41 protein-coding genes (1 of these 41 only partly in view) are annotated in these 43,161 nt (G+C 49.7%); 22 read left to right on the forward strand and 19 right to left on the reverse strand.

Annotated features, from left to right (window positions below; translation table 11 throughout):
* A protein-coding gene (locus V2546_RS05215) for an N-acetyltransferase family protein (RefSeq protein ID WP_329751730.1) crosses the window boundary here: on the reverse strand, positions 1–12 show its beginning. 555 nt of this gene lie to the left of the window's left edge; only the first 12 of its 567 coding nucleotides appear in the window; the start codon lies at positions 10–12; the stop codon falls past the left edge of the window.
* 319 nt (positions 13–331) lie between these two features.
* Here V2546_RS05215 and V2546_RS05220 point away from each other — a divergent pair, with 319 nt between their 5' ends.
* Positions 332–1,243 carry an AEC family transporter gene (locus tag V2546_RS05220; RefSeq protein WP_118297038.1) on the forward strand — a complete coding sequence of 304 codons (912 nt, stop codon included), beginning with the start codon at positions 332–334 and terminating at the stop codon, positions 1,241–1,243.
* Here the strand turns inward: V2546_RS05220 and V2546_RS05225 are convergent.
* On the reverse strand, positions 1,209–1,898 hold the full coding sequence (locus V2546_RS05225) for a TetR/AcrR family transcriptional regulator (protein WP_118533213.1): 690 nt from the start codon (positions 1,896–1,898) through the stop codon (positions 1,209–1,211). The genes V2546_RS05220 and V2546_RS05225 overlap by 35 nt on opposite strands.
* Before the next feature lie 258 nt (positions 1,899–2,156).
* On the opposite strand from V2546_RS05225, the gene V2546_RS05230 reads away from it, so the two are divergent.
* Complete coding sequence (locus V2546_RS05230; protein WP_329751731.1) at positions 2,157–3,269, forward strand: aldo/keto reductase; 1,113 nt, start codon at positions 2,157–2,159, stop codon at positions 3,267–3,269.
* A gap of 11 nt (positions 3,270–3,280) precedes the next feature.
* Positions 3,281–3,811: a DUF3877 family protein gene (locus V2546_RS05235; RefSeq protein ID WP_329751732.1), complete on the forward strand. Its 531-nt coding sequence runs from the start codon at positions 3,281–3,283 to the stop codon at positions 3,809–3,811.
* 33 nt (positions 3,812–3,844) lie between these two features.
* Here the strand turns inward: V2546_RS05235 and V2546_RS05240 are convergent, their stop codons facing one another.
* Positions 3,845–4,798, reverse strand: coding sequence for an L-lactate dehydrogenase (locus V2546_RS05240; protein ID WP_329751733.1), 954 nt, complete (start codon positions 4,796–4,798; stop codon positions 3,845–3,847).
* A 45-nt stretch (positions 4,799–4,843) separates the two neighbouring features.
* On the opposite strand from V2546_RS05240, the gene V2546_RS05245 reads away from it, so the two are divergent.
* The gene (locus V2546_RS05245; protein ID WP_182426864.1) at positions 4,844–4,996 is read left to right on the forward strand and encodes a hypothetical protein; all 153 of its coding nucleotides are present in this window, start codon (positions 4,844–4,846) and stop codon (positions 4,994–4,996) included.
* 219 nt (positions 4,997–5,215) lie between these two features.
* On the opposite strand, the gene V2546_RS05250 is transcribed toward V2546_RS05245, so the two are convergent.
* The 4 genes from V2546_RS05250 to V2546_RS05265 all read right to left on the reverse strand — a co-directional run bounded on the left by V2546_RS05250 (position 5,216) and on the right by V2546_RS05265 (position 8,482).
* Complete coding sequence (locus tag V2546_RS05250; protein ID WP_118297033.1) at positions 5,216–5,506, reverse strand: DUF4491 family protein; 291 nt, start codon at positions 5,504–5,506, stop codon at positions 5,216–5,218.
* A 65-nt stretch (positions 5,507–5,571) separates the two neighbouring features.
* Complete coding sequence (locus tag V2546_RS05255) at positions 5,572–7,077, reverse strand: hypothetical protein (RefSeq protein WP_329751734.1); 1,506 nt, start codon at positions 7,075–7,077, stop codon at positions 5,572–5,574.
* Between the two features lie 197 nt (positions 7,078–7,274).
* The gene (locus V2546_RS05260) at positions 7,275–8,099 is read right to left on the reverse strand and encodes a TrmH family RNA methyltransferase (protein WP_215703648.1); all 825 of its coding nucleotides are present in this window, start codon (positions 8,097–8,099) and stop codon (positions 7,275–7,277) included.
* A gap of 17 nt (positions 8,100–8,116) precedes the next feature.
* On the reverse strand, positions 8,117–8,482 hold the full coding sequence (locus tag V2546_RS05265; RefSeq protein ID WP_329751754.1) for a MerR family transcriptional regulator: 366 nt from the start codon (positions 8,480–8,482) through the stop codon (positions 8,117–8,119).
* Positions 8,483–8,647: 165 nt separating this feature from the next.
* Between V2546_RS05265 and V2546_RS05270 the strand changes: the two genes are divergently transcribed.
* Together V2546_RS05270 and V2546_RS05275 are read left to right on the forward strand one after the other, a co-directional pair.
* Complete coding sequence (locus V2546_RS05270) at positions 8,648–8,794, forward strand: hypothetical protein (protein ID WP_329751735.1); 147 nt, start codon at positions 8,648–8,650, stop codon at positions 8,792–8,794.
* Positions 8,795–9,238: 444 nt separating this feature from the next.
* The gene (locus V2546_RS05275) at positions 9,239–10,609 is read left to right on the forward strand and encodes an MATE family efflux transporter (protein ID WP_118297030.1); all 1,371 of its coding nucleotides are present in this window, start codon (positions 9,239–9,241) and stop codon (positions 10,607–10,609) included.
* Here V2546_RS05275 and V2546_RS05280 read toward each other — a convergent pair.
* The 8 genes from V2546_RS05280 to V2546_RS05315 all read right to left on the reverse strand — a co-directional run bounded on the left by V2546_RS05280 (position 10,606) and on the right by V2546_RS05315 (position 18,963).
* On the reverse strand, positions 10,606–10,962 hold the full coding sequence (locus tag V2546_RS05280; RefSeq protein WP_118297029.1) for a cupin domain-containing protein: 357 nt from the start codon (positions 10,960–10,962) through the stop codon (positions 10,606–10,608). The two genes, V2546_RS05275 and V2546_RS05280, sit on opposite strands and share 4 nt — an antisense overlap.
* 353 nt (positions 10,963–11,315) lie before the next feature.
* The gene (gene aroF / locus V2546_RS05285) at positions 11,316–12,326 is read right to left on the reverse strand and encodes a 3-deoxy-7-phosphoheptulonate synthase (protein ID WP_329751736.1); all 1,011 of its coding nucleotides are present in this window, start codon (positions 12,324–12,326) and stop codon (positions 11,316–11,318) included.
* A 585-nt stretch (positions 12,327–12,911) separates the two neighbouring features.
* Entirely contained in the window at positions 12,912–13,517 is a 606-nt protein-coding gene (locus V2546_RS05290; protein WP_329751737.1) for a cytidylate kinase-like family protein, read from the reverse strand.
* 516 nt (positions 13,518–14,033) lie between these two features.
* Positions 14,034–14,744: an ABC transporter ATP-binding protein gene (locus V2546_RS05295; RefSeq protein ID WP_118514659.1), complete on the reverse strand. Its 711-nt coding sequence runs from the start codon at positions 14,742–14,744 to the stop codon at positions 14,034–14,036.
* 15 nt (positions 14,745–14,759) lie between these two features.
* Positions 14,760–15,524, reverse strand: coding sequence for an ABC transporter ATP-binding protein (locus tag V2546_RS05300; protein ID WP_182426862.1), 765 nt, complete (start codon positions 15,522–15,524; stop codon positions 14,760–14,762).
* 1 nt (position 15,525) lies between these two features.
* Entirely contained in the window at positions 15,526–16,599 is a 1,074-nt protein-coding gene (locus V2546_RS05305) for a branched-chain amino acid ABC transporter permease (RefSeq protein WP_118297138.1), read from the reverse strand.
* Between the two features lie 9 nt (positions 16,600–16,608).
* Complete coding sequence (locus V2546_RS05310) at positions 16,609–17,490, reverse strand: branched-chain amino acid ABC transporter permease (protein ID WP_118533227.1); 882 nt, start codon at positions 17,488–17,490, stop codon at positions 16,609–16,611.
* 258 nt (positions 17,491–17,748) lie between these two features.
* Complete coding sequence (locus V2546_RS05315; RefSeq protein ID WP_329751739.1) at positions 17,749–18,963, reverse strand: ABC transporter substrate-binding protein; 1,215 nt, start codon at positions 18,961–18,963, stop codon at positions 17,749–17,751.
* Positions 18,964–19,392: 429 nt separating this feature from the next.
* On the opposite strand from V2546_RS05315, the gene V2546_RS05320 reads away from it, so the two are divergent.
* The 13 genes from V2546_RS05320 to V2546_RS05380 all read left to right on the forward strand — a co-directional run bounded on the left by V2546_RS05320 (position 19,393) and on the right by V2546_RS05380 (position 37,298).
* Entirely contained in the window at positions 19,393–20,295 is a 903-nt protein-coding gene (locus tag V2546_RS05320; protein WP_118297024.1) for a LysR family transcriptional regulator, read from the forward strand.
* Between the two features lie 285 nt (positions 20,296–20,580).
* Entirely contained in the window at positions 20,581–21,231 is a 651-nt protein-coding gene (locus V2546_RS05325) for a vitamin B12 dependent-methionine synthase activation domain-containing protein (RefSeq protein WP_215703654.1), read from the forward strand.
* A gap of 78 nt (positions 21,232–21,309) precedes the next feature.
* Positions 21,310–23,793: a homocysteine S-methyltransferase family protein gene (locus V2546_RS05330; protein ID WP_329751740.1), complete on the forward strand. Its 2,484-nt coding sequence runs from the start codon at positions 21,310–21,312 to the stop codon at positions 23,791–23,793.
* Between the two features lie 355 nt (positions 23,794–24,148).
* The gene (gene argS / locus V2546_RS05335; RefSeq protein ID WP_329751741.1) at positions 24,149–25,915 is read left to right on the forward strand and encodes an arginine--tRNA ligase; all 1,767 of its coding nucleotides are present in this window, start codon (positions 24,149–24,151) and stop codon (positions 25,913–25,915) included.
* A 197-nt stretch (positions 25,916–26,112) separates the two neighbouring features.
* Positions 26,113–29,319, forward strand: a complete 3,207-nt coding sequence (locus V2546_RS05340; protein WP_215703657.1) for a DEAD/DEAH box helicase — start codon at positions 26,113–26,115, stop codon at positions 29,317–29,319.
* A 376-nt stretch (positions 29,320–29,695) separates the two neighbouring features.
* Positions 29,696–31,081 carry a serine hydrolase gene (locus tag V2546_RS05345; protein ID WP_329751742.1) on the forward strand — a complete coding sequence of 462 codons (1,386 nt, stop codon included), beginning with the start codon at positions 29,696–29,698 and terminating at the stop codon, positions 31,079–31,081.
* A 96-nt stretch (positions 31,082–31,177) separates the two neighbouring features.
* Positions 31,178–31,381, forward strand: a complete 204-nt coding sequence (locus V2546_RS05350; protein WP_118297019.1) for a hypothetical protein — start codon at positions 31,178–31,180, stop codon at positions 31,379–31,381.
* Positions 31,382–31,387: 6 nt separating this feature from the next.
* Complete coding sequence (locus tag V2546_RS05355) at positions 31,388–32,287, forward strand: metallophosphoesterase (RefSeq protein WP_329751743.1); 900 nt, start codon at positions 31,388–31,390, stop codon at positions 32,285–32,287.
* Positions 32,288–32,385: 98 nt separating this feature from the next.
* Positions 32,386–33,180: a segregation and condensation protein A gene (locus V2546_RS05360; RefSeq protein ID WP_118533179.1), complete on the forward strand. Its 795-nt coding sequence runs from the start codon at positions 32,386–32,388 to the stop codon at positions 33,178–33,180.
* A 108-nt stretch (positions 33,181–33,288) separates the two neighbouring features.
* Entirely contained in the window at positions 33,289–33,975 is a 687-nt protein-coding gene (scpB, locus tag V2546_RS05365; RefSeq protein WP_329751744.1) for an SMC-Scp complex subunit ScpB, read from the forward strand.
* Positions 33,972–36,104, forward strand: coding sequence for an anaerobic ribonucleoside-triphosphate reductase (gene nrdD / locus V2546_RS05370; RefSeq protein ID WP_118533177.1), 2,133 nt, complete (start codon positions 33,972–33,974; stop codon positions 36,102–36,104). Before scpB ends, nrdD begins: the two co-directional genes overlap by 4 nt.
* Before the next feature lie 168 nt (positions 36,105–36,272).
* Positions 36,273–36,767 carry an anaerobic ribonucleoside-triphosphate reductase activating protein gene (gene nrdG, locus V2546_RS05375; protein WP_118514645.1) on the forward strand — a complete coding sequence of 165 codons (495 nt, stop codon included), beginning with the start codon at positions 36,273–36,275 and terminating at the stop codon, positions 36,765–36,767.
* A gap of 216 nt (positions 36,768–36,983) precedes the next feature.
* A complete protein-coding gene (locus V2546_RS05380; RefSeq protein ID WP_329751745.1) occupies positions 36,984–37,298 on the forward strand; it encodes a hypothetical protein in 315 nt (104 codons plus the stop codon).
* Positions 37,299–37,490: 192 nt separating this feature from the next.
* Here V2546_RS05380 and V2546_RS05385 read toward each other — a convergent pair whose 3' ends face one another.
* Positions 37,491–38,171 (reverse strand): aldose epimerase family protein, encoded by a 681-nt coding sequence (locus V2546_RS05385; protein WP_329751755.1) that lies wholly within the window; start codon positions 38,169–38,171, stop codon positions 37,491–37,493.
* On the opposite strand from V2546_RS05385, the gene V2546_RS05390 reads away from it, so the two are divergent.
* Both V2546_RS05390 and V2546_RS05395 read left to right on the forward strand, forming a co-directional pair.
* Complete coding sequence (locus V2546_RS05390) at positions 38,058–39,206, forward strand: tetratricopeptide repeat protein (protein ID WP_329751746.1); 1,149 nt, start codon at positions 38,058–38,060, stop codon at positions 39,204–39,206. The genes V2546_RS05385 and V2546_RS05390 overlap by 114 nt on opposite strands.
* A gap of 19 nt (positions 39,207–39,225) precedes the next feature.
* On the forward strand, positions 39,226–39,762 hold the full coding sequence (locus V2546_RS05395; protein WP_329751747.1) for a hypothetical protein: 537 nt from the start codon (positions 39,226–39,228) through the stop codon (positions 39,760–39,762).
* Between the two features lie 417 nt (positions 39,763–40,179).
* Here V2546_RS05395 and V2546_RS05400 read toward each other — a convergent pair whose 3' ends face one another.
* The 3 genes from V2546_RS05400 to V2546_RS05410 all read right to left on the reverse strand — a co-directional run bounded on the left by V2546_RS05400 (position 40,180) and on the right by V2546_RS05410 (position 42,098).
* Positions 40,180–40,332 carry a hypothetical protein gene (locus tag V2546_RS05400; RefSeq protein ID WP_182426544.1) on the reverse strand — a complete coding sequence of 51 codons (153 nt, stop codon included), beginning with the start codon at positions 40,330–40,332 and terminating at the stop codon, positions 40,180–40,182.
* A 97-nt stretch (positions 40,333–40,429) separates the two neighbouring features.
* Positions 40,430–40,978: a hypothetical protein gene (locus V2546_RS05405; protein ID WP_118298479.1), complete on the reverse strand. Its 549-nt coding sequence runs from the start codon at positions 40,976–40,978 to the stop codon at positions 40,430–40,432.
* A 13-nt stretch (positions 40,979–40,991) separates the two neighbouring features.
* Entirely contained in the window at positions 40,992–42,098 is a 1,107-nt protein-coding gene (locus tag V2546_RS05410) for a hypothetical protein (RefSeq protein WP_329751748.1), read from the reverse strand.
* Positions 42,099–42,654: 556 nt separating this feature from the next.
* Here V2546_RS05410 and V2546_RS05415 point away from each other — a divergent pair.
* Complete coding sequence (locus tag V2546_RS05415) at positions 42,655–42,996, forward strand: tetratricopeptide repeat protein (protein WP_329751749.1); 342 nt, start codon at positions 42,655–42,657, stop codon at positions 42,994–42,996.
* The last annotated feature ends 165 nt before the right edge of the window (positions 42,997–43,161 follow it).

A 43,161-nucleotide genomic window follows, 5' to 3' on the forward strand; every position in this document is an offset into this window, starting at 1 on the left:
GATGGAATCCATGGGGGACCTCCTTTTTGAAAAAACTGCTGTAACAGGAGTTATTATAGCACCGGAAAAAGGAGATGAAAACAGGTGTTTTGTCGCGGAACGATATCCTGCAATCATCGTCGGAAAACGTTTTTACCCCGTAAGTCTTGTAAATGACCAATTGCGGCGTCTGGATGATCCGCCTGCCAAATAGAAAGAATTTCAAGCATATTTTGCAGCTGCGCCGGACATGCCAATTGACAACTCCCAAATGCCAGAGTTACAATAACTGTAATGCATAAAACGGCGGTTATCCATAACATATAGGACAGCCGCAGGTAAGGGGAACAAAATGGATTTTACAAGTTTATTTAATATGCAGGGCATGATGTTCTGCGTTCTGGCGCTCGGATGGTATCTGAGGAAAAAAGGGATGATCGATAAGAGTGGAAAGGCGCTTTTGAGCAATCTTGTCATGAACGTGACACTTCCTGCGAGTATCATCAAATCGTTCCAGATGGAATTCAGCATGGATATCTTAAAACTGACCCTGGAAGTGATCGTGATCTCATTTCTGATCCAGATCATCTCGAACGGGCTCAGCCGCGTCCTCTATCCGGGATGGAATGAAGAGAGCCGGAAGGTTCTTCAGTACGCGACGATCGTCTCGAATGCCGGGATCCTCGGAAATGCGATTGCGGAAGGAATCTTCGGAGACCTTGGGATCATGTACGCCGCAGTCTATACGATCCCGACGAGGATCTTCATGTGGTCGGTAGGACTCACTTACTTTACGGAGGCGCCGACGAAAAAAGAACTTGTGAAAAAGGTGCTGACCCATCCGTGCATCATCGCGATCTTTACCGGAATGGTGCTTCTCATCTCGCAGTTTCAGCTTCCGGGATTTGTAAACCAGACAGTCCGGACGATCGCCGGAGCTAATACGTTCTGCGCGATGCTGCTCATCGGATGCACACTGGCGGAGGTGCCGTTTAAAGAGGTGTTCTCAAAAGAAGTTTACTATTATACATTCATTCGCCTGTTCCTGATCCCGGTCATCGTCCTTGCAGGATGCCGGTTGTTCCGGATCGACTCGCTGATCACAGCGGTCTGCGTGATCCTCTCCGCGATGCCGGCGGCGAGCACGAGTGTAGTCCTTGCGGTCAAATATGGAAAAGACGACCGCCTGGCAACGAAGATCGTTGTCTTTTCCACGGTCGTCTCATTGATCACACTTCCGATCTGGTGTTATTTCCTGCAGTAGGAGATCCTGTGGGACTTTCAAGGTAATACCAGAGGTTCATTCGGATAAATTCGTACATACTGAGCCGGAAATCCCGTTCTTTATGCGGGATTCCGGCTATTTTTAATGCTTCCTTCATGACCGGATTCGAGTGAGTGCTCCCACAGAGACCGGACGCATGGTACAGGACGGCGAGAAAAATTTCGCTGGCGTCATGGTCAGAGAGACTGAAGTGGTCTGCCATAAGTCTGACGAAAGCATCTTTGCCGGTAAAATAACTTTTTTTAAAGCAGGCAAGCCGGCAGGCAGAGACATGGACCTCGATGATTGTGCAGAGGATATCGCTATAGCGGAAATAGTCGCGGTGGTCGTTTAAGACATCGGCCCAGCGGCCAGCCCACTCGTCCGGAGTCCATGTTTTCCCTTCCGGGAAAGCGGCGAAAAGATCATCGAAATAGGAGTGCATCTTATCGGAACAGATTTCCAGATAGATCTCTTCCTTTGTCGTCACGTATTTGTAGAGGTTTGCGCGTGTCCATGACAGCTTTCCTGCGATCGTGGACAGGGTGATCTCCTGGTAGGTGACGGAATTAAAAAGAGAGTCGGCAGCAGCCTTGATCTCTGCCATCCGGGCCTGTTTCTGTTCTTCACTTCTTGCGCGTACAAAGTCTGTCATGGGGTTCACCTCCTGTCAATTCCATGCTTTATTCAATAAATACACCATCATTATAATTGATTTCCAGGCACTTGACAAGGCATGTGGGGTATGCTAACATCAAAATTAGTTACAACATGTCACTTACGAAACAGGTGAAAACCGTGAGACTGGGACGCAAAATCCTGTTACAGTGCGCGGGCATGGAGTGCCCGTGTACTGTAACGGAAGATGATTTTAGATCCCGGCCGGTGAATCGCGTGGGAAAAGGAGAAGCGGATGGATAAGATCAAGAAAAATTTTGGATTTGGCTGTATGCGTTTCCCGATGATCGGGGAAGAGGTGGACGAGAAACAGGTCTGTCAGATGGTCGATTATTTCCTGGAACAGGGATTCAATTACTTTGACACGGCGCGTGGCTATATCAGCGGAAAGAGCGAGCTTGCGATCAAAAACTGCCTGACGAGCCGTCATCCGAGAGAAAGCTATATTCTCACGGATAAGCTGACAGGAAATTTCTTCGAAAAAGAAGAGGATATCCGCCCGCTTTTTGAATCCCAGCTGGAACGCTGCGGAGTGGAGTATTTTGACTTTTATCTGATGCATGCCCAGAATGTTGAAAAGTTTGAAAAGTTCAAGAAATGTCATGCGTATGAGACGGCACTGAAATTCAAGGAAGAGGGAAAGATCCGCCATTTTGGAATCTCGTTCCATGACTGTGCGGAGGTTCTTGACCAGATCCTCACCGAGTATCCGCAGGTAGAGGTGGTACAGCTCCAGTTCAACTATATCGACTATGATGACCCGGCGGTTCAGTCCGGAAAATGCTATGAAGTCTGCAGAAAGCATGGAAAACCGGTGATCGTCATGGAACCGGTCCGCGGCGGCAGTCTCGCAAATCTTCCGGATAATGCAAAAGCAGTATTTGACGAGCTCCATGGCGGAAGTCCGGCGACATATGCGATCCGCTATGCGGCGGGATTCCCGGGGATCATGATGGTCCTCTCCGGAATGAGCACGATCGACCAGATGAAGGAAAATCTGGACTTTATGAAAGACTTCAGGCCGCTTGACGAGAAAGAGACACAGGCGGTAGAGAAGGTATGTGAGATCATCCGGGGCAAAAAGCTGATTTCGTGTACAGAATGCCGCTACTGTGTGGACGGCTGTCCGAAAAAGATCTTGATCCCGGATCTTTTCGACTGCATGAATGCGAAAAAGATGTATCAGAACTGGAATTCTGACCATTACTATGAAATCCACACGAATGGGCATGGAAAGGCATCCGACTGCATCAAATGCGGAAAATGTGAGCAGATTTGTCCGCAGCAGCTGAAGATCCGCGATCTGCTGTGTGATGTTGCGGCGGAATTTGAGAAGAAAGAGGCATAAAGGAGAATAACATGGGATTTCATGAACTGGAGGAAAATCTGATCGATATGGTGAAGGAGCAGCAGGCGAAGCTCGGGTTTCGCCCGGAGGTGATCCGGCTGTACTATCCGGTCTCGACGCTGAATCACTTTTTCGGGACAGATGATACCCCGGAACGGATGGAAGAGCGGCTTCAGGAGCTTGGAGTCCACACGAAGGATACGCTTGGAGCTGTTCAGGTGACCGCAAAAGGGGACCGGTTCTGTATTAAGATCCCGGAAGAGGGCAGTGTGTTCGTCCATGAACAGATGAAAGGACGGGAGTTTATCCAGGACCTTGTAGAACTTGTCGGGAGACATGGATGCAGCCTTGATGAGATCCGGGAGCTTTTCCTCAAATGGTCGGAATATGCCGTGTTTGAAGAAATTGAGGACGGCGATTTCGACTGGGCGTTCCACTTTGCGGATGGCATCCCGGATCGGTATTATTACTGTTTTAAGGATGAGGGATGCCATCTGATCTACCACCGGTTCCTGCCGGAGGATTATGAGGAGCTGCTGTAAATGGAAGACCGGTAATTTCATTGCCGATGGAGTTTACAATTCCAGCGTCGCTGCGATTTTTTTCAATGTCTCCGCAGACGCCCGGAGCTTTTCGGCTTCCTCCACATTTAACGCGATTGGAACATGCGTCTCGATGCCGGTTAATCCCACGATGGCCGGCATGCTGAGGGAGATGCCGTCGATCCCGTACTCCCCGTGCATCATGGAGGAAACCGGGAGAATGGACCGCTCGTTGCGGATGATGCATTCGCAGATCCGTTTGACGCTCATGGCGATCCCGTAATAGGTTGCCTGTTTTTTGGAGATGATGTCATAAGCGCTGTTTTTTACGTCCTCCGCGATCCGGTCCATAGCGTGGTCATGGTCGAAATGGCCGCGCATCTCGCAGAAGGTGTTTAACGGGATCCCGGAGACGTTGGTGCTACTCCATGCGGCGATCTCGCTGTCTCCGTGCTCTCCGATGATGAAGGAATGGACGCTGCGGCTGTCGACACCGAGATGTTCCCCGAGCGCATATTTTAACCGCGCCGTGTCGAGTACGGTTCCGGAACCGATGACGCGGTTTTCCGGGAAGCCGGAGAGCTTTAACGCCGCGTAGGTCAGGATGTCGACCGGATTGGACACGATGAGGAGGATTCCCTCAAAGCCACGCTTTGCGATCTCGGGGATGATCGTTTTGTAGATTGCGACATTTTTGTGGACCAGGTCCAGGCGCGTCTCATTCGGTTTCTGGTTCGCTCCGGCGGTGACGATGATGATCGCGGAATCGGCGATGTCATCGTAAGTTCCGGCATAGATCTTCATCTGACCGGCAAACGGGATTCCGTGGGCGATGTCCTTCGCCTCCCCATCGGCTTTGTCGTGGTTGACGTCCAAAAGGACGAGTTCGGAAAAGAGGCGGCTCTGCATCAGGGTGAATGCGGTGGCAGATCCGACGAAGCCGCATCCGATGACGGCTGCTTTTCTTGGGTTGATGGTCTGTTTCATAAAGGATCCCTCCTGTTAGCTCAGAATCGTGCGGAGATGTTCCGCGTGGAAGATGGTTTCAGTTTTTCCTTCCTGCATGTTCAGTATAGTATAACCGGAAATGAAAAACCGTTGTATTTACAACGAAAAAACCAGAAAATTCCAGAAAAACCGGAACTCTTTATGTTGGAGAATGCTGCATTAGAAGATAAGTGGTAAATGTTCAGTAGGTCTGCGCATTTACTGCGCTGACCGTAAGAAAACATAGGCGGGTAGGCAAAAATCCCATTGCCGCAGGCAATTTTTCATGGATTTTTGCTCGTGACTGTGAAGGTACTGAACAGTTACGATAAGTGTGAAAAAAGTCATGTTCCCCATCTGAAAAATAGGCGGGAACATGACTTTTTATGTAACAGCGACGTTCTGTTTTGATTTTTCTTATTTCTGCTTTTTCTTCGGATTTTCCGGAAACCATCCTTTCTTTACCCGCTCTTCCTGCTCAAATAATTCCTTGATGCTCCAGATGCAGGTGATCCCGAAAACAGCGATCAGCACGCTGATGATCATATTTGAGATCAGGAGAGAGGCGAGCAGGGAAAAAATCCCGATCCCCGCGAACACAGGCCAGACCTGTTTTCCAAAGTAATATTCTGTCTTGATGACGATCACATGAAAACTGCCGATCAGAAGAAACGTTCCGATCGCAGCGATCAGTCCGGTCCAGTTCATAAAAATTCCTTTCTGTGAATCCTTGTTTTATTATGGTCAGCGCAGAACTACTGAACAGTTACTATCTAATGTTCATAGCTTCCCGTTGTGATCGTATACTCGCCTTCGCCCTGGACAAACACGGTGCCGTCGGTTCCGATAATCGAAACGCTCTTTCCGTCAGCACCCGTGATGGAACCTTTGCAGATCAGGGAGGAGACTGTGCTGTTTCCGGTCACGGTCCATGCGGAGAGGGCATCGATCGTTACGTCACAGGTCCCGTTTCCGCCGTTGCCGGCATTTGTCTCGTCCTGAAGGATCGAGCCGGTCAGGATCGTTCCGTTCGTGAGGTTCAGCTTCAGATTGCTGATGCTGTCCCAGAGGATCGCACCGCTCATTTCCTGCTCATCTGCGGTGAAGGTGCAGTCAGCGCCGTTCTTTCCACTCTCGCCCCAGCCGCGCTTGTTGGCATTGCCGGTACACTTTAAGAAAAAGTCATTGGATGGAGAGTAGGTGATGTCCACATGTTTCAGATAGAAGGAACTCTCAGTGTTTGTCGTGTAGAACAGACCGCCGTTTAAGGAAGTCAGGCTGCCGCCCTCCATCGAAAAGTTACTCTCGCCGACCTCGGAATCGCCGGACATGCTCTGGTAGAGGATCACGGTCCAGTCGCAGTCATTCTGCTCATTTTCCGGGATGTTTCCGGAGAGCGTGCAGTTTTTGAGGGACAGGGAGTTTAAACCTTCGATGCAGACCGCCTCGGAATTTTCCGCGGAGAGCGCTGCATCGCTGACGGTAATGTCCGCAGTACAGTAGACAGCCGGGGAACCGGTTCCTTTTGACGTGTAAGTTCCACCGTTTATGGTCATGGTCCCGCCGCCGCGGTCGCTCCGGATCGCTGCGGAAGATTCGCCGTTTGTCTCAACAGTAAGGTTGGAAGCGGTGAGAGTTCCGCCGCCGGCGACGTGGATCCCTCCGGAGGTGTCCTGCTTTGTGGTGATCGTGGTGTCGGATACGGAGACATTGCCGTTGCCGTAGCTGAAGACGCCTGCACCGCCTTTCGCGTCGGTGGTGATCGTGCCGCCGGTGAGTGTCAGGGCTCCGTCTGTGGCAAGGGCAGCGGCGCCGGTGCCGTAGAAGCTGGAGTTGTCGCCGCCGGTGCTGTCGGTGGAGGTGCGGTCGATCGTGAAGTTATTTAAAGTGACAGACGCACCGCTGGTCACAAGAACTGCACTTTCATCCTTTCCGGTGGAAGCGTAAGTCTGGTCGCTTTCCTCTTTATCTTCAGAAAAGCTGGAGACAGCATCGTAGGATTCCGGTGCGGAATTCTGTCCGCCCGGGCCGCCAGGACCGCCTTCTCCGTCTGGAGGAGCCTGTTTTCCGTCCATATTTCCCGAAGTACCATCCGGCGGATTTCCTGGCCTGTCAGAATTTTCTCCCGGAGCTCCATCCGGTTTATCAGCCGGAGCGGAATCGGAAGCTTCTGTCACCTGTGCGGTAGTATCAGCGGCGGGATCAGCGGCTTTCTGTCCGCATCCGCCGACCATAAGGGTCCCTGCAAGAAGCATGCAGAAGAGTGCCTGTTTTTTCATGAGAATCAGATCCTTTCTAAAATGAAGTATACAAAGAAGTATACGAATTAAGTTTGTTAAAACTGTGAAATACACAGATTTTTCACATGGCGGAATTTGCCGAGTGTTCATGAGGTGGCGATGCGTGCCTGCACGAAGCAATCGGTTATCAAGGACAAACGCATCCGACGCGAGAAGATGTCAGGGTTCCGGTCTCGTCAATGTCTCGAGAGCTCCCAGAACGCCACCGCACTCGCCGCTGCGACATTTAAGGAGTCAACGCCATGCGCCATCGGGATCATGACCGTGTAGTCACAGCCATCGATCGTGGCGGAGGCGAGACCGTCGCCCTCGGTTCCGAGGATCACGGCGAGCTTTTCTTCTGAGAGAAGTCCGGGATCATCGATGGAGACGGAATCTTCCTTTAATGCCATGGCGGCAGTCTTGTATCCCATGGCTTTGAGGTGTGTAAGTCCGCCTGCGGAGAGATCGGCCTCTTTCGGAAAATAAGTCCACGGGATCTGGAAAACGGTTCCCATGCTGACTCTGGCGGCTCTCCGGTAAAACGGGTCGCTGCAGCCGGAGGAGAGTAGGACGGCATCCATGCCGAGCGCTGCGGCTGAGCGGAAGATGGCGCCGATATTTGTTGGATTTACAACATTTTCGAGCACGGCGATCCGGCGTTTTCCTTTACAGATCTCCTCCACAGAAGGCATCGGCTTCCGCTTCATGGCGCAGAGAAGTCCGCGTGTCAGTGCGAAGCCGGTGAGATTTGTGAGAAGAGAGGCAGCTGCGGTATAAACGGGAAGGTCCGGGTAATCGGAAAAAAGTTCCGGGATCCATGGATCCGTCTGCCGGTCCTCGATCAGGACGGAGACAGGTTCGTATCCGGCATTCAGGGCGCGGCGGATCACATTCGGGCTTTCCGCAATGAAGATCCCGGGGGCCGGTTCGTTGATATGATAAAGCTGGGACTCGGAATAGCGGGAAAAGAGGTCGAGTTCCGGCAGATTAAGGTCGGTGATCGTTATGATTGCTGGCATAAAATCTCCTTTTCGGTTCAGTCTGTTTCTTCTTTTAAGCAGATCAGGTTGCTGACATACGGGCGTTTCCCGGAAAGCACCTCATCGTAAAAATTCTGCTTCCAGTCGATATAGTCGATGCTGTTCTCCAGCTCCCGGATGGATTCGCGCAGCATTTCCTGCTTCCTGGAAAGCATTTCCTTTCGTTTCATGATCGTGCTCTCGCCCTGAAGACAAAGGGCAAGATATTCCTTCATTTCCTGAATGCTCATCCCGCATTTTTTCAGGCAGACCAGGTCTTTGATCCATTTTACATCATGTTCATCGAAAATACGGCGGTTGTTGCTGTCACGTTTTACGTTGGCAGATACCGAAAGCCATTGACCGGTTGTTACAATCGGAATATATAATCGGTAGTATCAATCGGATTATAGCATGTGAGACCCGAAAAGACAAGGACCGGTTCGGCAGGCCGCTGGTTCCTGTCCGCGCATTGCGCAAACATGTGTTATGATATTCGGGCTGAATCTCCTGCTTGCAGGAATCATGAAAGGACGAAAAAGAGCAAAATGAAACTGAACAGAGTGAAACAGATCAGTATAGTCATGGCGGCCGCAGATGTCGTGGATAACGGACTGTCTGTTTCGAGAAAAAACGTTCCGAAGGCGCAGGCAGATGTGAAAGAGTGGACGGATTTGTTATCACTTGGAAATTAATGCTGCGGTTGTACGCGGCGGAAGATGGGAAAATCTGATGAATGGTGCCTGGAAAACAATCAGCGGTTGGTTAGGCAGAGAGATGGAAGCTAGAAATTTGGAAGAATCGGAAATTGAAAGGAGGAAAATGAACTTGAAGGCAGTGGAGCAGCTTCCGGACAGCGTGGTGCATCTGACATATCTGACGAAAAAGAAGCTGGACTGAGACAGGAAGAGTATGCCTGCCCGGATCAGAAAATAATGAATGAAAAGGCGCCGTGCACGGACAGGAAAAATCCGTGTATAGGCGCCTTTCAACACGAAGATTATAAGCATAGCGCAGGAAATACCTTCACTTGACAAGCAGGTACTTGCATGATACGATTATATTAGTTACAACGTGTCACTTAAACGACGAATGTCCGTGAACGGCGGATATTCCCTGGTCCTGCGGGGAGGAAAAAGATGGATTTTTTCAGAAAAAGCACGGCAAAGAAAAATGCGGATCAGAAAGGAAATCTGACGGAAGGACCGATCGCGAAGGGGCTTTTTACGTTTATGATCCCGATCTTTCTCGGTCAGCTTTTGCAGCAGCTCTACAACATGGCGGACGCCTGGGTCGTCGGGAACTTTGCGAGCAATGACGCATTCGCGGCGGTCAGCCTGTCCGGAAATGTGACGATGTCGGTGATCACGCTCTTCGGCGGGATCGCGATCGGCGGCGGAGTCGTGATCTCAAAATACTTTGGAGCACAGGACGAGGAGAACCTGCAGCGGGCAGTCCACACGAACTTCCTTCTGGGGATCGTGTTTTCCATTCTCGCGACGATCATCGGTCAGGTGTTTGTCCCGATCCTGCTTGGCTGGCTTCACACGCCGGACAGCGTAATGACGGAGGCGCGACTGTACTTTGGAATCTATTTTGCCGGCGTCTCCACGGTCATCATGTACAACATCTGCATGAACATCATGCGGGCGGTCGGGGACAGCGTACATCCACTCTATTACCTGATCTTTTCCTCCGTGGTGAACATGATCCTGGATCTCATTTTTGTCGCCGGATTCAAATGGAGCGCAGCCGGAGCCGCGGTTGCGACCGTGATCGCGCAGGGACTCAGCGTTCTTTTATGCCTGTCACGCATGGTAAAGGACGGCGGGGCAGCGACGATCCATTGGAAGGAACTGCGCTTCCATAAAGAAATGATCCGCCAGGTTATCGTCCAGGGACTTCCGACGGGGCTCCAGAACTCGGTCATCAGCATCGGAAATCTCGTCGTCCAGTCAAATATCAATACATTCGGCGCATTCGCGATCTCCGGACAGGGTGCCTTTGCGAAGCTTGAGGGGATCGCGTTTCTCCCGATCATGAGCATGTCCATGGCGCTCACGACCTTTGTGAGCCAGAATCTTGGAGCCGGGAGAGCAGACCGGGCAAAAAAAGGCTCCGCCATCGGCCTTGCGTTCGGCATGGTGATGGCAGAGCTTGTGGGAATCTGTCTTTTTATCTGGATCCCGATCCTTCTTAGGATCTTTGTCGATGCACCGGAAGCGATCCGCTTCGGAACGATCCATGGAAGAACGGTTGCACTGTTCTTTTTCCTTCTGGCATTTTCCAACTGCGCGTCCGGCGTCCTCCGTGGAGCCGGAAAATCAGTGGTCCCGATGTTCACGATGCTCATCTGCTGGTGCGGGATCCGCGTTCTCTACGTGACGATCGCACTCCGGATCATTCCGGTATTCCGGACGATCTCATCGGCTTACCCGCTGACATGGAGCTTAAGCTCGATCATTTTTATCGTATTCTTGCTTCGGATGGACTGGGAAAAGCAGATTTAAATCTCTTTTCCGCGTTCATTGATCACGAGTGCCATAAATTCTAACGGCTCATCAAACGGATTTTTGATGGCATGGCTCTGACCAACCTCGATCACACAGACATCGCCCGGGTGGATCTCGGTCTCTGTGTGGTCGTTGTCCTCAAAGATCCCCTTTCCTTTGATCACATAGTACGGCTCGGTATTTTCTACATGCTGGTGGAAACCGATGCTGCCGTGCGGCGGGATGATCACGTGTGCGTACATGGATGCATGTCCCATGAGCTCGTCCTTGCTTAAAAGATGACGGATCTCGACGGTGCCTTCACCGCCTCTTAAATTCGGTACAAATGCGACTTCTGTTTTTCTGACCATAGTGGAAACCTCCCTGAAATATTTCAATGAAAATCTGCCGGGCAGCCATCTTTGCGGGATTGGTCTGCCTAAAATATTGACAAATTTATTATACTGCATATTTAGAAAAAGAAAAATCTGATTTTATATTTTTCGCAACCCGGCAATATGTTTATATATGCCTGAATAGTATGGCCGCTGTAGGTGTTCTTGCATTTTCCATTTGGGTTCAAAACATGAGAAAATATATTTTTTACATTTAAGATCAAAATGCTGGGATACAAGAGAAAAATACCAGGAATGCCCCCTGAGTGAACGAGATTCAGGGGGCATTTTATATTCTGCATGGCGGTGATTTCAAACAGATGATCGGCTTACCCAAGTGTATGGAAGAAATCCACCGTCTTATTCACTTTCTTCATCAGATGATCAAACATCTCCGGTGTCAGGGACTGGGCACCGTCGCAGAGGGCTTTTTCAGGATTGTTGTGGACCTCGATCATGAGACCGTCAGCTCCGGCTGCGATCGCTGCCATAGCGAGCGGCTCGACCATGAAACGGATCCCGGCTGCATGGCTCGGGTCGATGATGACCGGAAGGTGAGTTTTCTTCTTTAACATCGGGACAGCGGAGATATCGAGCGTATTTCTGTAGGAAGTCTCGAAAGTACGGATCCCGCGCTCACAGAGGATGACCTTTTCATTTCCACCTGCCATGATGTACTCGGCACTCATCAAGAGCTCGTCCAGAGTGTTGGCAAGTCCGCGCTTTAAGAGGATCGGCTTGTCGATCTTTCCGAGAACCTTTAAGAGCTCGAAGTTCTGCATATTTCTCGCACCGACCTGAATGACATCCACGTCATCGAAGAGCGGGAGATGCTCAGCACTCATGATCTCTGTGACGACCGGGAGACCTGTGGCTTTTTTTGCCTCGAGGAGAAGATCAAGACCGTGCTCATGAAGCCCCTGGAATGCGTACGGGGAAGTTCTCGGCTTGAAAGCACCGCCGCGGAGAAGAGTAGCGCCGGAGCGTTTCACATCCTCAGCGACCTCTGTGATCTGTTCCTTCGTCTCGATCGAACACGGTCCGGCGATCACCTGGAAATTGCCGCCGCCGATCTTTCTGCCGCAGATATCGATCACGGTGTCATCCGGGTGCATGGAGCGGTTTGCCTTTTTGTACGGCTCGCGGATCCGGCGGACATCCTCAACGACATCGTTGGCGCGCAGCCAGTCCTCATGGATCATACTCGTATCACCGATCAGTCCGATCAGGGAAGCTTCGGTTCCCTCAGAGAGATGAAGCTTGAAGCCCTGGTTTACAAGTTCGGTCTTTAAAGATTCTACTTTCTGTTTATTGGCGTCTTTCTTTAAGATAATGATCATGATTGTTTTCTCCTTTTTTCTGTTAAAATAAAAAATCCGGTGTCTGCTGCAATCGCAAACACCGGCTCCACGTTTTCGTTACGTTTCCTCAGGCCCTTTGACCTTCGATCGGAGAGGTTTGTTTTTTGCAGCAGAAACAGTCCGCGCCGTAATAATAGCCCGGAAAATAATAAAAAGAATAGGATGCAAAAAGATTCATCATCTGGTTCTTCATATCTGCTGTTCTCCTCTCTGAAGATTGACCGCCGGATCGATTCTTTCCGGCTGCTGAAGTTATCATAGCGCTGGCAGATGCATTTGTCAATAGAAAAATTCAATAAGTTGAAGTTTTACGCTTTTATGTGATAAAATATACAAAAGAATGAAATAATAAAGGCTAAAAAATAAAGAAGAGCAGAAGAATGATCAGAACAAAAAAGATCCGAACAGCAGTGGGGATAGAAGACTAGTTGTAAATTTGTAAGTACGATACAAGGACGTAAAAGGTCAGGATTACAGAAGACGGGAATATCACGAAAAATCCCCGGCGCAGCCATGTGCTCATAACTATGCCGGGGATTTCCAGCCGATCAAAATCTCTATATCCTATTCCAATGACACCGTATTCGCAATGATCTCCACGCACCGCTCGATCCCGAGAGTACCGCTGTTTAAGCAGAGATCATAATTTTTCGGTTTGCCCCACTCATTGCCGCTGTAGTACTGATAGTAGTCGCGGCGCTTCGCGTCGATGGCACGAATCCGACTTTCCAGCTTCTTCACATCCTCATCCGGTTCCTTTTCAAGCGCCAGGATGCGCTCCACACGCTTTTTGAGACCGGAGGAGATAAATACCCGGAAAGCATCCTCAACGATCACGTCAGAACATCTTCCGATGATGACACAAGGTCCCTGGTTCGCAAGCTGGCGGATGATCTTCGACTGGATCACAAAAAGCTGATCAGAAACTGGGATCTCATAGGCAGGGGAGAAAGGATCGACCGTTGCGAGATCATCATAGTTGATCCGCTTCTGTCTGGCGATCACCTCATCGTTTGCGTGAAAAAGATCCTCAGAGATATTGCTGTCCTCGGCCGCCATAGCGATCAGTTCCTTATCGTAAACAGGAATCCCAAATTTCTTTGCGAGGCAGACGCCGATCTCGCGTCCGCCGCTGCCGAATTCACGGCTGATAGTGATGACTTTGCTCATAATATCTTCCTCCCCTGTACAAGTTGCTATTATCCTTAATTCTGCACAGTTTCAGTGCTGTCTGTAAAGAGTATACCATAAAATCGCCAAAAAGTTACACAAAATTTTCCAATTTATAGAACTGTAAGAAAATATAAAACAACAACATCCCCAGCGGCCTTATTAAGTATCAATCCTCCGCACAGGCCTACTTAAACCAGGAAACTACCTTCCTTCTCCCCAAGCGAGCTTGCTAAGCGTTGATCCTCCGGGAAGGAGTGCCTTGATCCGGGGAACTGGCTTCCTCTTAGCCCGCGGGTGACTGCGTTGGGGAAAATATGACACTTGTCTGAGCGAAGCGAGTTGTGTCATATTTTCCCCGCCTTTAGCAGTCTCCTGCAGGCTTAGAGGAACCTTCCCCGCATCCCTGTGCACTCCTTCCCGGAGGATCAACGCGTCCTGCTTTCGCCACTATGATTCAACATAAAAAAATTACGGCCCACGCAACGCGCAGACCGTAACAATAGATCCCTTCACTTACTCACTCAGATAAGCTTTCTTCACCTGATCATTATTCATCATATCCTTCGCATCCCCACTCAAAACGATCTTCCCCGTCTCAAGCACATACGCCTTATTCGCGATCGAAAGCGCCTTCTTCGCATTCTGCTCGACCAGGAGAACCGTCACACCGTCGCGGTTGATACTCTGGATAATGTCAAACACCTCATTCACATAGATCGGAGACAGACCCATCGACGGCTCGTCAAGAACGATCAGCTTCGGGTGGCTCATGAGAGCGCGGCCCATGGCGAGCATCTGCTGCTCACCGCCGGAGAGAGTACCGGCTGGCTGGTTCACACGCTCCTTCAGACGCGGGAAACGCTCGTAGATCATGTTCAACGTCGCTTCCATCTCCGCCTTGTCCTTTCTCGTATAAGCGCCCAGCTTTAAATTCTGGAGAACGGAGAGCGTGGAGAACACGCGGCGCCCCTCCGGAACATGGGCGATGCCCATGCTGACAAGCTTGTAGCCCGGGACTCTTGTGATATCGGTTCCCTCATAGATGATATGTCCGGAACGGGCACTTAAAAGTCCTGTTACCGTGTGCAGCGTAGTCGTCTTACCGGCACCGTTGGCACCGATCAGAGCAACGATCTCTCCCTGGTTTACATCGAAGGAGATTCCCTTTAAAGCCTGGATCACGCCATAATAGACTTCCAGATCTCTTACTTCCAGCATTGCCATAATCTGTTTCTCCTCCTATTCATCACCGAGATATGCCTTGATAACATCCGGATTGCTCAAAACTTCCTGCGTAGGACCTGTGCAGAGAACCTGACCGAAGTTTAACACGGTGAGGCGCTCACAGATGCCGCTGACGAGTTTCATATCGTGTTCGATCAGGAGAATGGTCATTCCGAAATGGTCGCGGACGAAGCGGATCGTCTCCATCAGCTCCGCGGTCTCGTTCGGGTTCATGCCGGCCGCCGGCTCATCGAGAAGAAGAAGCTTCGGCTCTGTTGCGAGCGCGCGGGCGATCTCAAGCTTTCTCTGCTTACCGTAAGGAAGGTTGGATGCCTTGAAATCACACTCATTGTCGAGTCCGAACACCTTTAAGAGCTCCATGGCTTCCTCATCCATCTCTTTTTCGACCTTATAATAGCGCGGGAGACGGAGAATTCCCTCGATCGTGGAGTAGGGGTGGTGATTGTGAAGTCCTGCCTTTACATTGTCAAGAACGGAGAGGTCCTTGAAGAGACGGATGTTCTGGAAAGTACGGGCAATTCCGGCCTTGTTGATGTCGGTCGTGGACTTTCCGGTAAGGTTCTGACCGTCTAAGAGGATCGTTCCCGTATCCGGCTTATAAACACCGGTCAGAAGGTTGAAGATCGTGGTCTTGCCGGCACCGTTCGGTCCGATGAGGCCGTAGAGCTGGCCCTTTTCGATATTGATCGCAAAATTGTTGACAGCCTTTAAGCCGCCGAAGGAGATGCTCAGTCCCTTTACACTTAACATGTCTGACATTTTAAGCTTCCCCCTTTCCGGAATGTGTGGTATGTGATGCAAATCCGCCGAAAATCCGTTTGCGGAGCGTGATGAACTGCGGTGCAGAGTTGAAGAGCATCGCAAGGATCAGGACGATCGCGTAGATCAGCATACGGTAGTTGTTTAAGCCTCTTAAAAGCTCCGGGAGCAGATAGAGGATGACGGTGGAGATCACCGATCCGCGGATGCTTCCGATTCCGCCGAGAACGACGTATACAAGGATCATGATGGACATGTTGTAGCCGAAGTTCTTTGGGAGAGCAGTCAGTGTGGTCAGGTTGTGGGCGTAGAGAACGCCGGCAACACCTGCTAAAGCTGCGGAGATGCTGAATGCGAGCAGCTTATATTTCGTGATGTTGATTCCGATGGACTCAGCAGCGATGCGGTTGTCACGGATGGACATGATCGCGCGGCCCGTTCTGGAATTTACAAGGTTCATGACGATCACGAGAGTGATCAGGACCAGGATGATACCGATCGTAAAGGTTGCGGCCTGCGGAGTTCCGGTGATTCCCTGCGGTCCCTTGATGAGGACTTCACCGCCGTCTTTTAAGCCGAGGGACATGGAGTCCTTAAAGGAAATGTGGAAACCATCTGCGTCCCGTCCAAGGAATATGGCGTTGATGAGGTTCTTGATGATCTCACCGAATGCCAGGGTAACGATCGCGAGATAGTCACCGCGCAGACGTAAAACCGGGATACCGATCAGGATACCGCAGACAGCTGCAACGGCAGCGCCGATAAAAATCGCGATCACAAGGCTTACAGTCGGATTTAAGGTTCCCTTCATGCATTTGGAGAAGAGGGCACCGGCGAATGCACCGACGCACATGAATCCCGCATGTCCAAGGCTTAATTCACCGAGGATTCCGACGGTAAGGTTTAAGGATACTGCCATGATCACATAGATACAGAACGGGACGAGAAGTCCCTTTAAAAGGCTGGATACATGTCCGGTGTTCATGAGGATCTCCATGATGAGCCAGGCAGCGGCCACCATTCCGAGGGTGATCATATTGTTGACGAATGTTTTCTTTTTTGCTGTACTTTTCATGTCGATCACCTACACTTTCTCGTTCAGTTTCTTGCCCAGGATACCGGTCGGACGTACTAAAAGGACGATGATCAGTACGGAGAACACGATCGCATCGGAAAGCTGGGAAGAGATATACGCTTTTGACAGGATCTCAATAATTCCGAGCAGGACTCCGCCGATCAGGGCGCCCGGGATGGAACCGATCCCGCCGAAAACTGCGGCTACGAAAGCCTTGATACCAGGCATGGATCCTGTGTACGGGGTCAGGGACGGGTAAGCGGAGCAGAGCAGCACGCCTGCGATCGCAGCGAGAGCAGAACCGATCGCGAATGTTAAGGCGATCGTACCGTTTACGTTTACACCCATTAAGGTTGCAGCGCCGCGGTCCTCAGAGACAGCGAGCATTGCCTGACCTGCTTTTGTCTTGTTGATAAATGCGGTAAGTCCGATCATGATGACGATACAGGAGAGGATCGTAACGGTCGTCTCTCCGGTGATCGTGATGGCTCCGTCTGCGAGCTTGATCGCCGGGAATGTCACAACGGATGTAAAGGACTTTGTGTCGGCTCCGAATAAGAGGAGAGCGACGTTCTGTAATAAGTAGCTGACACCGATCGCCGTGATCAGGACGGACAGCGGGGAGGCGTCACGCAGTGGTTTGTAGGCAACGCGCTCGATGACGATACCGAGGAGCGTGCACACGACAACGGCCAGGAGCACGCTTAAGAAAGTCGGCATTCCCAGGTAGCGCGTTGTGATAAATACGGTATAGCTTCCGACCATGATGATATCTCCATGGGCGAAGTTCAGCATTTTGGCAATTCCGTAGACCATGGTGTATCCGAGTGCGATGATCGCGTAGACACTGCCAAGGCTGATTCCATTGATTAAATAGTTGATAAAACCCATCATAACTTTTACACCTCGGTATCTTTTCCGGCGGGTTTTCGCCGGTTCTTGCGGTCTATAATAGGAACGTACAGACCGGATGGACAGTTGCGGGCGGGATCCTGCTGACGGATTTTTGCCCCCGACAGCAAATTTTATGTTCATAATACCATAAGACCCTGAAAGAAACAAGAGGATTGCCGAAGCGACAATCCTCTTAATTCTGTCATTGTTACGGTTCACATGATGTGTCCGGTAACGTCATTCTTTCATGTCTGATTACATCGCCTGGTAAGCGCCGTCTACAACCTTGACAGCCTTCGGTGCCTTGTGCGGCTCGCCGTCTTCTGTCCATGTCATGTTCTCACCTGTAAGACCGTTTACAGTGATCTTTAACATTGCTTCTTTCATCTTGTCGCATGTATCGCTTACAGAAGTCTCCGGTGTGATGCCAGCTTCCTCAGCAGCAGCTTTGATCGCATAGATCGCATCGTATGCATCAGCAGCGAACTGGATCGGTGTCTCGCCGTATTTCTCTTTGTAAGCAGTTACGAACTTCTGTGTGAGCTCGTCGTCAGCATCTGCTGCGAACGGTGTTAAGAGCATTAAGCCCTCAGCAAGCTTTGTATCGAAGTTGTCAACCTGAAGGATACCGTCCATACCGTCACATCCGAAGAATTTCGGAGCGTAACCCATAGTGTTTGCCTGGTTGAGGATCAGGGATGCTTCTGTGTAGTAGATCGGAAGGAATACAAGGTCAGCGCCTGCATCCTTTGCTTTCTGAAGCTGTGTGGAGAAGTCCTTGTTGGAATCAGCTGTGAATGCCTCAGCAGCAACGATATCAAGACCATGGTTTGCAGCCTCGGAAGCGAACCTCTCGTAGATACCGCTGGAATATACATCGGAGCTGTCGTAGATCACTGCGATCTTATCAGCAAGCTTGTTCTCAGCAATGTAGGTTGCGGATGCAGCACCCTGATCCGGGTCAGAGAAGCATACGCGGAATACGTTCGGGTTCTGTGCACACTCAACGGAAGAACCGGACGGTGTGATCTGGAACATATTGTCAGCCATTGTCTTGTCAGCGACTGCTACGCACGGAGCGGATGTTACAGTACCCATGATCATCTGCATGCCCCAGTCTTTTAAGGTGTTGTAAGCGTTGACGGATTTTTCTGCGTCATGCTCATCATCCTGGAACTGGAAATCGATCTGGTAACCGTTGATGCCGCCGTCAGCATTGATCTCATCAACTGCGATCTGTGCGCCGTTCTTAACTGCGAGACCGTATACGGCAGCTGCACCTGTAACCGGGCCGATACCACCGATCTTGAATACTTCACCGGAAGCTGCTGTGCTCTCTCCAGCAGCGGCTGTTGTCGCGTCAGCTGCTGCAGCTGTTGTTGTTTCTGTTGTGGAAGAAGAGCTTCCACATGCTGTTAAAGATGCTGCCATTGCCATTGCAAGACCAAGGCTTAAAAATCTTTTTTTCATAATGTTTCCTCCTCTGGAACTTGTTATCATGATAACCATTCACTGCTTTGTCAATTTGAAGTGGAACGGTTAAAGATTATTTTGAATTATAGGGAGTTTACTTCAGAATGTCAAGCTAATTAAAATTTTAACGGGGAAAAACACGTATTTTTTACGGGTTTATAGCATTTTGGGGAGAAAAACGCTGGATTTATTCTGAGTTGCGGAATAAAACAAGGCTTGTTTTACTGGACGGAAAGAAGCCGGTATTCCGCATTTCAAAGCGGCAGAATCCGCAGCTTCCGTTTGGAAATATTCTGTCCGTAAAAATAGCGGACGTGTCAGACGATGTGTCTCTGTGATTGACAAAATGCGCGGGAATCGGTAAAATCTGAGTAACTGGGCGAACGAAGATCCTGGCCATCTGAACCGGCCGGAAAGGAGAGTATTATGACGCTTACGCAGTTAAAATATGTGATCACGATCGCAGACACCGGTTCCATGAACGAAGCGGCGAAGCTCCTGTTTATTTCCCAGCCGAGTCTCTCACTGGCGTTAAAGGAGCTGGAACATGAGATCGGAACGGAGCTTTTTAAGAGAAGCAACCGCGGCGTTGTCCTGACCCCGGAAGGACAGGAGTTCCTGGGCTATGCCAGGCAGGTCACGGAACAGTATAAGCTGATGGAGTCCCGCTATATCGAAAAGAAGAACGTGAAGAAAAAATTCGGCGTTTCCATGCAGCATTATACGTTCGCGGTGAATGCGTTCATCGAGATGGTCAAGCAGTTCGGCATGGATGAATACGAATTTGCGGTGCGGGAGGAAAAGACTTACGAGGTCATCGAGGATGTGAAGACATTCCGCAGTGAGATCGGTATTCTTTATTTAAACGACTTTAACCGGAAAGTCCTCACGAAGCTGTTTGATGAGTCAGATCTGGAATTCTGTCCGCTGATGGACTGCGGGATCTATGTCTATCTCTGGAAAGGTCATCCGCTGGCCGGTCAGGACGAGATCACGATCGAGGAACTTCAGGAATATCCGTGTCTCTCCTTTGAACAGGGAAATTATAATTCCTTCTATTTTGCCGAAGAAGTCCTCAGCACCTACAGCTATAAACGGCTGATCCGTGCAAATGACCGTGCGACCCTGTTAAACCTGATGGTGGGCTTAAACGGATATACGCTCTGTTCCGGGATCCTCTGCGACAATCTGAACGGATCGGATTACCTTGCCGTCAAGTTAAAGTCGGATGAGGTCATGACGATCGGATATCTGAAGAGAAAAGGAATCGCGCTAAGCCCGTTGGGACAGAAATATCTGGAGGAGATCCGGAAATTTGAGGGAATGTGACGGATCAAAATAGCAATAGGAAAAACCTATAGCCAGGCACATAGCGAATATATTGGACGAGGGCAGATATCAGGTGGTATGCTGATAAGCACCCGAAAAAGAACGGATAAAAGGCAGATTATAACGGAAGCAATAGATTAACCTGTAGTTATAAGTGACTTAACTGTCGGTTATATGGTCTATTATAATAAGGAAGAAACTCGTTCAAAACCGGAAAAGATCCTCGGAAACAGTGCAGAGAAGATCCAGGAAATATGAAAAAACAGTGAAGGAACCGATCAGAAAATGCAGACAGACAGAAAAGAAGCGCTCCGCTATCTGGGGCTTGGAAAACATGAACCGGATCCGGAGACGGAGCGGCTTTTAGAGGAATGTATCCGGGAAGCAGAGAGTGCGGCAGATTTCAGACATCTGATCCGGGAGTATCCGCTGATCATGGAAGATGATGGGACGATCAATGGCGGATGTTTTCGGGTGAAGAGTGAAAATTTAAGAAAAAACCTGGCTGGCTGTGATTCCGTGCTGGTGATGGCGGTCACTGTCGGCGCACAGGTGGACAGACTTCTGGCCAGGTACGGGAAACTTTCCGTGGCAAAAGCGGTGGTCATGCAGGCTGCCGCCGCTGCGATGGTGGAAGCTTACTGCAATGAGCTGAATGCCGGGTGGAAAAAGGAATATCTGGAAAAAGGCCTCTATCTCAGACCGAGATTTTCGCCGGGATACGGAGATTTTCCGCTGTCGGCGCAAAAAGAGATCCTTGACGGCCTGGAGGCGGGAAAAAGGATCGGGATCACTCTGACAGAGGGATACCTTATGATGCCGTCAAAATCGGTGACGGCGGTGATCGGTGTGAGCAGGACACCGGCAGCATGTACGATCGAAGGATGTGAAGCGTGCGGGAAAAAGGACTGCGTGTTCCGGAGATGTCAGGACTGAGATACAGAAAATAAAAAATGATGGAAAATTACGAGCTGATCCGGTCAGGATCCGGATCAGGGACGATAGGAGAGAACCATGAATATTCTGGAACTGATGAAAGAGAGACGAATTTATTTTGACGGAGGAATGGGAAGTCTTCTGCAGGCGAGAGGACTGCAGCCCGGGGAACTTCCGGAGACATGGAATCTTTCCAAACCGGAGATCATCGAGGAGATCCACAGGGAATACCTGGAAGCAGGCTCTGATGTGGTGACGACCAATACCTTCGGTGCGAACCATTTTAAATTCAAGGCCGAGGACGGATATTCGGTGCAGGAGATCGTTGCGGCAGCGGTGGGAAATGCGAAGCGCGCGATCAAAGCCTGCGGACACGGATACGCGGCGCTCGACATGGGACCGACCGGAAAGCTCTTAAAGCCATACGGCGATCTCGAGTTTGAGGATGCCTATGAGGCATATAAAGAGGTGGTCATCGCCGGAAAAGAGGCGGGAGCGGATCTTGTGATCATCGAGACGATGGGAGACGGCTACGAGTTAAAGGCAGCAGTCCTGGCAGCAAAAGAAAACAGCAATCTCCCGGTCTTTGCGACGATCACCCTCGATGAAAAGGGGAAAATGCTGACCGGGGGAAATGTGGAGTCCGTGACGGCGCTTTTGGAAGGCCTCGGCGCCGATGTGATCGGATTAAACTGCGGACTTGGACCGATCCAGCTTCTTCCGTTCTTAAAAGATATGGTACGTGTTTCCTCCACACCAATCCTTGTAAATCCGAACGCGGGACTCCCGAGAAGTGAGGGCGGAAAGACTGTCTACGATATCAATGCGGACGAGTTTGCCGAGGCGATGAAGGAGATGGCACGGAACGGGGCGACGGTCCTCGGAGGCTGCTGCGGAACGACGCCGGAGCACATTCACAAGACAAAACTTGTCTGCGACGCGATCCCGGTCTGTGAGATCACAGATAAAGGACGGACCGTGATCTCCTCCTACTCCCATGCGGTGACGTTCGGCGGCCGCCCGATCCTGATCGGAGAGCGGATCAATCCGACCGGAAAGCCGAAATTCAAGCAGGCATTAAAGGATAAGGACCTGACATACATCCTCTCCATGGGTGTTGCCCAGCAGGAGAGCCGCGCCGATGTTCTCGACGTCAACGTGGGACTTCCGGGGATCGATGAACCACAGATGATGGTGGATGTCGTGAAGGAACTTCAGGGTGTCCTGGACCTGCCGCTGCAGATCGATACTTCCGATCCGGTGGCGATGGAGCGGGCGCTCAGGATCTACAACGGAAAACCGCTGATCAACTCGGTAAACGGAAAGAAAGAGGTCATGGAACAGATCTTCCCGCTCGTAAAGCATTACGGCGGTGTTGTCGTTGCCCTGGCACTCGATGAGGACGGGATCCCGGAGACTGCGGACGGAAGAATTGCGGTCGCGAAGAAGATCTACGAGACGGCGGCATCCTACGGGATCCCGAAGAAGGACATTCTCGTGGACTGCCTCTGCATGGCGGTTAGCTCCGATAAGAACGGGGCGCTTACAACCCTGGAAACTGTGCGGAGAGTCCGGGACGAGCTGGGCGGAAAGACGGTTCTCGGCGTTTCCAACGTGTCATTCGGACTTCCGATGCGCGAAAATATCAATGCGTCATTTTTCCTTCTCGCAATGCAGAATGGGCTTTCTGCAGGGATCGTGAACCCGAATCTGGAAGCGATGATGCAGGTTTACGACAGTTTCCTGGTGCTGACGGCGCAGGATGAGAACTGTGCGGGATATGTGGGGATCTACGGTCCGAAGGAAGCGGAGAAAAAGAGACAGAAGGAGATCTTAAAGGCAGCGGCTGTGAACCAGGCGGCAGGCGTGAGCGGGACTGCGGGCACCGGAAGTGCGGCAGGTTCCGGAACTGCATCCGGGGCAGGCGCAGCGGATACGGGCTCTGCGTTAAAGAAGAGTATCATAAAGGGAATGTCCCAGGCGGCTGCTGACGCGGCGAGACTTGCCCTGAAGGATACGGATGCGCTCGAACTCATCAACACGGACATGATCCCGGCTCTCGACGAGGTCGGAAAGGGATTCGAGGCCGGAACGGTGTTCCTTCCGCAGCTTCTGATGAGTGCGGAGGCTGCGAAGGCGGCGTTTGCTGTCGTGAAGGAGTCCATGGAGGCGAGCGGAGAGGTTCAGGAGAAGAAGGGAAAGGTGATCCTGGCGACGGTGAAGGGGGATATCCATGATATTGGGAAGAATATCGTGAAGGTCCTTCTGGAAAATTATAGTTTTGATGTGATCGATCTTGGAAGAGATGTTCCGCCGGAGACGGTCGTGGAAGAGGCGATCAGGGAGCATGTGCCGGTGGTCGGGCTCAGTGCTCTTATGACGACAACGGTTCCGTCGATGGAGGAGACGATCAAGGCGCTGAGGAAGGATGCGCCCTGGGTGAAGGTCATGGTCGGAGGTGCGGTTCTGACGCAGGAGTATGCGGATGCGATCGGGGCGGATGCGTATTGCAAGGATGCGATGGCGTCGGTGAATTTTGCGGCGAGTGTGATCGGGAAATAAGAGATCAGAGCGTGATATAAGTTTGACTGCCTGGGTTCTTTGGAATCCGGGCAGTTTGTTTTTGCGGGAGGAAGAAATTGGCGAGAGCGGGGCGGAGAGCTTCCGGGCAGGAGTGCGGTGGGATCCTTCCCCGTATTCATGCACTCCTGCCCGGAAGCTCTCCGCTGCAGGCGCAAGGAGTGCGCCGTTGCTGCGCTCGGCGCGGATTGTGCAAAAAAGTGTGCAGAAGTATGGATTTTTCTACCGTGATACGGTATAATGATAGTTACTGTATCAGTCTGCGGTATTGTTTGGCTGTTTTGGTGCGGCGAATGGGATGATCGCAGACTCGCACGCTAATAAAGGAGAAGATCAGATGAAAAAGATTCTGGATATCATCACGGATGAGATGAGAAAAGCTTTTGCGGCGAATGGTTATGACGAGAATTTTGCGAAAGTGACGTTGTCTAACCGCCCGGACCTTTGCGAGTATCAGTGCAATGGTGCGATGGCAGCTGCAAAGACATATAAAAAGAAACCGATCGATATCGCGAACGGTGTCGTGGAGCAGTTAAAGGACAGCAAGGTGTTTGAAGAGGTGAATGCCGTTATGCCGGGATTCATCAATTTAAAGGTAGATGCTTCTTTTCTTTCTGACTATATGAACGGAATGAAGGATGCGAAGAAGCTTGGTATGGATGAGGTCGAGAATCCGGAGACGATCATTATCGACTATGGCGGAGCGAATGTTGCGAAACCGCTTCATGTCGGTCATCTTCGTTCTGCGGTGATCGGTGAGGCGTTAAAGCGCATGGGACGTTTTGTCGGCCACAAGGTGATCGGTGATGTTCATCTCGGTGACTGGGGGCTTCAGATGGGACTTATCATCGAGGAGTTAAAGGACAGAAAGCCGGAGCTTCCGTATTTTGATCCGAATTTTACAGGGGAGTATCCGGAGGAGGCACCGTTTACGATCTCTGAGCTTGAGGAGATTTATCCGGCGGCGAGCGGAAAGTCCAAGGTGGATGAGGCGTTCAAGGAGCGTGCGCAGGAGGCAACTTTCAAGCTTCAGAGTGGATATGCGCCGTATCGTGCGATCTGGAAGCACATCATGAATGTGTCTTTAAAGGATTTGAAGAGAAACTATGCAAATCTCGATGTTGATTTTGATCTCTGGAAAGGGGAGAGCGACGCGCAGCCGTATATCCCGGGACTGATCAAGGATCTTCAGGATAAGGGACTTGCTTATGAGAGCCAGGGTGCTCTTGTTGTCGATATCGCGGAGCCGACCGATACGAAGGAGCTTCCGCCGTGTATCGTGAGAAAATCCGACGGAGCCGCTCTCTATGCGACTTCTGACCTTGCAACGATCGTTGAGAGAGAGGAAGATTTCAAGCCGGATCACTACATCTATGTTGTGGACAAGCGCCAGGAGCTTCATTTTACCCAGGTGTTCCGTGTTGCGAAGAAGGCGGGGATCGTTCCGGCAGACCGGAAGATGGATTTCGTCGGTTTCGGAACGATGAACGGAAAGGACGGAAAGCCGTTTAAGACGAGAGAGGGCGGCGTTATGCGTCTGGAGAACCTGATCGCGGATATCGATGAGGCTGCTTACAACCGTATTATGGAAAACCGTACCGTCTCCGAGGATGAGGCGAAGAAGACAGCTGAGATCGTTGGTCTTGCCGCTTTAAAATACGGGGATCTCTCCAACCAGGCGACAAAGGATTATGTCTTCGATATCGACCGGTTTACTTCTTTCGAGGGAAATACAGGTCCGTATATCCTGTACACGATCGCGCGAATCAATTCGATCTTAAAGAAATATCAGGATACCTGTGAGAATACAGAGAACGGTGAGATCCTTCCGCCGTCCGCAGAGCCGGAGAAGACCTTAATGCTCGCACTCTCCAGATACAGTGACGTGATGCTCACCTGTTTTGAGGAGCTTGCACCGCATAAGATCTGTGCTTACATCTACGAGCTCTCCAACGCATTAAACCACTTCTATCACGAGACAAAGATCATCGCCGAGGAAGATAAAAAGAAACAGGCCGGATATATCAGCCTTGTTACATTAACCCGCAATGTTCTTATGACTTGCATCAACGTCCTGGGATTTGACGCGCCGGAGAGAATGTGATGAAATAACCTGTCAAGCGGCTGTACAGATTGGGAAGCTTGCTTCCCAAGATGCACAGACATTTGACAGGTAAAACTTCATGAGCAAGTAGGCCGTGAGGCCGGATTGCGAATGAAGTTTGAGATCGTGGGAGCGCGAAGCGCGGAGCGATCTGGTTTCGTAGGATATTTTATTAAAAACCTGGGGGACAAATCGATATGGAAGTAACGGAGCTTACCGCCGAAACCTTCTGGAAAGGCGAAACAGAGATCAGAGGAACCGTCATGGACGGGGAAGATGAATACCGTGTCCGTATCCTGCGCAAGGGTAGTCAGAATTTTGACTACTCTTGTTCGCATATCAGTAAAACAGGAAGAAATCTTGGATTTTGCGGAGTCTCCTGCACACAGGGACCGGACGGGATCCCGATGTGCCCGCATGCCCATGCCCTGCTCGCGGAGTGGATCCGCAGGGAGAGCAGAGAGTCAAAACATCCGGTCTCCACTTCACAGAAGGTCCGCTTTATGGTCCGGGAATACACAAACCGTGAGGTGAGCCGGATCATGGGGGCCTCCGAGGAAGGACATTACCGTCTGGTCCCGATCGTCGCGATCTCGCGGGAACAGGTGAAGGTCCGCTTCACGGTGGGACGGGAGAAACAGTACCCGGTGAAGGATCTGACCGCCTTCGCGAAAGCAATGGAAAACATGAGTCTTGTCCAGTACGGAAAAGGACTGGCTTTCCACCACAGTCTCCAGGCTTTTGATGAGGAGAGCCGTGCGCTGGCGCTTCTCATCATGGAGCGTGTCGGATTTTTCCGGGAACAGTACCGCGGAAGCGGAAGATTTTCCATGGAGGCGGAGCCGGCGTTAAAGGAGCTGATCCTCGGAAAAGCCGGGAGAGAGCGCTTCTTAGCGATTATGGAAGGTCAGACCATCGAGTGCGAGGACTACCGGAAGAAAAAACGGATGCTCACAGTAAAAAGGGAAAATCCGGTCTTTACCGCGGTAGTGAAAAAAGAGGGAAGAGACGGCATCAAAGTCACCGTGGACAAGGATATCATGGCCTTTTCCGGTGAAAAATCCCTGTTTATCGCAGATCAGGAGGCAATCTACTGCTGTGATGCGGACTACACGGAGTGCCTGACCGTATTTATGGAATACATGGTCATGGGACTGGACGCGGAGAACGAGGTCTCAGTCAACGACCGGGATATGCCGCTCTTTTACGAGCGTGTTCTGAGAAAGCTGGAATCCTTCGGACTGATTCGCTCAGAAGGCGTGGATCTTGAGAGCTATCGCCCGAAAGAGTTGAAAGCCTCGTTCTATTTTGACAGTGATGCTGTCGGGACGGTCAATCTGCGCCCGGAGCTTGCATATGGAGATTTTTCCTTCCATCCGTTGGCAGATGAGAATGTTCCGAAAGAGATCTGCCGGGATGTTCCGGGAGAGTTCAAGGTGAGCCAGCTGATCACTACCTACTTTAAATATACGGAGGACGGTTCCGGAAACCTTGTGATCAAAAATGATGACGAGGCGGTATATCGTCTGATCTCTGAGGGAATGAAGAAGTTCATGGACACGGGTGACGTGTTCGTGTCCGAGTCCTTCAAGAAGATTCGCGTTCTCCCGCCGGTGAGCACATCTGTCCAGGTGAGAACGCTTGGAAGATGGCTGGAGCTTGAGGTGGATACCGGGGCACTTCCGAGGGAAGAGCTGGCGGCGGTCCTTGCGGCTTACGGGAAGAAAAAGAGCTTCTACCGGATGAAGAACGGCGACTTCCTGACACTCGGGGACGGCGGACTTCTCACGGTGGCAAAGATCGCGGAACAGCTGGGTGTCTCGAAGGAGCTGGTTGGTTCCGAGACGATCAAACTTCCGGCGTACCGCGCCATGTTCCTAGATGCGGCGTTAAAAGAGGATAAGAGTGTCAGCGTCTACCGGGACCAGCTGTTCAAGGCGGTGGTCCGCGGCATGAAAGACGTGGAAGACAGCGATTATGAGATCCCGGAGCGCCTCGCTTCAACGCTCCGCAGTTACCAGAAAGTCGGATACCGGTGGTTAAAGAGCCTGGATGCATATGGTTTCGGTGGAATTCTCGCAGATGAGATGGGTCTTGGAAAGACGATCCAGGTCATCGCCCTCCTGCTCGATGAGAAGGCGAAAAACGGCGGAGTTTCTCTTGTCGTGTGCCCGGCGTCCCTTGTATACAACTGGGAAAATGAGTTTGCCCAGTTTGCACCGGAACTTAAGATCATGACGGCGGCGGGAAACCAGGCCGAGCGCGAGGAGATGTTCGCAGCTTACGAGACAGAAAAGCCGGATGTGATCATCACCTCCTACGACCTTTTAAAGCGCGATATTCTCTGGTATCATGAAAAGGAGTTCCGCTTTGAGATCATCGATGAGGCGCAGTATATCAAGAATTCCTCCACACAGGCGGCGAAGTCTGTAAAGGCTGTTCCGGCAAGAACACGCTTTGCTTTGACGGGAACGCCGATCGAGAACCATCTCGGAGAGTTGTGGAGTATCTTTGATTTCCTGATGCCGGGATTTTTATTCACCTCGCAGAAATTTAAGCGGGCGTTTGAGATGCCGATCGTGAGAGACCAGGATCCGAATGCCCTGGCTCAGTTAAAGAAGCTCACAGGTCCGTTTATCCTGAGAAGATTAAAGAAAGACGTCTTAAAGGAGCTTCCGGATAAGCTTGAGACGGTCCTGTATTCCAACATGGAAGGCGAGCAGAAGGATCTCTACACGGCGGCAGCCGCCTCCTTAAAGGAACAGCTGATGGAGGGAACCGACGGTGACTACGGAAAAGAGAGGATGCAGATCCTCGCGGAACTCATGCGTCTGCGCCAGATCTGCTGTGAGCCGTCCCTGTGTTTTGAGGGATATAAAGGCGGCTCTGCGAAGCTTGACACCTGCATGGAACTGCTCTTGAACGGGACATCGGCGGGTCATAAGATCCTCTTATTCTCACAGTTCACGTCGATGCTCGAGATCATCGCAAAGCGTCTGAAAAAGGAGAAGATCCCGTTCTACCTGCTCACCGGTTCGACACCGAAGCGGGACCGCATGCAGATGGCATCTTCTTTCCAGAAGGACGATGTGATGGTGTTCCTGATTTCCCTGAAGGCAGGCGGAACAGGATTAAACCTGACAGCTGCGGATGTGGTGATCCATTACGATCCGTGGTGGAATGTGGCGGCGCAGAACCAGGCGACAGACCGTGCCCACAGGATCGGTCAGGAAAATCAGGTCTCCGTATTCAAACTCATCACAAAACATACGATCGAGGAGAACATCCTGAAGCTTCAGGAGATGAAGCGGGATCTCGCGGACACTGTGGTGACGGAGGGAACCGGAGCACTCAGCAGCATCACAAGGGAAGACCTGATCCGGATGCTGGACGAGGATGTATAGCTGCTTTCCTGCAGCAGGATCCTGCTGCAGTGTGCGGACAGGCAGTGCGTGATCTGTAACGAAATGGTTACAGTACACTGGCACTCCATGCCCGCGCACTGTAACAGGATTTTGCTGATGCTTCGCATTCCGAATCGGCAAAATCCGCGACCACAACGGTATCATACGGAATTTTCAGTTCAGAAAATTCCTACCCGTGAAAAATAACACGAAATGCCAATGACATAAGAAAATCGACAGAAAAATTCAAAGTTTTTTCGGTGGATCTATGTTAGCATAGAGAGAGGAAAGGTGACTTTTCAGCAGGTCTGCGCATGGTAAAATGCGTGAACAGCGGCATCTTTGCGAAAATATACCGGAAAAAGAGGAAAAAGACATGAGAAAAATGAACAGAATTATCCCGTTTGCACTTGCGTGCGCGATCTTCGCGGCGCAGCCGGTGCAGGCGGCTACGATCATCCGTGACAGCGATAAACAGACGACCAGCCAGAATACTCAGACGACAACAGCGGGGACACAGGCTGGAAACGAGGGCGGTCCGGGATATGAGAACAGTACATCAAACAATACAAACAGTGGAAACACCCAGAGCCAGGTGAGCGCAGCGGCAAAAGCGGCTGCAGATGCCATCACAAAGCCGGAGATCACATCGGAGGCGGGAATCCTCTATGATGTGACGAACGGAAGAGTTCTCTTCGAGAAGAATGCCGATGAGAAACTTGCCCCGGCCAGCACCACAAAGCTCATGACAGCGCTCCTTGTGCTGGAGAAATCGAAACTGGACGACAAGGTGACGTTTTCAAAGACGGCTGTCACAAATCTGGAGTCCGGTGCGGTGAAGATCGGACTTGTGGAAGGAGACCAGGTATCTGTAAAAGACTGCCTCTACGGACTTCTCTTAAAATCCGCCAATGAGGTTGCAAACGGACTTGCCGAGCATGTCTCCGGCAGCATTTCCGCATTCGCAGATCTGATGAACGCGAAAGCAAAGGAGCTTGGCTGCACGAACACTCATTTTGTGAATCCGAACGGTTTAAACTCTGACCAGCAGTACACGACATGCCGTGATATGGCAAAGATCGCAGCTGCCGCATTTGCGAATCAGACGCTCTGCCAGATCGATTCCACATTGAGCTACAAGTTCCCGGCAACAAAGGCTGCTGCCGCGAGAACGATCACTCCGGGCCACAAGATGCTCTATCCGAATGATTCCAGATACTATGCAGGAATCGTCGGCGGAAAGACGGGATATACTTCCAAGGCAGGAAACACTCTTGTGACCTGTGTTGAGAAGGACGGTGTCCGCATGGTCGCAGTGATCTTAAAATCCAAGAGCACCCACTATGCAGATACAAAGAAAATGCTGGACTACGGATATCAGTATGTCAATACAGAGAAAGGTAATACGACCGGAAACAGCACGACAACGACCACGACTGCGAAGCAGGAGACTGCGGGAAAGTGGGTTCAGGACAACGGAAGCTGGAGATATGAATTCGCTGATGGAACAAAGGCTGTCGGAACGATCTATACGATCGATGCCGCTGATTTCGGCTTCGACCCGGACGGAAAGATGGTGACCGGATGGAAGATGTTCGGAACTGACTGGTACTATTTTGAGTCCAACGGGACGATGGCGAAGAATGCCTGGAGACAGGATTCCGGCAAGTGGTTCTATCTCGGTGCAGACGGCAAGATCGTGAGAAATACGACGATCGACAACAAGTATAAAGTCGGCGCGGATGGTGCCTGGGTACAGTAAAAAATATACGCTGCCGTGTGCAGCGGCGAATATCACGCATAAGAGAAAACGGCAGTGATTTCTGAAAATAATAAAGAATAAGAGGAGTGCTTTATCATGAAAGAAAGAGTAAAAGTAATGCAGGATATGTACGAGAATCGTTCCACCAACAAGAAGGCAGCAGGATGCACCGTTATCATCAGCGGCGAGATAAAAGACGTGATGGACAAGATCATTGCGAAACATCCGGAGTACAAGAGCTATGCGCAGGCATTTGCAGGCGTTGTTGAGCGCGGGATCCGCGTATTTGAGGAGGAATAATCCGATTTGGAGACCGCAGTGTTTCTGGCTGCCGGCGCCATCGCATTTGGGGGCGGCTGCTTGGCGCGTTCCCGGTATGAGCGGGACTGCCTTGTTACGGAAGAATACCGGATCGTCTCGGAAAAGATCCACGGTCCGGAAAAAACGATCGTCTTTCTGACAGACCTCCACAATAAGGAGTTCGGTGATCAGAACTGCCGGCTGCTGGATGCGGTCCGGAAGGTGAAGCCGGATGCCGTTTTATCCGGCGGGGACGGGATGGTTGCAAAAAAAGGAAATTCTGATGTGGAGATTCCGAGAAAGCTTCTGACGGAGCTTGCAAAAGAATTTCCGGTATACTGCGGAAATGGAAACCATGAGTGCCGGATGGTCTGGAAGTCTGACATTTACGGTGCAGCATATGAGAATTACCAGGCTGCCCTGGAAAATGCCGGGATCCGTTATCTCGCGAACGGTTCTGCGGATCTCGACGGAGAGATCAGGATCTATGGTCTCGACCTCCCGAAGAGCGCTTACCTGCCAAGGTCGGGAGAGATCCCGGAAAACCTCTTGAAGGATGCCCTGGGAGAGCCGGATCCGGGAAGATTTAATCTTCTTCTCGCACATTCTCCTCTGTTTTTTGAGGAGTATGCGGCCTGGGGAGCGGATCTTACGCTCTCCGGACATTTTCACGGCGGCACGATCCGGCTTCCGGTCCTCGGCGGAGTCATGACCCCTCAGTATCAGTTTTTTTATCCGCGCTGTGCGGGTGAGTTTGAACTTCCCGGAAGATGGGGAGAGAGGAGCCGGATGATCGTCGGACGGGGACTTGGAACCCATTCGATCAATATCCGGTTAAATGATAAACCGCAGGTGGTTGTGATACGGCTCTGCGGTTTGGAAGATGGAAAGAGCGAAAAAAGCTGATTTCCATGTACCGTAAGGAAAGAGTGTGCCATGGCACATTCTTTTTTGCGGTTCAAAGCAACACAAAGGCATCTGATATCTGAAAACATGAGGTGTATATGGAATTATCGTACAAACTGGAAAAGTTTGAAGGTCCGCTGGATCTTCTTCTTCATCTGATCGAAAAAAACAAAGTGAATATCTATGATATCCCGATCACCGAGATCACGGACCAGTACATGGAGTACGTTCGGAAGATGGATGAGGAAGACCTGGATGTGGTCAGCGAGTTCCTGGTGATGGCGGCGACACTTCTCGATATCAAGGCGCGGATGCTGCTGCCGAAAGAAGTAAATGAGGAAGGCGAGGAGGAAGATCCGAGAGCGGAACTTGTGATGCGCCTCCTGGAATATAAGAAATTCCGGCTGATGTCGGAGGAGCTGAAGGATCTGGAGACCGGGGCGGACCGTGTGTTCTACAAAGATCCGACGATCCCGCCGGAGGTGAAGGAATACGAGGAGCCGGTGGATCTCGATAAACTCCTGGACGGTGTGACGCTCACAAAGCTTCAGAAGATCTTTGAGGCGGTCATGAAGCGGCAGCAGGACAAGATTGATCCGGTCCGCAGCACGTTCGGAACGATCAAAAAGGAGCCGGTGAGCCTGGAGGACAAGATCACTTCGGTTCTCGGCTATGCGAGAAAACACCGGAAGTTCAGTTTCCGCCAGATGCTGGAAAAACAGAGAGATAAGACGGAGGTCGTCGTGACGTTCCTTGCACTGTTGGAGCTCATGAAGGTGGGAAAGATCCATCTGACGCAGGAACATCTGTTTGACGACATGTACATAGAATCTCTGGAGCCGGAAGGCGGGGAACAAGATGACAATGAAATCGTCGTCACGACTGTTCAGTAGGACTGCGGAAAAGTCTGCTGCCGGGATATACGAGTGTAAACGGTGACAGGCGGGCGAATGCGCTGAGCGCAGGAAAACATGGGATGATACGATCGTGGAGGAATTTGAATGAGAGTGGAAAACCTGAAAACACAGGAGTCCGTTGTGGAGTCCGTGCTGTTTACCATGGGGCAGTCTGTGGAGATCCGCCAGCTTGCGGCGGCATTGGAATCGGATGAGGAGACGGCCATCCAGGCCGTGGAGCGCCTGAAGGAAAAATATGACAAGAGAAAAGCTGGCATGCAGATCGTGCGGCTGGATGACAGCTACCAGATGTGCAGCCGTGTGGATTATTATGAAAATCTGATCCGTGTCGCGGCAACGCCGAAAAAGCAGATCCTGTCGGATGTGGTGATGGAGACATTGGCGATCATCGCCTACAAGCAGCCGGTCACCAAGGCCGATATCGAGAAGATCCGTGGGGTAAAATCGGACCATGCGGTCAACCGGCTTGTGGAATACGATCTCGTCTATGAGGCGGGCCGCCTGGATGCGCCGGGCCGCCCGACACTTTTTGCGACGACCGAGGAATTCCTGCGCCGTTTCGGCGTCGGATCCACGGAACAGCTCCCGGAGATGAATGTGGAGCAAAGAGAAGAGATCCGGAGTGAGGTTGAGGAAGAGCTGAACCTGAGGATCGATGAGGAAGGTCATCTGCTGGATGATGACGAAGATCCGGAAGAAGATGCAGATAAGAATGAGAACGAGAAAGAGATAGAAAACAACGAGGCTTACGGGGAGGATTCCATATCATGAAATGCAGTGAGATCAAAGTAGTCAAAAAAGACGGGACGAAAGAGGAGTTTAATGTCCAGAAAGTCCTGGCGGCGGTAAATAAGTCTGCAAACCGCGCGATGATCAACTTCTCGAAGGCCGAGAGTAAGTTTATCTGTGAATTTGTGGAAGAAAAAGCGGAGGACCTGGATGAGGCGGAAGTCCCGATCGCCCAGATGCACAACATCGTCGAGGGCGCTTTGGAGCGCGTCAACCCGGTGGTCGCGAAGAGCTACCGCGATTACCGCAACTATAAGCAGGATTTCGTCCAGATGCTCGATGAAGTCTACAAAAAGAGCCAGTCCATCATGTACATCGGCGACAAGGAGAACAGCAATACGGACAGTGCTCTCGTCTCCACGAAGCGCAGCCTGATCTTCAATGAGTTGAATAAATCTTTATACCAGAAGTTCTTTATGACCGTCGAGGAGCTTCAGGCATGCCGGGACGGATATATCTATATCCACGATATGTCAGCGCGACGCGATACGATGAACTGCTGCCTGTTTGACGTCAATGAGGTCTTGAGCGGCGGTTTCGAGATGGGAAATATCTGGTACAATGAGCCGAAGACCCTGGATGTCGCATTTGACGTCATCGGCGATATCGTTTTAAGTGCGGCGAGCCAGCAGTACGGTGGTTTTACGGTTCCGAGCGTGGAGAACATCCTGGCGCCGTATGCCGAGAAATCCTACGGAAAGTATATCGAAAAATATATCGACCTCGGTCTCGACGAGGAGAAAGCGAAGGAGATAGCCTGGAACGACGTTCAGAGAGAGATGGAACAGGGCTTCCAGGGCTGGGAGTACAAGTTCAACTCCGTTTCCTCCAGCCGCGGTGACTATCCGTTTATCACGATGACGGCAGGAACCGGAACAAGCCGGTTCGCAAAGATGGCGACGATCACGATGCTCAATGTGAGAAAGAAAGGTCAGGGAAAAGAAGGCCACAAGAAGCCGGTCCTGTTCCCGAAGCTTGTGTTCTTATATGATGAGAACCTTCACGGACCGGGAAAAGAGCTTGAGGACGTTTTTGAGGCCGGGATCGAGTGCTCTTCCAGGACGATGTATCCGGACTGGCTCTCCCTGACCGGTGAAGGTTATATCGCCGGCATGTACAAGAAATACGGGAAGATCATCAGCCCGATGGGCTGCCGCGCGTTCCTTTCTCCGTGGTATGAGCGGGGCGGCATGGAACCGGCTGATGAGAATGATGTTCCGGTGTTTGTCGGCCGCTTCAACATCGGTGTTGTGAGCCTGCATCTTCCAATGATGCTTGCAAAGGCACGACAGGAGAGCAAGGATTTCTACGAGGTCCTGGATTATTATCTGGAGCTGATCCGGAAGATCCATATCCGGACTTACGCGTACCTTGGAGAGATGCGCGCGTCCACAAACCCGTTGGCGTACTGTGAGGGCGGATTCTACGGAGGTCATTTAGGACTTCACGATAAGATCAAACCACTCCTTAAGACGGCGACGGCATCCTTCGGGATCACAGCGTTCAATGAGCTGCAGAGACTGTACAACGGAAAATCCCTGGTGGAAGACGGGGCGTTTGCGATCGAGGTCTTAAAGCACATCAATGAGAAGGTGGAGCAGTTTAAACACGAGGACGGAAACCTCTATGCGATCTACGCGACACCGGCGGAAAACCTCTGTGGACTTCAGGTCAAGCAGTTCCGGAAAAAATACGGGATCGTGGAGAATGTCTCCGACCGCGAGTATGTCAGCAATGGCTTCCACTGCCATGTGACGGAAGATATCACGCCGATCCAGAAGCAGAACCTCGAATACCGGTTCTGGGAACTCTCCAACGGCGGAAAGATCCAGTACGTGAAATATCCGATCGACTACAATAAAGAAGCGATCCGCTCCCTCGTGCGCCGCGCGATGAAGATGGGATTCTATGAGGGCGTGAACCTGTCGCTGTCCTACTGCGATGACTGCGGACACGAGGAGTTAAATATGGATGTGTGTCCGGTCTGCGGCAGCAAAAACCTGACAAAGATCGACCGTATGAACGGATATCTGAGCTATTCCCGCGTCAAGGGCGATACGAGGCTGAATGATGCGAAGATGGCCGAGATCGCGGAGCGGAAATCGATGTGATGTGCACTGCATCAATAGAAAGAAACCAATAGTTGCAAGCTTGCTTGCATAAGGGTTTGTTTGGCAAAATTTACATAGGGCGAACGCCCGAGAGATTCTTGTTTTTATGAAATAAAAACAAGAATATGTGCACTGCGTGAAAATATAAAATAAAAAAGAGGTGATCTCATGCGCTACCACAACATTACAAAAGAGGACATGTTAAACGGCGACGGCCTGCGCACCGTCTTATGGCTTGCTGGCTGCAGCCATGCCTGTCCGGGCTGCCAGAACCCGGTGACATGGGATGTGAAAGGCGGACTCCCGTTTGACGAGGAGGCAAAGCAGGAACTTTTCGAGGCGCTGGCGCCATCCTGGATCTCCGGCGTGACATTCTCCGGCGGTGATCCGCTTCACTGGCAGAACCGGAAAGAAGTGGGAAATCTGATCGAAGAAATCCACGAAAAGTTCCCGGAAAAGACGATCTGGCTGTATACAGGATTTCTGTGGGAAGACATCTGGGATCTTCCGTTTCTGAAAAACGTGGATGTCCTGGTGGACGGACCGTTCGTGGAAGCAGAAAAAGATGTGACCCTGCACTGGAAAGGCAGCGCGAACCAGAGAGTCATCGATGTGAAACAGACGTTAAAAAATAAAAATGTAGTGCTCTATCAATCGAAATAGGACAAACGATCAGGGACAACACCTGATTTTGCCGATGCTTCGCATTCCGAATCGGCAAAATCTGCTGCCACAACTGTACACGGCAGGAGAGAGGCAGAAGGAGACAGTGACAGCTGCGTTGGCATGTGATACAATAAGACCATAGAAAACATGCAGACTCATGGGACGGATAGAAGAGAAAATTGCAGAGAACTTTCATGGAAAGGAAGAATGTCTATGCTGGCGAAATATGTACTCTGTATTTTAACGATCGAATGGGCGGTACTCGGAATGCGCCTTTTAAAAGGAAAAGGACGTTCTTATGAGCGGATCCGGAATGATGACAGGATCCGGGAAAAAGAACAGTTTGTCCGTTTTCAAGGAATGAATCTCCTGTATCTTGCACTGGTCGCATTCCTGACTCTGCTCACGACATTTGCAGGTTCCGACCGCCTGACGATCTGCTTTTTTGAGCTCACAGCATTGGCTCTGTTTGGACGGCTGCTGTATGGAAATTGGAAATACAGCGGGAAGATCTGGATCCGGTGGTGACAATATAACAGAAACTATGCATCCGAAGGAAAGCTCAGTGGGGAGATTCCTGTAGGTGTGAGAAGGTACTGAATAGTTACAAATAAAGGAAAAAGGGATTTGGCATATCAGATGATGGCCAGGTCCCTTTTTGTATTTCAATGAATTCGAAAGAAGCTGCCAGCGGCAGAACTGTAAGTGTTACTGCGACATTTACCGGATCTGGATCCGGATCGTCCGCTCAAACGGATGTTCTGGCGTTGTGATGGAAAAATGTTCCGGCAGAACATGTGGGGAATCCGGAACATCCTGGGCTTCGAGCGCGATGGCGCATGACGGGCAGGAGTGCGTGCCGTCCGGGAATCCGATGGAATCATCGAGAAATCCGCCGGAATAGATGACGAGTGCCGGGGCATCCGTGTAAAGCGTGATGGAGTGTCCGGAAACAGGATCGCTCAGGATACATGCTTTTCTTACAGGCTGCGGAAGTGACCGGAAATTGCGGGAGGTCTGGTCACGGCTCAGGATAAATGCATGGTTGTAACCGCGCGCGATGGAAAGCTGCCTGCGGCAGCGGGAGCGGAGTTTTTCCTCGCGCGGCAGAAAATCCAGCCGGCTCTTAAGAGAAGCAGGGCTGGAAAAGTCGAATATCGTCCTTGCGATAGGGATGATTTCGACGGGAATATGTTCCTCATTATTCAGGCAGACATTATTTGCGAAAACGGTGAGTGTCTCATCAAGCGCGGAAAATGAAAAGTCACCGGAAAGATTCCAGTAGGTATGATTCGACATATTGATATAAGTCGGCCGGTCCGTCGATGCCCGGTACCGGATGGTCAGCCAGTTGCTGTCATCGAGCGTATATTCCGCATGAAACGTGCGACCTGGAAAAATCCGAACCCGTATGATTCCGAGCCGTACTACAACCTTGGATTATCCCTGTTTTATCAGGAACGCTATGACGAAGCGTTTGATGCATTCTATAAGGCGACCTGGTCCAATGAGCAGCAGGAGATGAGCTTCTATTATCTGGCGTGCATTGAGGCGATGAGAGGAAACTTTGAGAGTGCACTGGAACTCGCGGAAAAAGGCCTTGTGAAGAATACGCACAATATCAAGGCGAGAGGACTCCGGGCATACCTTCTCGGCAGACTCGGAAGAACGGAAGAAGCGAAAGCGGCAGTCAGCGAGAACCTTGCGATTGACCCGTTTGATTATGTCTCCATGCTGGAATCCGCATATCTGGATCCGGACCATGCAGAAGAGATCCGCGCGAAGGTCAATAAGCTCTCCAGAAACTTCCATGAGACGTATCTGATGGCGGCGAGAGACTTTGCGGAGTACGGGGCATACGACAAGGCGGTTGATACACTCCGCGAATGCAGTGAGAGCTGGCCGATGTTAAAGTACTATGAAGCATATGATCTCGGAAAGATGGGAGCTTCCCATGAGGAGATCCTGAAAGTGCTCAAAGAGGCAGAAAACTGCAGTACGGATTACTGCTTCCCGAATAAGCTGGAGGACATCCTTGTTCTGACCTATGCGCAGAAACAAGATCCGGACGGGGCAAATGCATTCTATTACCTTGGAAACCTCTGGTATGACAAGCTGCAGTACGATCAGGCGATCAGCTGCTGGGAGACTGCGGCGGAGAAGAAGCCGGGATTTGCGATCACATGGAGAAATCTCTCCCTGGCATATTACAACAAGAGAAAAGATCCGGAAAAGGCAAAGGCAGCGTTGGAAAAGGCAGCAGAACTTGCACCGAACGATGCGAGAATCTTCCTGGAGCTTGACCAGCTGTACCGGAAACTGGAAATGCCGGTCGCTGAGCGACTTTCCCGCTATGAAAAGGCAAAAGAGATCTTTATGCAGCGGGATGATCTGATGATCGAATATGTCACGCTCTTAAATCTCTGGCCATTATAAAGAGGCATATGACTTTATCATGGCGCACCGGTTCCATCCGTGGGAAGGCGGAGAAGGAAAGGTTACGACCCAGTATACGACCTCTCTCCTGGAGCTCGGAAAAGCGGAAATCGCAAAAGAGCACTGGAGCGAGGCAAAAGAGATCCTTGAGAAGGCGCTGGTATATCCGGAGAACCTCGGGGAAGGAAAGCTGGAAGGAACGAAGGACAACCACATCCATTATTATCTCGGACTTGCAAAAGAGCATCTCGGGGAGAACGAGGCGGCGAAGGAAGAGTATGAGGCAGCTTCGATCGGAACGGATGAACCGGCAGGAATGATGTACTACAATGACCAGCCGGCCGACATGATCTACTATCAGGGACTTGCAAAAGAAAAAGTATATTTTTATATACAAAATCGAATTTCTAATAAAATGCCTGAGAATCCAGTATTTAAGCCATTTTTTTATTTTGTATATAAAAACTATCACGTATGCAAAATATGCAAAAAAATAAGTAATACACTAATTTTTTTCCCTTGCAAAATCTTTTACCTAAGAAAAATTTCATATTAAATTTTTTAAAAAAATCTATACACCTATAGTATAAAATACGGAGAAATTTATATGGTTATGGTTGTTAATAGTGGACGTTGGTGTCTTGGCTTTCTTGGTAATGATGGGTTTCCGGATCAGTTGAAATTGTGGCTTCAGATTCATTGCGATGAAGAACTGCGGATTCACATGTTATCTCAATGGCTTATCTCACATCATGTACGTGGTGTTGCATGGCGCAGCCCGCAAGGCTCCTGGTTGGACTAGAGAGCCATATTGCTCGTCCAGCAGTTCAACAGGCAGATGGAACGTGCTGAAATGAAATGCACGATACGAGAAGTAATACTGGAAATGCGTCGAACTTCCGACGAAAGGATCCACTGAATGTATTTCCTGCGCATCGCTTGTGGCAGGTCTTAGATATAACTCAGCAGATCGTCATACTGCGTTGAAGTTAGCTCCCCAGTATTGTAGATTTCTTGAATTTGTTATATGTGCTAAGACAGCCAGCGTTTTCTGCTCGTCAGCGACCTGATAGATGTTTTTTAAATATTTCTTTAGTTCAATTCTGTGAACCTTTTTTGTTGCCATAGTAAAAGGCCCTCCTAATGATATTTATTTTATCATAGAAGGACCTTACATAGATTATTTTACAGAAAAAGTTTCACATGCCCATCTTAATATATACTCATCTAAGGGACTGATATTTCAATGCCGGAAGAACTTCATTTATGTTAAATTCTATACTTGTTGGAACATTTAATTCCAACAGATAAGCCCCATCTTGTATCCATAGATAGTCTTGAGTCGTACCATCATCTGAATAGTAATACTCAAAGCTATCATTTGTTTCTTTTGTTAATGCCCCCGGATTGTTTTTCACCATAAAGTCTAGTCCTTCTTTACCATTGGAAAGTCTATGTGTATATAAAGTAAAATCATTATCATATATACATGCAAAGTAACCTTCGCGAACTCGTATATTTACCAGTGCTGTATCCCAAGGATTATTATCATCTATGAGATAGATGCGTTCTTTAGCAAGTGTTGAACGGACATTTGATGATGTCGCAATTTGATAGGATGTCATTAGACTATCCAAATTTGTATATGTGTCCCATTCACTAAGTGTCGATGTAATTGTTTCAGTATCAGTCTTTTTTTCTTCAGTTACTTGATTTTGGCATCCGGCAATAAGCAAAGCTATCACTAATAATAATATCTTACATGCTTTCATAATATCCCCTCCCTTAATAAAGATCTCTTTTAAAATCTGCTTTACAATTGTCGCACCATATATCTGTATAACCTGTCAGACTCTTACCATCATAGCTTCCTTTCATAACACATGGTTGATTTTGTGAACAAGAAGCATCATGAGCTCCAAACATATGTGATAATTCATGCTGTACAATACGGACATGAACATTCTGCGATGAGCTTGGTAACCATGTGATATATGAATTGGGCTGTTTATTATAAGTTACTCCTAATATATTTGTGGCGTGTTCTTTATCCCACATGCCACATAAAGGAGTTGCAGTTAATGCAATTTTGATATCATTACCATTAGCCGGAACATTTTTTGACAAATAGTTTAAATTTTTATTTGCATTTCTGTGGTGATAGGGGGTATCAAGAGAATTTTCACATAATGAATCTATAGCATCACCACAATATAATTCACGCGAATAGGAACATTGAATATTAGGAAAATTATATGCTGTTCTGTCTTCAGCAATATCAAAAGTAATATTCCATACATATTCATAAGGAGTTTGAATTTTATCCAATGTCTCTATAACATATTCTTGTGAATATTCTTCATTAATATATCTATCAGGGATAGCTTTTAATGAAAGATTTATAGGATCCCCTTCCTCAATAAGCATTTTACCATCCGCGGCAAAATAGTATTTTACATCATCAATAGTTAACCATCCAGTAACCATGACGCCATGTTCATCCATGTAATACCAATCAGTGTTTACCTGGACCCATTTTACCATCATATATCCTTCTGTAATATGTAAATAATACCATTTTGAGTCTACGTCCTGAAACCATCCCGTTTGCATCCATCCATTTTTGTCAAAATGGTACCAACGATTTCCTATCTGCTCCCAATCATTTTTTGTATATGAATTGTCGGCATGTTTGTACCGCCACTTTCCAGTTGATGCATCTTGTAGCCATTGCCCATCACTGGTTTGCAAAATTGCTACATCATACATTCCGTTTTCTAGTCTTTGTTGAACAGAATCAGGTGAGAGTATTCCAATATCGGACTGCCTTTTTGCTGCTGCAAATGCAACATTGACCGATATCATAATAATCAAAAAAATTACTATTATCAATGAACAACGTTTTATGCTCTTTTCTTTTATTCACTCACCTCGACATTATGAATTAATTTTTAAAGTTTACATTCATTAGGGTATTACCCATTGGTATCCCTCCTCTCGAATATTTAAAATCGTTTTATCTAGCTAATTTGCCTGGTTTTGTCTGAATTATATCATTTGCTTTTACTGTTGACAATAATTTATATTGTGTTTTATGAATTGTTTAATATATATTAATGTTTTTACAATATAACTGCCAATTTTGTGTGCAATGCAATGTACTGCGTTGTTGAAACTGTTGTCTGTATATAGATTGAGTATGTGATATACTGGGTTTTTACCTAATTTTGTGACAAGAAGGGAAAATACATAAATGTGCGATTCCTTCCTTTTTTTGATGATGTAATCCGGGTATTTATCGTTATATCAAAGAAGCAATGGAAAATATAGCTGCCGATTGATGAATAGGCAGTTTTTATTTTGCCAGATTGGTTCTCATAAAAACGGAAAATGGTTCCTTAAAAAATGGAAAAACTTGCAACAGTGGTTCCCTAAAAAACGGAAAACATTGCTATATACAATATATATACAAAATAAAACGCCACTTTTCGCGGCGAAACTTGGTCTGCCGGTGGAGGCAAAATCGAGATATTACCGTCTGCTCGACTACGGAGAGCGCCATCTGTATGACAAGATGCGCGTTGAGTACTTTGCAGTTTCCCTCCCGGATTTCATGATCTTTGATGATGACCTGGATAAGAGAAACAAGACGCACTGCTATTATCTGATGGGACTCGGATATCTGGGACTCGGAGATAAGGAAAAGGCAGCAGAGGCATTTCGGAACGCGATGCAGCTTGATCCGACGCATTTGAACGCAGGGCGTTATCTGAAGATGGCGGAGGAATAGAAGCCGGAAAAAGTCTTAACGCAGGCATAACAGAAAAAAGAAGGGGCTGTCGCACTAACGTGCGGCAGCTCATTTCATATTCCCAACACAAAGGGGCTGTCGCACTAACGTGCGGCAGCTCATTTCATATTCCCAACACAAAACGCCGAGCTTCGAAAAGCCCGG

This window comes from Clostridium sp. CM74B_53 (genome assembly GCF_036318045.1).
In the GTDB taxonomy this organism is placed as follows: Bacteria; Bacillota; Clostridia; order Lachnospirales; family Lachnospiraceae; genus Pilosibacter.

What these genes read in the sequence shown, in the direction of transcription:
- V2546_RS05220 (WP_118297038.1), top strand. Translation starts at nt 332, where the DNA reads ATGGATTTTACAAGTTTATTTAATATGCAGGGCATGATGTTCTGCGTT.
- V2546_RS05225 (WP_118533213.1), bottom strand. Translation starts at nt 1,898, where the DNA reads ATGACAGACTTTGTACGCGCAAGAAGTGAAGAACAGAAACAGGCCCGG.
- V2546_RS05230 (WP_329751731.1), top strand. Translation starts at nt 2,157, where the DNA reads ATGGATAAGATCAAGAAAAATTTTGGATTTGGCTGTATGCGTTTCCCG.
- V2546_RS05235 (WP_329751732.1), top strand. Translation starts at nt 3,281, where the DNA reads ATGGGATTTCATGAACTGGAGGAAAATCTGATCGATATGGTGAAGGAG.
- V2546_RS05240 (WP_329751733.1), bottom strand. Translation starts at nt 4,798, where the DNA reads ATGAAACAGACCATCAACCCAAGAAAAGCAGCCGTCATCGGATGCGGC.
- V2546_RS05250 (WP_118297033.1), bottom strand. Translation starts at nt 5,506, where the DNA reads ATGAACTGGACCGGACTGATCGCTGCGATCGGAACGTTTCTTCTGATC.
- V2546_RS05255 (WP_329751734.1), bottom strand. Translation starts at nt 7,077, where the DNA reads ATGAAAAAACAGGCACTCTTCTGCATGCTTCTTGCAGGGACCCTTATG.
- V2546_RS05260 (WP_215703648.1), bottom strand. Translation starts at nt 8,099, where the DNA reads ATGCCAGCAATCATAACGATCACCGACCTTAATCTGCCGGAACTCGAC.
- V2546_RS05270 (WP_329751735.1), top strand. Translation starts at nt 8,648, where the DNA reads ATGAAACTGAACAGAGTGAAACAGATCAGTATAGTCATGGCGGCCGCA.
- V2546_RS05275 (WP_118297030.1), top strand. Translation starts at nt 9,239, where the DNA reads ATGGATTTTTTCAGAAAAAGCACGGCAAAGAAAAATGCGGATCAGAAA.
- V2546_RS05280 (WP_118297029.1), bottom strand. Translation starts at nt 10,962, where the DNA reads ATGGTCAGAAAAACAGAAGTCGCATTTGTACCGAATTTAAGAGGCGGT.
- aroF (WP_329751736.1), bottom strand. Translation starts at nt 12,326, where the DNA reads ATGATCATTATCTTAAAGAAAGACGCCAATAAACAGAAAGTAGAATCT.
- V2546_RS05290 (WP_329751737.1), bottom strand. Translation starts at nt 13,517, where the DNA reads ATGAGCAAAGTCATCACTATCAGCCGTGAATTCGGCAGCGGCGGACGC.
- V2546_RS05295 (WP_118514659.1), bottom strand. Translation starts at nt 14,744, where the DNA reads ATGGCAATGCTGGAAGTAAGAGATCTGGAAGTCTATTATGGCGTGATC.
- V2546_RS05300 (WP_182426862.1), bottom strand. Translation starts at nt 15,524, where the DNA reads ATGTCAGACATGTTAAGTGTAAAGGGACTGAGCATCTCCTTCGGCGGC.
- V2546_RS05305 (WP_118297138.1), bottom strand. Translation starts at nt 16,599, where the DNA reads ATGAAAAGTACAGCAAAAAAGAAAACATTCGTCAACAATATGATCACC.
- V2546_RS05310 (WP_118533227.1), bottom strand. Translation starts at nt 17,490, where the DNA reads ATGGGTTTTATCAACTATTTAATCAATGGAATCAGCCTTGGCAGTGTC.
- V2546_RS05315 (WP_329751739.1), bottom strand. Translation starts at nt 18,963, where the DNA reads ATGAAAAAAAGATTTTTAAGCCTTGGTCTTGCAATGGCAATGGCAGCA.
- V2546_RS05320 (WP_118297024.1), top strand. Translation starts at nt 19,393, where the DNA reads ATGACGCTTACGCAGTTAAAATATGTGATCACGATCGCAGACACCGGT.
- V2546_RS05325 (WP_215703654.1), top strand. Translation starts at nt 20,581, where the DNA reads ATGCAGACAGACAGAAAAGAAGCGCTCCGCTATCTGGGGCTTGGAAAA.
- V2546_RS05330 (WP_329751740.1), top strand. Translation starts at nt 21,310, where the DNA reads ATGAATATTCTGGAACTGATGAAAGAGAGACGAATTTATTTTGACGGA.
- argS (WP_329751741.1), top strand. Translation starts at nt 24,149, where the DNA reads ATGAAAAAGATTCTGGATATCATCACGGATGAGATGAGAAAAGCTTTT.
- V2546_RS05340 (WP_215703657.1), top strand. Translation starts at nt 26,113, where the DNA reads ATGGAAGTAACGGAGCTTACCGCCGAAACCTTCTGGAAAGGCGAAACA.
- V2546_RS05345 (WP_329751742.1), top strand. Translation starts at nt 29,696, where the DNA reads ATGAGAAAAATGAACAGAATTATCCCGTTTGCACTTGCGTGCGCGATC.
- V2546_RS05350 (WP_118297019.1), top strand. Translation starts at nt 31,178, where the DNA reads ATGAAAGAAAGAGTAAAAGTAATGCAGGATATGTACGAGAATCGTTCC.
- V2546_RS05360 (WP_118533179.1), top strand. Translation starts at nt 32,386, where the DNA reads ATGGAATTATCGTACAAACTGGAAAAGTTTGAAGGTCCGCTGGATCTT.
- scpB (WP_329751744.1), top strand. Translation starts at nt 33,289, where the DNA reads ATGAGAGTGGAAAACCTGAAAACACAGGAGTCCGTTGTGGAGTCCGTG.
- nrdD (WP_118533177.1), top strand. Translation starts at nt 33,972, where the DNA reads ATGAAATGCAGTGAGATCAAAGTAGTCAAAAAAGACGGGACGAAAGAG.
- nrdG (WP_118514645.1), top strand. Translation starts at nt 36,273, where the DNA reads ATGCGCTACCACAACATTACAAAAGAGGACATGTTAAACGGCGACGGC.
- V2546_RS05380 (WP_329751745.1), top strand. Translation starts at nt 36,984, where the DNA reads ATGCTGGCGAAATATGTACTCTGTATTTTAACGATCGAATGGGCGGTA.
- V2546_RS05390 (WP_329751746.1), top strand. Translation starts at nt 38,058, where the DNA reads ATGATTCGACATATTGATATAAGTCGGCCGGTCCGTCGATGCCCGGTA.
- V2546_RS05395 (WP_329751747.1), top strand. Translation starts at nt 39,226, where the DNA reads ATGGCGCACCGGTTCCATCCGTGGGAAGGCGGAGAAGGAAAGGTTACG.
- V2546_RS05400 (WP_182426544.1), bottom strand. Translation starts at nt 40,332, where the DNA reads ATGGCAACAAAAAAGGTTCACAGAATTGAACTAAAGAAATATTTAAAA.
- V2546_RS05405 (WP_118298479.1), bottom strand. Translation starts at nt 40,978, where the DNA reads ATGAAAGCATGTAAGATATTATTATTAGTGATAGCTTTGCTTATTGCC.